Source organism: Pediococcus stilesii (assembly GCF_001437075.1).
GTDB lineage: Bacteria > Bacillota > Bacilli > Lactobacillales > Lactobacillaceae > Pediococcus > Pediococcus stilesii.
In genome coordinates, this window is the sequence record NZ_JQBX01000009.1 from 57,672 (window position 1) to 98,602 (window position 40,931).

The 40,931-nt window shown below is 37.9% G+C and carries 39 protein-coding genes and 1 pseudogene (1 of these 40 only partly in view); 11 read left to right on the top strand and 29 right to left on the bottom strand.

Translation table 11 applies throughout. The features are described from left to right. The 3 genes from IV81_RS05235 to IV81_RS05245 all read left to right on the top strand — a co-directional run. A protein-coding gene (locus IV81_RS05235) for an MFS transporter (RefSeq protein WP_057802799.1) crosses the window boundary here: on the top strand, window positions 1–414 show its 3' portion. It extends 1,020 nt beyond the left edge of the window; 414 of the gene's 1,434 nt are visible here — the last part of the coding sequence; its start codon lies beyond the left edge, outside the window; it ends in the stop codon at window positions 412–414. A 95-nt stretch (window positions 415–509) separates the two neighbouring features. Beyond that, window positions 510–917, top strand: coding sequence for an iron-sulfur cluster biosynthesis family protein (locus tag IV81_RS05240; RefSeq protein WP_057802800.1), 408 nt, complete (start codon window positions 510–512; stop codon window positions 915–917). A gap of 199 nt (window positions 918–1,116) precedes the next feature. Then, entirely contained in the window at window positions 1,117–2,382 is a 1,266-nt protein-coding gene (locus tag IV81_RS05245) for a hypothetical protein (RefSeq protein WP_057802801.1), read from the top strand. Window positions 2,383–2,451: 69 nt separating this feature from the next. On the opposite strand, the gene IV81_RS05250 is transcribed toward IV81_RS05245, so the two are convergent. The 16 genes from IV81_RS05250 to IV81_RS05320 form a co-directional block, all read right to left on the bottom strand. Continuing rightward, on the bottom strand, window positions 2,452–3,306 hold the full coding sequence (locus tag IV81_RS05250; RefSeq protein ID WP_057802802.1) for a nucleotidyl cyclase domain-containing protein: 855 nt from the start codon (window positions 3,304–3,306) through the stop codon (window positions 2,452–2,454). Next, a complete protein-coding gene (locus tag IV81_RS05255) occupies window positions 3,290–5,419 on the bottom strand; it encodes a cellulose biosynthesis cyclic di-GMP-binding regulatory protein BcsB (RefSeq protein WP_420848346.1) in 2,130 nt (709 codons plus the stop codon). Before IV81_RS05255 ends, IV81_RS05250 begins: the two co-directional genes overlap by 17 nt. After that, a complete protein-coding gene (locus IV81_RS05260; protein WP_420848345.1) occupies window positions 5,358–6,584 on the bottom strand; it encodes a glycosyltransferase family 2 protein in 1,227 nt (408 codons plus the stop codon). The genes IV81_RS05255 and IV81_RS05260 overlap by 62 nt, the downstream gene beginning before the upstream one ends. A gap of 39 nt (window positions 6,585–6,623) precedes the next feature. After that, on the bottom strand, window positions 6,624–8,183 hold the full coding sequence (locus tag IV81_RS05265) for a hypothetical protein (protein WP_057802804.1): 1,560 nt from the start codon (window positions 8,181–8,183) through the stop codon (window positions 6,624–6,626). Continuing rightward, a complete protein-coding gene (gene wsfD / locus IV81_RS05270; protein ID WP_476739300.1) occupies window positions 8,176–9,636 on the bottom strand; it encodes a glycan biosynthesis hexose transferase WsfD in 1,461 nt (486 codons plus the stop codon). Before wsfD ends, IV81_RS05265 begins: the two co-directional genes overlap by 8 nt. Before the next feature lie 35 nt (window positions 9,637–9,671). After that, window positions 9,672–10,340, bottom strand: coding sequence for a hypothetical protein (locus IV81_RS09510; RefSeq protein ID WP_236696831.1), 669 nt, complete (start codon window positions 10,338–10,340; stop codon window positions 9,672–9,674). Window positions 10,341–10,463: 123 nt separating this feature from the next. After that, entirely contained in the window at window positions 10,464–10,796 is a 333-nt protein-coding gene (locus tag IV81_RS09515) for a hypothetical protein (protein WP_236696832.1), read from the bottom strand. A gap of 206 nt (window positions 10,797–11,002) precedes the next feature. Then, complete coding sequence (locus IV81_RS05280) at window positions 11,003–11,914, bottom strand: dihydroorotate dehydrogenase (RefSeq protein ID WP_057802805.1); 912 nt, start codon at window positions 11,912–11,914, stop codon at window positions 11,003–11,005. 12 nt (window positions 11,915–11,926) lie between these two features. Next, window positions 11,927–15,100 (bottom strand): carbamoyl-phosphate synthase large subunit, encoded by a 3,174-nt coding sequence (carB, locus tag IV81_RS05285; RefSeq protein ID WP_057802806.1) that lies wholly within the window; start codon window positions 15,098–15,100, stop codon window positions 11,927–11,929. Between the two features lie 2 nt (window positions 15,101–15,102). After that, complete coding sequence (locus IV81_RS05290) at window positions 15,103–16,188, bottom strand: carbamoyl phosphate synthase small subunit (protein ID WP_057802807.1); 1,086 nt, start codon at window positions 16,186–16,188, stop codon at window positions 15,103–15,105. A gap of 1 nt (window position 16,189) precedes the next feature. Then, window positions 16,190–17,473 (bottom strand): dihydroorotase, encoded by a 1,284-nt coding sequence (locus IV81_RS05295; protein WP_057802808.1) that lies wholly within the window; start codon window positions 17,471–17,473, stop codon window positions 16,190–16,192. Then, a complete protein-coding gene (locus IV81_RS05300) occupies window positions 17,474–18,400 on the bottom strand; it encodes an aspartate carbamoyltransferase catalytic subunit (RefSeq protein WP_057802833.1) in 927 nt (308 codons plus the stop codon). Window positions 18,401–18,533: 133 nt separating this feature from the next. Further along, window positions 18,534–19,169 carry an orotate phosphoribosyltransferase gene (pyrE, locus tag IV81_RS05305; protein WP_057802809.1) on the bottom strand — a complete coding sequence of 212 codons (636 nt, stop codon included), beginning with the start codon at window positions 19,167–19,169 and terminating at the stop codon, window positions 18,534–18,536. Between the two features lie 217 nt (window positions 19,170–19,386). Beyond that, the gene (locus IV81_RS05310) at window positions 19,387–20,442 is read right to left on the bottom strand and encodes an FUSC family protein (RefSeq protein WP_057802810.1); all 1,056 of its coding nucleotides are present in this window, start codon (window positions 20,440–20,442) and stop codon (window positions 19,387–19,389) included. A gap of 105 nt (window positions 20,443–20,547) precedes the next feature. Continuing rightward, window positions 20,548–21,369 (bottom strand): Cof-type HAD-IIB family hydrolase, encoded by an 822-nt coding sequence (locus IV81_RS05315; protein WP_057802811.1) that lies wholly within the window; start codon window positions 21,367–21,369, stop codon window positions 20,548–20,550. A gap of 33 nt (window positions 21,370–21,402) precedes the next feature. Beyond that, window positions 21,403–21,732, bottom strand: coding sequence for a hypothetical protein (locus IV81_RS05320; RefSeq protein WP_057802812.1), 330 nt, complete (start codon window positions 21,730–21,732; stop codon window positions 21,403–21,405). A gap of 87 nt (window positions 21,733–21,819) precedes the next feature. Between IV81_RS05320 and IV81_RS05325 the strand changes: the two genes are divergently transcribed. Then, on the top strand, window positions 21,820–22,761 hold the full coding sequence (locus IV81_RS05325) for an AEC family transporter (RefSeq protein WP_083484688.1): 942 nt from the start codon (window positions 21,820–21,822) through the stop codon (window positions 22,759–22,761). A 121-nt stretch (window positions 22,762–22,882) separates the two neighbouring features. On the opposite strand, the gene IV81_RS05330 is transcribed toward IV81_RS05325, so the two are convergent. Beyond that, the gene (locus tag IV81_RS05330; RefSeq protein ID WP_057802813.1) at window positions 22,883–23,236 is read right to left on the bottom strand and encodes an arsenate reductase family protein; all 354 of its coding nucleotides are present in this window, start codon (window positions 23,234–23,236) and stop codon (window positions 22,883–22,885) included. Between the two features lie 261 nt (window positions 23,237–23,497). Between IV81_RS05330 and gdhA the strand changes: the two genes are divergently transcribed. After that, on the top strand, window positions 23,498–24,844 hold the full coding sequence (gene gdhA, locus IV81_RS05335; protein ID WP_057802814.1) for an NADP-specific glutamate dehydrogenase: 1,347 nt from the start codon (window positions 23,498–23,500) through the stop codon (window positions 24,842–24,844). Between the two features lie 170 nt (window positions 24,845–25,014). Here gdhA and IV81_RS05340 read toward each other — a convergent pair whose 3' ends face one another. Beyond that, window positions 25,015–26,046 (bottom strand): YeiH family protein, encoded by a 1,032-nt coding sequence (locus IV81_RS05340; protein WP_057802815.1) that lies wholly within the window; start codon window positions 26,044–26,046, stop codon window positions 25,015–25,017. A gap of 111 nt (window positions 26,047–26,157) precedes the next feature. On the opposite strand from IV81_RS05340, the gene IV81_RS05345 reads away from it, so the two are divergent. Beyond that, entirely contained in the window at window positions 26,158–27,015 is an 858-nt protein-coding gene (locus tag IV81_RS05345) for a LysR family transcriptional regulator (RefSeq protein ID WP_057802816.1), read from the top strand. Here the strand turns inward: IV81_RS05345 and IV81_RS05350 are convergent. Further along, window positions 27,008–27,619 (bottom strand): uracil-DNA glycosylase, encoded by a 612-nt coding sequence (locus IV81_RS05350; protein WP_057802817.1) that lies wholly within the window; start codon window positions 27,617–27,619, stop codon window positions 27,008–27,010. The two genes, IV81_RS05345 and IV81_RS05350, sit on opposite strands and share 8 nt — an antisense overlap. 1 nt (window position 27,620) lies before the next feature. Continuing rightward, window positions 27,621–28,280: a histidine phosphatase family protein gene (locus IV81_RS05355; RefSeq protein ID WP_057802818.1), complete on the bottom strand. Its 660-nt coding sequence runs from the start codon at window positions 28,278–28,280 to the stop codon at window positions 27,621–27,623. Window positions 28,281–28,658: 378 nt separating this feature from the next. Between IV81_RS05355 and IV81_RS05360 the strand changes: the two genes are divergently transcribed. Continuing rightward, on the top strand, window positions 28,659–28,844 hold the full coding sequence (locus tag IV81_RS05360; protein ID WP_057802819.1) for an LBP_cg2779 family protein: 186 nt from the start codon (window positions 28,659–28,661) through the stop codon (window positions 28,842–28,844). 66 nt (window positions 28,845–28,910) lie between these two features. Here IV81_RS05360 and IV81_RS05365 read toward each other — a convergent pair whose 3' ends face one another. From IV81_RS05365 to IV81_RS05380, 4 genes and pseudogenes are all read right to left on the bottom strand, one after another. Beyond that, window positions 28,911–29,132: a hypothetical protein gene (locus IV81_RS05365; protein WP_157059755.1), complete on the bottom strand. Its 222-nt coding sequence runs from the start codon at window positions 29,130–29,132 to the stop codon at window positions 28,911–28,913. 134 nt (window positions 29,133–29,266) lie between these two features. Next, window positions 29,267–30,411 (bottom strand): annotated as a pseudogene (locus IV81_RS05370) (RNA-guided endonuclease TnpB family protein). 119 nt (window positions 30,412–30,530) lie between these two features. Beyond that, window positions 30,531–31,049, bottom strand: coding sequence for an MFS transporter (locus tag IV81_RS05375; RefSeq protein WP_057802821.1), 519 nt, complete (start codon window positions 31,047–31,049; stop codon window positions 30,531–30,533). Between the two features lie 71 nt (window positions 31,050–31,120). Then, the gene (locus IV81_RS05380) at window positions 31,121–31,501 is read right to left on the bottom strand and encodes an iron-sulfur cluster biosynthesis family protein (protein WP_057802822.1); all 381 of its coding nucleotides are present in this window, start codon (window positions 31,499–31,501) and stop codon (window positions 31,121–31,123) included. A gap of 127 nt (window positions 31,502–31,628) precedes the next feature. On the opposite strand from IV81_RS05380, the gene IV81_RS05385 reads away from it, so the two are divergent. Further along, window positions 31,629–32,147: a GNAT family N-acetyltransferase gene (locus IV81_RS05385; RefSeq protein WP_057802823.1), complete on the top strand. Its 519-nt coding sequence runs from the start codon at window positions 31,629–31,631 to the stop codon at window positions 32,145–32,147. Here the strand turns inward: IV81_RS05385 and IV81_RS05390 are convergent. The 4 genes from IV81_RS05390 to IV81_RS05405 all read right to left on the bottom strand — a co-directional run bounded on the left by IV81_RS05390 (window position 32,144) and on the right by IV81_RS05405 (window position 37,565). Then, complete coding sequence (locus IV81_RS05390; protein ID WP_057802824.1) at window positions 32,144–32,977, bottom strand: ribonuclease H family protein; 834 nt, start codon at window positions 32,975–32,977, stop codon at window positions 32,144–32,146. The two genes, IV81_RS05385 and IV81_RS05390, sit on opposite strands and share 4 nt — an antisense overlap. Window positions 32,978–33,114: 137 nt before the next feature. Then, window positions 33,115–34,428 (bottom strand): NCS2 family permease, encoded by a 1,314-nt coding sequence (locus tag IV81_RS05395; protein ID WP_057802825.1) that lies wholly within the window; start codon window positions 34,426–34,428, stop codon window positions 33,115–33,117. Window positions 34,429–34,626: 198 nt separating this feature from the next. Continuing rightward, the gene (locus tag IV81_RS05400) at window positions 34,627–36,540 is read right to left on the bottom strand and encodes a M13 family metallopeptidase (protein WP_057802826.1); all 1,914 of its coding nucleotides are present in this window, start codon (window positions 36,538–36,540) and stop codon (window positions 34,627–34,629) included. Between the two features lie 53 nt (window positions 36,541–36,593). Then, window positions 36,594–37,565 (bottom strand): asparaginase, encoded by a 972-nt coding sequence (locus IV81_RS05405; RefSeq protein ID WP_057802827.1) that lies wholly within the window; start codon window positions 37,563–37,565, stop codon window positions 36,594–36,596. A gap of 104 nt (window positions 37,566–37,669) precedes the next feature. Between IV81_RS05405 and IV81_RS05410 the strand changes: the two genes are divergently transcribed. Continuing rightward, window positions 37,670–38,425 carry a potassium channel family protein gene (locus IV81_RS05410; protein WP_057802828.1) on the top strand — a complete coding sequence of 252 codons (756 nt, stop codon included), beginning with the start codon at window positions 37,670–37,672 and terminating at the stop codon, window positions 38,423–38,425. Window positions 38,426–38,514: 89 nt separating this feature from the next. Here IV81_RS05410 and IV81_RS05415 read toward each other — a convergent pair whose 3' ends face one another. Further along, window positions 38,515–39,168 carry an MIP/aquaporin family protein gene (locus IV81_RS05415; protein ID WP_057802829.1) on the bottom strand — a complete coding sequence of 218 codons (654 nt, stop codon included), beginning with the start codon at window positions 39,166–39,168 and terminating at the stop codon, window positions 38,515–38,517. 168 nt (window positions 39,169–39,336) lie between these two features. Here IV81_RS05415 and IV81_RS05420 point away from each other — a divergent pair, with 168 nt between their 5' ends. Together IV81_RS05420 and IV81_RS05425 are read left to right on the top strand one after the other, a co-directional pair. Beyond that, a complete protein-coding gene (locus tag IV81_RS05420; protein ID WP_057802830.1) occupies window positions 39,337–39,759 on the top strand; it encodes a hypothetical protein in 423 nt (140 codons plus the stop codon). 74 nt (window positions 39,760–39,833) lie between these two features. After that, the gene (locus IV81_RS05425; protein WP_057802831.1) at window positions 39,834–40,172 is read left to right on the top strand and encodes a hypothetical protein; all 339 of its coding nucleotides are present in this window, start codon (window positions 39,834–39,836) and stop codon (window positions 40,170–40,172) included. The last annotated feature ends 759 nt before the right edge of the window (window positions 40,173–40,931 follow it).

Genomic DNA, 40,931 nt, shown 5'->3' on the forward strand with positions numbered 1-40,931 from the left:
TCTCTGCTACTTGCCGCACAATTTTTAATCATGGGATTTGGTCTATCAACGCCATATTGGTTCTTTACGATGGCATCGATCTTGACGGGAATTGGAATTGGGATGTTTCAATCTCCAAATAATGCGTCCGTAATGTCGGCTGTTCCAAGTAATCGGCTCGGGATTGCCGGAAGCGTCAATGCTCTTGCACGAAATCTTGGAATGATTCTGGGTGTAAGTATCTCAACTTCATCTTTATTCTTGGTAATGAGTGCAAAATCAGGACAAACAATTACAACCTACCCTTTGCATAACGATCAACTATTTATTTTTGGAATGCGCTTTGCATTTCTGATTTCAGCAGTATTATTAGCAATCGCTGATTTTATCGCTATTCGTCGGTGGATCGTTTCAATTAAAAGAAATAAAAATTAATCTTTTTTGAGCAAAATATTTAACTTGTATTCCTAATTGTTATACTATCGAATAGTAAGGTAAAGTAGTTTTGTTAGCATAGGAGGAGAAATATTATGAAAATCAATATTACGGAGAATGCGCAACAGTATCTTTCAGGAAAAGGTGTCGATAACAAGCACGTCTTTCTAGCTTTAGATGATGGTTCTAGTAAATTTTCAAAATTAGGTGGCTCTTGTGCGATTGGAAATAAATTTCAACTTGTAGTATCACCGGCTGCTGATACAGACTACACTGATTCAATTGAAAACAACGCCGATCTTGAACTGACAAGTAGTAAAGAGGAAGAAACATATCTAGGTAGCGGTTTATCCCTTGATTACAAAATGGGTCTGCTGAAATTAAGTGACAACAGCGGGGTTCTTGATGGCGCAGTTTCAGTTCAACAGTATGAACCTAAGGACGTTCAAGATAAGGCATCCATGAAAAAAGATATGCAAGAACTTGGTAACAAAATCTGCTAAACATTGGAACGACTAATATTTTTAGAGATCGGACAAAAAATTTGTCTGGTCTCTTTTTCATTGCAATTATTAGTGCCTAACCCTGTTAGTTTCATAATTTCAGCGTTTTTCCCAATTATGGGACCTAATTTGAATGACTGTACCCCTTAGGCTTGATAAACTGGTAAATGGACAAGTAACTTATGGGGAGATATTTTTAATGAAAAAATTGTATTTAGGTCTTATTAGTGTTCTAGTTTTAATTTTTGGGGCGTTTATGTTTATTCGTCAAATTCAGGTTAAAAAAACGGCACCGGCTAAACCATCGGCAAATAGTATAAAATTAGTTGCTGCTAAAAAAGCGGCGGATCAGTATGATTATGAACGAGCCTTAACTTTATTGAAGGGACAGAGTTCAAAATCGGCAACTACTTTACGGAACTCAATCAATTCCACTAAAAAAGAATTGGTCACCTGGAACAAACCCGATCAATTTCGGCATCTTTTCTTCCATAGCCTGATCGTTGATCCACAGAAAGCTTTCAAATCAAAGTCGGCGCGGGGCTATGCCGACTATATGGTCACCATTCCAGAATTTAATAAAATCATTGATCAAGTTTACAAAAATAATTATGTGCTCGTTGGTCTACAAGATATTATTCAAACCGATAAAGATGGAAAAAAATCGACCGTTTCAATTAATAACATCAAGCTTCCAAAAGGAAAAAAACCATTAATTCTTTCTCAGGACGATGTGAGCTACTACAAATATATGAAGGGTGACGGCTTTGCCAAAGATCTTTTCATTGATAAGAACGGCGAAATTAAAAATCACTATGTTGATGGTGGAAAATCACAGGTTGGAAACTACGATCTAATTCCAATTATCGATCAATTTGTGAAAAAGCATCCGGACTTTTCGTATCATGGTAGTAAAGGAACCATCGCACTAACCGGATATAACGGCGTTTTAGGTTATCGTTCATCCATTTCACAATCTTCTAAAAAAGATTTACCTGCAACTAAAACGGCCATCAAAAAAGCTACTACCGTTGCAAACGCCATTAAAAAAGATGGCTGGACTTTTGCATCACATTCGTGGGGACACATTAATATGAAGGAGTCACCCCTATCAGATATTCAAAAAGATAATACACTTTGGATGAAAGAAGTCGCACCAATCGTTGGAAAAACCAATATTTTTATTGATCCATTCGGCGCCGACGTTGGTGGCAGTGAACCCTATTCAGAAAGTAATGCTAAATATAAATATCTAAGTCAACAAGGTTTTAATATTTTTTGCAACGTGGATGCCTCTAAACCTTCATGGGGTCAGTTAGGTGATAAATTCTATCGCAACGCACGTATCAACGTTGATGGGATCCGATTCCAATCCGATCTAGACGGCTCCGACACCGTCCTCAGACAATTCTTCAATACTAAACAAGTTATCGATCAAAAAGACCGTAAATTGGTTCATAAATAAAAATAAGGAAGGTACGACAGCATAATTTGTCGTACCTTCCTTATTTTTATTATTCTTTACTGAAAATGCTTAAACGTCATATTGCGTTTCATCGATTCCCCTGTTCATCAGATCGTAAGGATTATTCATCGTTTCCGGATCCCATGAAGCAATACCAACGACCATTGATATTGCAAGTGACATTAATTCAGGATTTTTCTTAATATTTAACTCAAAAGCATCCTTAACACGGTTGGCAGCGATTGTGGCCCCTTCCGCATCTGAGTAAAGTAAAATTGCCCACGTTGGATCTTCATTTTGAATGATATATGTTATATCATTTCCTCGAGTTGAATCTTTAATGGTTTCTGAAGTTAATTTCAATAATGACTGTAATTGACGATCGCTCATCATTCTTCGTAAGTCATTAAAATAACGAATTTTTATAATCAACGTTGTGACCGGTATTTGAAACCGCCGATTTGTTTCAATGAATACCCCTGCATCTTCTACATAAGCAACCATTGTCCGTAAATTAGTTTGCGCATCAAAAGCTCCCCGCTCTACTAATGCAGCTCTTAGTTCGCTGTTTGACTTTTGTAATGAAACCTGACTTTTCGTCATAAAATATAAAGTGAAGGATAAAATTATAGGAAGAACTAACCAGAAAACTAGTTCCCATCGCACGGTTTGATTTTTTCCGACATATTGGTACAACATCACAACTACTTGTAAAGCAATAAATCCCATATTAATTACGATACTGGATAGAATCCCCATAAAATACGTGGTAATTAAAATTGCAATCGTAATAAACAAATAAATGATGTTAATGACAACTGCTTCTGAAATAATTAGCATTACCGCCAATGCGCTAATCATTAGCATGAACATGAGTAATCCAATGTCTTCATACAAAGATTCACGTTTATCTTTGTTTTGCATTTTCATTTCCCCCATTTAATTTTGCTTGTTTTTTTAAAATCAAGTACAGTCCTAGTCCCATTACCGCAAATATTAAAACGGCAATGCCAACGTAAAGGATAATTTGACTGTTTTTACTGAGCATCCGCTTGTGTTCCAGTCCCGCATCAATGTATTTATTCTTCTTAAAACGATAACTGTAGTGTGTATTATCTTCATCTACAACAATTGCATCACCGGAATATTGGTCAATGTTCTTTTTAAAATTAAGTTGTGTCGTTGCTAAATAACTCGCTTTGGAACTTGGGCCGGTAACCACTAACATACCAGCCTTATCGTTGTATGGCGAGCGGATTAGCTGTGCGGTTCCAATTGACTTACCATAATCTTTTTCAATGCTCAGCTTTTCATTTGATACAAATCGACTTAAACTCGAATTATATTTAAAGTACAGATCCTTATTCAAGGTTCGGATCATTGCATTATTATCCGGCGTTCCAAGCACGATCACATTTTTGTTACTTAAAGTCTGATCGCTAGGTTTTTTATTATAAAATTGAATTGTTCCAGTATTACTTTTAGCATATGCACCAATCAAATTAAAAATATTGGTTAAACTTCTAAAATCATCAGCATTCAACTTTTTAGGGACAACGACTGCTAGGTTGTTATAGGTTTCATTTTTAATAAAGATTGTTGGATAATTTGCAAATAATAATTCATTACTACGTTGTGACTTAACATTCATCACTGAATCGGTGTCAACTTCGGCCCACGGTGTCCGTTCGTTATCAGATGTACTTTGATCTTTCATTTCTAAGTCAAAAGCCACCCGAACTTCAAAGCTATTTCCAAGTGAGGTCCCTTTGGGTACATCCAGGGTCAACGTATCACCATCAGCCTTAGCCGCAGTTAGTTTTTTACTACCTAGCGCAATTTTATTAATATAAACCGTAACTAACGAACGGTTGAAGTTTAAGTTTTTGCTGTACCTGAACTTTAATTTCACCTTAGAACCATCCGCGTTGTTTCGATCATTTGGTAGGGTCACAAAGTAGCTAGTTTCTTGATGACCTGCGCCCTTGACGGTATCAATTGCATTAGTCAACTGATATCGTCCCTCGTCTTGGATTACCGAAGTAAATGTATCAGTTGTATCATCCACGTCTTCAACAGCTTTGTTAGTTTCTTTCATTAATTCAGCATTTGCAACGAATTTAGCTGCTTTCTTTAGTAATGCGCCCGTTTTAGCCGTCACAATCATATAGTAACGATCATCGGTATAATAAGTTTTAATCACCGCATGTTTATCTACATCACTAGCGCTTACTTCTTTTTTCAGCTTGTCTGGTAAATGATCATATTTTGCCACATACATAATATAATCACCCTTTTGAGCGTCTAAATCATCATCTTTAACAACGTTAATTTGATCATTATCAGTAGTTATAACTCGTGATCCACCGGTTAAAGCTGTCATGCTTGCCGTCAATTCATCTTGATCCGCACTATTAGAGGTAACGATTTTTGAACGTTGATTTGCGATTGTATCCTCACCTAAAAAATGATCATTAAAAGAATGTAACGTGTTTTCTGCCTCATTTAGCTCATATTCAAAGTTAACGTTTGAACCCGACTTAATCGTTATCCAATTTGCTGGGGTTTGAGCTAAATTATAGTTTTCAGCATTCTTTTTATTCAAAATTTGTCCACTAATCTCTATTTTATTATTGCCTTGAATTAATTCTAACGGTATTTCAATTGTTTTGTTTTGAAAACCGCTCCGATGCTCTGGCCGAAATGAATAGAACTTTACTCCATTAACCGACACCGTAACATCCGAAATAGTATCATTGGCTAATTGGGATATTTGGTAGTCAAAATTAAAAGTGGCTTTTTTAATATCCCAATAGTCCATTTTATTAAAATACATGCTCGTTTTTACCGATCTACCTGACAGAGTCGTCGTATCATTTTGAAAATTCTGCGTATACGTCTGTTTATCAGCATGAATCGTACCACCAGTTATTACAAAAAAGATGCTGATAGCAATTACTATTAGCCCAATTCTTCTACTTATATCGTTTAGTTTTATACCATTTTGCTTGTTTATGAAAAATCTGTTCACGAATATACCCCACCATTCCATATGCTGCGACTGCTAACCACATCTGACTATACACTATATACATAAAAATTATTAATAATAGATTACTAAAGCGGATTTCACCACGCTCCGTTGTAATTGTGACAAAGGTGCTGATTACGAACATTAAAATTCCAAATAACCAAAGCCAATTGCTAAATCCTTGGAGATCCGAATGCGCCACTCCGGCAACGGATAACACAAACACAACATCGGATAAAATTAACGCCGTCATTAACAAAAAGTAGGTTGATAGGAAGTAAAGCAAGTCAAAACGAATTGGCCGCCCTTCCCGCTTAAATAGGAGTTTAGCATTTTTGACAACTACGTAGATGTTTCCCTTAACCCATCGTGTTCGTTGGTGAAACCAAACATCAAGTGTCTGCGGTTCCTGTTCCCAGGTCACCGCCTTTGGTTGGAATTTAATTCGATACCCCATTCTGTAAACTCTAAAACTAATTTCTGTATCTTCTGCTAACGCTTTAACATCCCATCCACCAATTTTCTCAAGAATGTTTCGTCTAATAACATAGTTAGTACCAGGAATTGTGCAGAGTTTAAACAGCCTTTGTCGTCCAGCCTGCGCCATCCACTGAAATGAAAGATTTTCGATATTAATAAATCGTGTTAGAATCGTTGCCTCTTTATTTCGAGTTCTAAATTTTCCAATTACGGCTGCGAGTCGATCATTTTCCAACAGTTCGGCAACCAGAATCCTTAATGCTCCCTTTTCTGGAGTGTTATCAGCATCGTAAACTGAAATGATACTTCCCTTAGCGTGCTTAAGTCCGATGTTTAAAGCATTAGATTTTCCCTTTCCACCGGTTACCGCATCCGTATTAATCACCTTTAAGCGATCTTCACCAAATTCTTTTTGAACATTTCGCAACAATTCAGCGGAATTATCGCTAGAATTATCATTAATTACGATCAATTCGTATCGATCCTGTGGATAATCGAAACTTAATAGTGACAAACCAGTTTTAATAATAACGATTCCTTCGTTATGCGCTGGAACCATAACAGATACAAATGGCGGATCCTCCGGTAATTTAGGTTCGGCCTTTGCCGATTCTCTTAAATATTCCAAAAAGCCCGCGACGGTTAAAATTAGATTTACAATTAAAGTCGCCCAAATTGCAATAATGGCCACTACAAGAAAATAATCTAAAACTGTGATAACATTTTCCTCCTATCTCTTGAACTTATTTCGATATATTTTTCTACCAATAAAGATAAAAACAATTAAAACAATAAAAATCACAACAAAAATGACAGTAATGATCCGTCCTTGAACGTGGAAAAAATCTTTTAATAGAACTTTGTTTTTTGTGCTAGTAGTATTGTTGATGGTGTTCTTATCTTTGGAATTAACATTAATTTCAACGGGACTCTCATTAACAAAGTATTGGCCTAATTTATAGGATAATTTTGAACTGGCGAAGTTAATTCTCGATTCAAATTCAATTTGACTTGGATTTTCCCAGTTAAGATCTAGTTTTCTGATCTGCTCTTTAACATTTCGCAGCTTGACTGAGCTATTAGGCATTGCAATTGTCACCGCCGTTGGAATATTAAACCTTAATTCAGCCCGATTTTTGATTGTGTCAATCGAGGACGCATTGACCGCATAATAACTTTTTTTAGCTACCGAACTATTGTTATCAACATTCAAATTCACCATTTTAGCGGTTGAGTTAGGAAGTAACATCCAAGTATTAGCTTTCTTCAAAGCATTCTGTCTTAAAATTTGATCCTGATTCCAAAAACCGGGGGTGCTTATTCCAACGGGATAAACGCCTTGTCTGGCCAAATTAAGCAAATACCCATCAAACAATCCACTTAGTTCGGTTCCAGTATCCTTTGTTGCACCGCCAATCACTGGCGCATTTAAAAAGATTAGTCCATTTCGATCTTCAATCCGGCGCAAGGAAATTGCAAAACGATTAAAGGCTTGCATTTCGGTATTCTTAGCAACAGATACCGTACTAATGGCAAATGGTATGTCCATTTTTTCGCAATATGCACTTAGTTCATCCAGTATTTCCATATCCGTGTACGGACTTACTCCCGTGAAAGTCAACAGTGGTTTAAACGTCTGATTATTTTTAAATAACTGTGTAATTAATTTTGTAGCACTCAAAAGGCTTAAACTTTTTGCTTCAAAAAAGGGTAAATAACCATTTTTCCCGTTAATTACACCATAATTATATTCATCCTGATTTTTTTCTTGAGTAACCAATTTACCAATAACTTGGGCGTTCTTAGGTATATCCACAAGTGGTTCCATTGTCTGTGAAAATGGTAATTGTTGACTATTTTCATCAACCGTTAACGTCAATTGCTTCTGATAAATCTTATCAACCTTAGCATCCAATTGTTGAAGCTCCTGCGGCGTAATTCCTTCACCAATGTGAAGCTTAATTCCGTCATACTCTTCACGATCTTTTTCAAAGCTTTGGTTCATCAAGCCCGCCTTATCCCAGTTAATTAACGTAATTACTCCTGCATACCCCTTTTGTAACTCACCTTTTTTATAATCACTCGCCTTTTCTGTCTTCACCTTCAAATTCATTCCCGTTAGGATGCGTTGCAGAGAGTCTATTCTCTGCTCACCTTGGTGAATGTGATCCTTAGAATCGTAAACTAGTAGCACTTTTTGACTGTTGTCATCTGCTTTAACTGCCGGTTCTGAAAGTATTCCAAAAGCCAAAAGGGCAATAAAACATAATACTACTCGAATTTTATTCATCGTCATCACCCCCATCATTAGCTGGTAACCATAATTGATGATTCAATATATCTGCGATAAGCATAATAAAAATTAGGTCTAGACAAACTGGAACCATAAATAAATGTTTTGCTAAATCCGCATCTCTATCTTCAATAATGGAAACAATTGGTACAAAGACACAAATTGTAATCAATCCTAAAACTAAGAAAAAGCGCATAATACCAAATGCTTGACCCTTCTTTAGGTCGATGTAGAAACTAACCCCGTAGACCATCACCAGAACTAATGATAGTAAGCACAAAAATGCATACTTCCCAGGGAAAAATGCACCGGCAAACGAACTAAATCCCGTAAAGAAGGTCAACTGTGCTCCGGCTTTTTTACCTGAATCTTTTGTGTAATTACCCACCGCCTTAATTTGTGTAATCATGATATCCTTCGTCGCTACGTCTAATAGGTTGATAAACTGTCGTGGATTTTTAGCGTAGTAAACTGCAATCCAGCCAAAATTATATTTTTTAATTAAATTATCTTTGACATATTTAGAGTTTGGATCGACCGTATCATATGTTTTGGCGTAATAATTTTGTTCCCGCATTAAGGCAAATTGTTGATTAATGCCCTCTGCTTCAATTTTTTTACTTGGATCACCAGTTTCCATCAAAGCTCCATGGGTGAATGATTGATACTGATTAACTTCATTAAACTCTTTATTAATTAATCCGTATGTCACAGCGCCAGAAGCGAGGACGGCCATAATGCCACCGACCAGTGCTACTTTTTCATATTTTTTTAAATTAGGTAAGAAAAATAACCCTATTGATGCGACCCCAAAGCTTAGTGCAAGCGGCGTATTTTGCTGTTTACTGGTAATTATTAAAATAACGCTGATAAAAAAAAGCGTTATCAACCGCCAACGCTTGCTATATCGCCCGCGTGCCAGTAAAATCACCGCCGAAAAAGCATACAACGTACAAATTAACATCCCTGGTTCAGCAAAAAAGGAATTAAAATACAATGTAAACGAGGCATCTGCAAACACAATTACGATAAGCAGCGCAATTACATAACTTCTAATTTTTCTCGCTGGTTCAACTAATGCCCGTGTTAAAAGATGAATTGCAGGTAGGAAAACCACGTAATAAACAATTCCTAGAAAACGAATATCAAAATATTTAGAGCTATAAAAAATTTTATTTAATATCAGTGCTACTTTAATAAAAATTGATTGTGAAGAAAAAACAGCAACGTTATTTTCATTAAAATACTGTAAAATTCCAAATTTTTTAACCACGTATCCTACATACTGACTACCATCAGATGGAAGTCGATAAATCCCGTTACTTAACCTCGCACGATAAAAATCACCATTATCTGCATACCCGCTGATTGGTGGTACAAATAGTATTAGTCCACAAATAATGGCGACTAGTGGCCATTGTCGCTGGGGATATGTATTTTTGAAACTGATTCCACATTTTTCTAATTACAACCAATTGTTAAACCTCAATATTCAGGTGCAATTAACGTCAACAAATTGTTAAACGAGTACGCATCATTTGTTTTTAAATCACCGATTGCACCATAAATTTTAGAATTTTTATCTTTTACTTGGCTCTTTAAAGCCAAATTAATCGCCTTTTTATAATAATCTTGATTATTTTGATTGGCGAAAATCATTGCCGCCAACGCATAGTTAGCAGCCGATTGGTTTCGATCCTGTACCACGCCCGAGATTGAATATCGATTATACAAGTGTTGGTCATCAATTTGCATCTTTAGCCAGTCTAAACTGGTTGACCTAATTTTATGAACCTCGCTCAAATGTAAAAGTGTCACCAACGCTTCGGATATATTTAAATCGCTGTTGCTATATTGCTTTGTCGACCAATTATAGCTTGAGTAGTACAGCGGAAAGATATCTCCTAAATAACCATTTTCGATCAGTTTAACCTGTTTTTGATAGTCCTTCTCACCCGCTTTAGAAGTTGATTCAAAATACCTCAAAGTTAATAAATCATAGTACGAAAGTGATCCCTCGTTACTCCGTTTCTTTGAACTAACATCATAAAAATTCAAAACACGATCTTTTTGAATACTCGTAGTTTGGAGTAAGGCAAATCGTTTAGCTGCTTCCCGACGATACTTCTTACTCCCTGTATTCTGCGCATACATTTGTAAGGCACGAATAATCCGCAGATCATCTAATGTCGCATTTACTTTAGATTTTTTATTGGTTGATGGATTAAGTCGATAACTAAACTGTGCTCCTAAATCAAAACTTTTTTTGGTTCTTTGTTAAAAGTCGACAAATTTACGATTCTGATGAGTCCGAGCAAGATGTTCAAGCCACAGTCCAGACGATTCTGATAGCATTTCATGACCAGTCGCAACTTCTTTTTGAGGAGGATAATTTCGGTAATTAGTATAAATCCCCTTTTTTTGAACCATTTTGGTTTCGATGAAATTTTGTAATCTTTTTTCATCGGGATTTTTGGTAACTTTCTTTTCTGTACTAAAAGAGGCGCTATCATTCTTAGGAATGCTAACCTTCAACTCTTTTCGGCATCCAACAAGGAGGAATACAGCACTCATGATAATTATTAGTTGTGTATAAAAATGCCTTGTCATGCTTTTTTTAATTCCCCTCTCATTCAATAAAAATCAACGGCACCGTTCGCGTCTATTATCCCTTAAAAATTGATATAAAAAAAGAGAGATTCCGTAGAATTCTCTTTTAATTATTATAATTTTTTAAATTAATGTTATTAATCATTAACCATATTGCTAAAGATCAAGATCAATTTCAGATCTGCAATCAATTCATACTAAATATGCTAATCCTCTGATTTAAATTCATCAATCCGGTCAAAGTGATATTTATCCATCGCTGGAATTAAATCTTCGATGATACTTTGACAAGCCTTTGGATTACCATAATTAGCGGAACCGACTTGGACTGCTCCTGCTCCGGCAACCATCAATTCGAGGGCATCTTTCGCAGAACCTACTCCACCAACCCCGATGATTGGCAATTTAGTCGCAGCTCGTACTTGATGAATCATTCGAACTGCGATTGGATGAATCGCAGAGCCTGAAAGGCCACCAGTACCGTTGGAAAGATGTGGCTTCCTAGTCTCTAAATCAATTTCCATTCCCATCAGGGTGTTGATCATTACCAACCCATCTGCTCCGCCTCGTTCGGCCGCAAGGGCAATCGGCACAATTTCCGTCACCCCGGGAGTTAATTTCATTAAAACAGGCTTTTTAGTAACGGCTTTAATTCGACGTGTTAGATCTTCCACCACTTCTGGATCCGTTCCAAAAGCTAGCCCACCTTTTTCAACGTTTGGACATGAAATGTTTACTTCAATCAATTTTACGTTTGGTGCTGTAGACATTTTTTTAGCTACTTCAACGTACTCATCTGTGGTTGAGCCCGCAATGCTACCAACAATCGGTAAATCTGGATAATTTTGTGCTAGCCATGGTAGCTCTTCTTTTAAAACGTGTTCAATGCCAGGATTCTTCAATCCAACAGCATTCAACCAACCACCAGTCGTTTCAGCCGTTGTCGGCCAAGGATGACCAGTGCGTGGCTCCATGGTTGTCGATTTAATTACGAAGGCCCCTAATCCATTTAAATCAATATTTTGCGCCATTTGTTGTCCATAAGCTGCCGTCCCGCTCGCATTCATTACAGGATTTTTAAGTTTTACTCCAGCAATGGTTGTCTCTAAACGCTCCATGTTCATTTCCTCCTAAAGGTGTAATGTTGAAAAGGCTTGTGATTCTAGTACTTGAAGAATTGCATCAACTGTATCTAATGCTGTGAATAGCGGCACTCCATACGTTAACGCGGTACTCCGAATTTTCACTCCGTCTGCCGCACTGGTTGTGCTATCCGAAATGGTATTAATCACCATCTGAATTTGATGGTTACGAATTTGATCAACAATGTTATTCTCTTCGCTCATTTTACCCACCGTTTGAACTTTAAGTCCTTGATTGGCAAGTGCTTGAGCCGTTCCCTTAGTAGCAACCAATTGGTAACCCAATTCTCTAAAGCGACGAGCAAATGACATTGCTTCATTTTTATCTTCGTCTTTAACCGTAATTAAAACTTTTCCATGATCTGGCATATGCATCTTGGCGCCTTCAAAGGCCTTATAGAGTGCTTTAGCCATGGTACGGTCGCTTCCCATCACTTCGCCGGTAGACTTCATTTCGGGTCCAAGCAAACTATCGACATTATCCAGTTTTGTAAATGAAAATACCGGAGCCTTGACGTGAATAATATCTCCTGCAGGATGCAAGCCGGGTTTTAATCCTTGTTCAATTAGATTTTCACCTAAAATGGCGCGCGTTGCAATTCGTGCCATTGGCAAGTCCGTTACCTTACTCATGATTGGAACTGTTCGACTCGCACGTGGATTAACCTCAATCACATACGCTTCATCATTATGAACCACGAATTGAATATTCATTAACCCGACGCATTCCAGTGCCCGTGCCAGTTTAATTGAAATTTCGACTATCTCATTTTGAACCTTATCTGATAAAGTTTGAGCGGGATATACCGCCATTGAATCTCCAGAATGCACCCCTGAACGTTCGATATGTTCCATAATTCCTGGAATTACCACATTTTGACCGTCACTGATCACATCGACTTCACATTCTTTACCCACAAGGTATTGATCAACCAATACCGGATGGTTATGCGAAACTTTAACAGCATTTTTCATGTAATTTTCTAGTTCTTCTTTGGCATGCACGATTTCCATTGCCCGTCCGCCTAATACATAACTTGGACGAACCAACACGGGATATCCAATTTTTTCAGCTGCTTCAATTGCCCCAGATGTTGTTGTTGCCGTTCGACCTTGAGGCTGACGAATACCATTTGCTTGAATTAATTTATTAAATTCATCTCGATCTTCAGCACGATTAACATTTTCAACCGTAGTTCCAAAGATGTTAATTCCACGATCTGCCAATGGTTCTGCTAAATTAATTGCCGTTTGACCACCAAATTGGACGATTACTCCAGCAGGTTGTTCCAAATCGATTACGTTCATTACATCTTCGACCGTCAATGGTTCAAAATATAGTTTATCGGACATTGAAAAATCAGTTGAAACTGTTTCAGGGTTATTGTTAATAACAATTGCTTCATAGCCCATTTGACGAATTGCCTGAATTGAATGAACCGTTGCGTAATCAAACTCAACTCCTTGCCCAATTCGAATTGGACCAGAGCCTAATACTAAAATTGATTTCTTATCAGATACAGTGCTTTCATTTTCAAACTCATATGTACTGTAATAGTACGGAGTTTGTGATTCAAATTCACCTGCACAAGTATCAATCATCTTATAAACTGCTTTAAGTCCAATTTCATCTCTAAAGTCGCGAACTTGATCTTCACTTGCGTTCCATAACTTGCTAATCGTTTCATCCGAAAATCCATTCTTTTTAGCAACCTTCAGAACGTCAGCGTTAAATGGTGTTCCAATAATTTCCTTCTCAACTTCATAAATATGAAGCAGCTTATCCAAGAAATAAACGTTAATTTTAGTTAAATCAGCTAACTTATCAATCGTATACTCGCGTTTAAGGGCCTCGTATAAGTAAAAAATTCTATCATCACGTGCGTGAATGATTCCATCAACTAAATCAGCCTCATTTAAATCAGCGAGATTATCATCACCAATGTAGTTAATATCAATATCTAGCGAACGAATTGCCTTTTGAGTTGCTTCTTCAACGTTTCGGCCAACCGCCATTACTTCACCAGTAGCCTTCATTTGTGTTCCTAAACGCCGGTCAGCACGAACAAACTTATCAAATGGCCAACGTGGAATCTTGCAGACAACATAATCCAAAGCTGGTTCAAATTCGGCCAGAGTTGTCCCGGTAACTGGATTTAGAATTTCGTCCAAAGTTAATCCAACGGCAATTTTAGCAGCGACCTTTGCAATTGGATATCCAGTTGCTTTGGAAGCGAGCGCGCTAGAACGGCTAACGCGAGGATTAACTTCAATTACATAATACTCATCTTTTGTAGGATCGAGGGCAAGTTGAACATTACATCCACCTTCAATTTTTAAGGCTCGAATTATGTTCAAAGACGCATCCCTTAGCATCTGAACTTCGCGGTCCGTTAACGTTTGGACTGGTGCATAAACGATTGAATCTCCCGTATGAATCCCAACCGGGTCAAAATTTTCCATGTTACATACTACAATCGCATTATCGTTATGATCACGCATCACTTCAAATTCAATTTCTTTCATTCCGGCGATACTTTGTTCAATTAAAACCTGTGTCATTGGTGAAAGTGTCAATCCGTTGGCTGCAATTTTTCGTAATTCAGCTTCATCATTGGCAATTCCACCACCGGTTCCACCCATCGTGAACGCCGGACGTACAATCACTGGATAACCAGTATTGTCAGCAAAATCAACCGCTTCTGCCACCGTTGTTGCAATTCCGGAGTCCGGAACTGGCTCATTTAAATCATTCATCAATGACCGGAAGCGTTCACGATCTTCCGCTTGATCAATAGCATCTAGTTTCGTTCCCAAAAGTTCAATTCCGAGCTCATCAAGAATTCCAGATTCAGATAGTTCCATTGCCATATTTAATCCCTGTTGCCCACCTAGTGTTGGTAAAATGGCATCTGGTAGCTCTTTACGCAAAATTTGTGAGACAAATTGAAGGGTAATTGGTTCGATATACACTTTATCCGCAATATCCGTATCCGTCATAATTGTTGCCGGATTCGAATTAATCAAGACGGTTTGATAACCCAATTCTTTTAGTGAAAGACAAGCTTGTGTACCCGAATAATCAAATTCAGCAGCTTGCCCAATGATAATTGGACCTGAACCGATTACTAGAATTTTATTAATATCCTCTCGCTTAGGCATAATTACTTGTCCTCCTTTTTATTTTTAAAATCATCAATCATTGTCATAAATTTATCAAAAAGATAGTCTGCATCATGCGGACCTGGTGCGGCATCTGGATGAAATTGAACTGAGAAAGCGGCATGATTTTTTAATCTTAAGCCTTCTACAGTTCCATCATTGATTTCTTCATGCGTAATTTCTAATTGCGTATTCGTAACTGATTCCCGTTCAACCGCGTATCCATGGTTTTGCGAGGTCATGTCAATTCGACCGGTTTCTAAATCACGAACCGGGTGATTAAAACCGCGATGACCAAATTTCATCTTTGTTGTCTTGGCTCCATTAGCTAAAGCGAAGAGTTGATGACCCATACAAATTCCGAATACCGGTACTTCCTCTTCAACTTCTCGAATCATTTGTAGAACACTTTCGTTCATTGACTCTGGATCTCCTGGTCCGTTGGTGAACATTACGCCATCTGGATTGCATGCCAAAACTTCTTCAGCCGTGGTGTCGAATGGCAAAACCATTACGTTGCAATCACGACGGGCAAATTCACGTAGAATTGAGTATTTTAGTCCAAAATCGACTACAACTACTTTGCGTCCGTTTGCAGGATTAGGGTAAGGACCGGGGGTAGAACTTTCTTCGATCTGATTCTTCTTCAAAGGCGTTTGACGCAACTTCTCAAATTCAACGTCTGAAGCCGTATTAACCAATGCCGCTTTCATTGCACCGTGTTCCCGGATTCTACGTGTAATTGCACGCGTATCAACCCCACTAATTCCAGGAATATCTTGATGAACTAAGAACTCTTCAAAAGTCATATTCATCTGCCAGTTACTTGCCCGGCGAGCCACTTCATGCACTACGACACCATAGCAAGTTGATTTTGCTGATTCCAAGTCATCGCGGTTAACACCGTAGTTTCCAATTAATGGATATGTAAACATTAAAATTTCGCCATTGTATGACTGATCAGTAATTGATTCTTGGTAACCAGACATACCGGTATTAAACACTAACTCACCGATGCTTTCACGTTCTGCTCCAATTGCAGTTCCTTCGTATGTTGTTCCATCCTCTAAAATTAAATAACGTTTCATTTTAGTTTTGCCCTTTCCGTTGAAAAACAATTTTTCCCGCAACCATTGTGAGTTCGGTTCGTCCGTAGACTTGCTGTCCAACAAATGGTGTATTTACTCCCTTTGATGCAAAATCTTTCTTCTCGATTTTATATTGGGTATCGACATTCATTACCGTTAAGTCAGCTATCTCGCCCGATTTTAATTCTCCAGCATGTTGGATGTTGAAAATTTGGGCTGGTTGACTACTCATCCATTGCACTAACTGTTCAATGGTACAAATTCCTGACTTAACTAATTTGGTATAAAGCAAGGAGAAGGCCGTTTCTAGTCCGGTAATGCCGAACGCGGCCGTTTTCATTGATCCCGTCTTATCCTCAACCGTATGTGGAGCATGGTCCGTTGCAATCATTCCAATTGTGCCATCTAGGAGTCCGCTTAATAGTGCTTGACGATCTTTCAGCGTCCTCAGTGGTGGATTCATTTTCATCATGGGGTTATCCATCGTAATCATTGTTTCGTCTAAGAATAAATGATGCGGTGCTACTTCGGCCGTGACATTAACTCCATCCCGTTGAGCTCTGCGGATTAATTCGACACTGCGAGCCTTTGAAACATGGCATACATGGTAATGAACACCGGTATTACGTGCTATTTCTAAATCACGCGCTAGTTGGGCCGTCTCTGTCAGTTCTGAAATTCCTGGAAGACCCAGTTGCTTAGCAGTATCTCCTTCATTCATCACACCATGCTGCATTAATGATTCGTCTTCAACATGTGCTGCGAGTGGAAGATCCAAAGCTTTGATTTGTTTCATTGCTTCATACATTACTTCGGCAGTCTGTATCCCATTTCCATCATTACTAAAAGCGATAGCTCCTGCATCCTTCAAAGCTTTAAAATCAACCAATTCTTCACTTGTTCTTTTTTTAGTGATTGAGCCATATTGTTCAATATGTACAATACTCTTTGACCGATTATGCTCAACCATTTTTTTCATTTTTTCAGCCGTGTCTGGAACCGGATCGACGTTAGGCATTGTCCAGACCGTCGTATATCCACCACGAGCTGCGGCATGACTGCCAGTTACAACATCTTCTTTTTGAGTTTGACCGGGATCTCTGAAATGAACATGCACATCAATCAATCCTGGTAACACAAGTTGTCCTTCGATATCAATAACCCGTTCGGCGTTTGTTTCAATGTTAGTATCAATTTTTACGATCTTAGTATTTTCAATTAGGATATCAACTAGCTGTGTCCCCTCTTTTAACACGGCGTTTGCATTCTTTAACAAAATACGCATTTAATTTAGTCCTCCGCGGATTAATCCTTTTGACTCCAAAACGTCCGTCAAAATTGCCATTCGCATGTACATTCCATTCGTCATTTGTTTAAAAATTCTCGAACGTTTTCCATCTACTAAGCTGCTTTCAATCTCAATTCCGCGATTAACTGGTGCGGGGTGCATGATGATTGCCTCCGGTTTCATTCGTTCAGCTCGCGCAAAATTCAAACCATATTTTTGCAAATATTCATGAGGTTGAAATTGAATTACCGCATTTTCATCGATGCGTTCTCTTTGAATTCTTAGCAACATCATTACATCAACTTGGTCAACAAGTTCATCAATTGGTAAAAATGTCCCATATTCTTCAAGATCTTCGGCCATCCATTCTTCAGGTCCCGCAAAATAAACTTTTGCGCCAAGTTTATTAAGCAACATTGCATTGGAACGGGCAACTCTTGAATGCGATATATCACCAGCAATAGCAATCTTCAATCCATCGAAGCGCTGAAATTCTTCATAAATTGTCATCATATCCAGTAGGGATTGCGAGGGATGCTGACCACTTCCATCACCCGCGTTAATAACACTAATTTCTAGGTTGGCATCCAAAAGTTGTTTATAGTAGTCGTTTTGAGGATGACGGATAACAGCGATATCAGCTTGAATTGCATCGATTGTTTTAACGGTGTCTAATAAACTTTCGCCCTTTGTAACTGAACTAGTTTGAGCTTCGAATTCAAGTAATTTCATCCCTAATCGATTTTCGGCCATTTCAAAACTAGTATGTGTCCGCGTGCTATTTTCGAAAAATAAATTCATTGCATAAACTGGCCGAACAAGTTCAACGGATTTTCCATTTTTAAACTCCTCAGCCAAATGAATTTTATGTAAAACATCTTCTTCATTAAAATCTTCTACCGTTGTTAAATCGTGCATATTCATCAAAGTATCCAAAATTTCATCCTCCTATAAAAAAAGCTACTCTCCAACTGAATCGCTCCGTTGGGAGTAGCATAAAAAGCCGATTCAATTGGTTCCTCTCGGGAAACCGATTTAATTGAAATTAATTTATTATTTATTTTTTCCAGTTCCAAGGATCTTGATGCCATTCTTTGGCTGACTGAACCTCATCTTCAGATAAAGCTTGACTTGATTGTAAGTAATCTACCATTTGATTATAGTTCAACAAACTAAGCAACTTTGTCTTCTGATCAGCAAAATTTTTCGTTGCATCTGGCAAACCGTAACTAAAAATCGAAGCAACTCCGATAACATCAACATTTTCTTTTCTAACAGCTTCGACCGCTTTTAACACGCTCCCACCAGTTGAAATTAAGTCGTCAATTAATACTACTTGATCATCGTCTTTTAACTGACCTTCAATCTGTTTACCTGCTCCGTGATCCTTAGGTTTTGACCGTACATAGATAAGTGGCAAATCAAGCGCATCAGCGACCCATGCAGCATGTGGAATTCCAGCAGTTGCCACTCCGCCAATCACCGTTGCATTTGGATAAGCTTTTTTAATTTCAGCACTCAATCCTTTTACAATGTCCGAGCGAAGCATTGGACTGCTAATTGTCATTCTTAAATCCGTGTAGATTGGTGACTTCATTCCACTGGCGTATGTGAATGGCGCATTGGGTGAAATTGAAACTGCCTTTAAATCAAGTAATTGTTTGATGATTTTACTACGAAGCTCATCGTTCATTATTAGTCGACCCCTTTTTTGAATTTTCGATATCGCTATTTGGGTACAAAAAAACCATCAACGTGTTGAAATGGCCGGTGCTAACCGCGTCCACTCCACCTGTTGATGGCGACTCTGCTAGCTTGCTAACCTCTCTGGATTAACTTAAAGCGACTCGATTTAATTTACTAAATCATACTGACAATTCGATTGAAAGTCAAGGTATAATCTTAATTTTTTATTGTTCTGCGCATTTGGAACACCGATGATGATTCCATAAAAAGCGCCCCAGTCCGGCTACCAGTAATGCAGCCGCAATTCCAATTCCATTATTAAAAATTCGCAAAAAAACTGCAGGTATTAGACCAAAAAGCGTGTATGCCATTGATAGTGCACCAAAACAATTAAATATACTTGCCATAAAATAGTTTGGCGTTAGCCCCAAACCTAATCCGGCAATTGGTGCCACTAAAAAAAACCACTTAATCGGCGTAACCGATAAAATTAATGCGAACATTATTGAGCCAATAATGACTCCGCCTAGTCTTAAGGACGCTCGTTCTCGTAGCTGATTGTTTTGTGGTAAAAGAATCGACATTGCCGCAAAACCTAGCCACATGGTTCGATTAACGTTCAATAACTGACCAATTAAAATTGCCGTTGAAACTCCAACTACTAGCCGAATTTGCCAGCGTAATATTGGATCATGCATTGATTTAATTTTTACCACTTCACTAATCTTAACGTCCCGATTTTTTTGCCGTTGATTATGCCAAAAAACCAATCCGCAAAGTATCATCGCCAATCCGATTGCTGCCATTCGGTGTCCAATTTCGGTTCCCGTAACTGGAATTCCAGTTATCAAGACGTAACTAAACGTATAAACCCCACCATTTCCATACAATGGTTTGGCTGTCGTTAAGCGAATAATCAAGAACAAGCTAACAAGGTTCAGTACGAACACCTCAAAAACGGACAACACAGGGACTAATACGCTATTAATCCCCATTAAACTTAACGAGACGATGAGCGCCAGCAATTCCGCCTTGATATCGTATTCATAACTGACCGCCCGCGAACTCAATAGGATGCAAAAACTACCGACGCCAACGTAACTACTTGCCGGTCCAAATAAAATTGAAAAACACGCAATATACACGATTGCAAACGCCAATAAGGCACCATCTCGAATAATTAGTGCCCAAATTAACCGTTTTCGATCCTGACCGTCTGCGTGACTAATCTTTTCTCGTAATAATCCTGGGCTTAACTGCATTAAGCCATAAAGTCCCATTAAATTTCCTCCTTCACCAAAATCGTGTTGAGGAGTATATCAAAATTAAAATGGACGTGTCAATACGGATTTACATTGAAAAATAGTTTAATCTATTGATAATTTTTATTGAATTTCGCCATTTAATACGCGATCAATCACGTCCATCACGCCGCTGTCATTATTATCTAATGGCGTAATTAAATTGGCTGCATCAAGGGCTTCTTGCTCAGCATTCTTCATTGCATAACCTAAACGAGCATGTTTTAGCATCGCCTCATCATTTTGAGTGTCACCAAATGCCATTGTCTCGTCCATTGAAACTTTCCAAATACTTTGCAACTGTTGAAGTCCATACGACTTTGTAACATGTGGCATGGTAATGTCAATTCCACTAAATCCACTCATTACGCTTCCCAGCACGTCCCCCAGGTCTCGTTTCAACATTCCCGCCTGCATTCTAACATCTCTTAATTCAGACCAATGCGTATCAATTTTATAGATTGGATCGCTAATGCCAGTAAAATGATCAACAGCAGTTAAATTGCTGTAAAAATAAGCACTATCAGCCCATCCCGGATTTTCGGGACGCATGCTAGTAAACGCACGGTGTTGACTTGATAAAATTAATTCAGCGCCACTAAATTCTGGCGTGGTCATTAAGTAATCGATTGCGTCCTTAAGTAACGCCGGTTTAATTGGATTTTCATCTAAAATTTTTCCTTGTTCGATTGTTAATGCGCCATCTTCTGCCACAAATGTCATATCGCCCTCAATTCCAGCAAATACTTCTTGACAGTGTGCCATTTGATTTCCACTAGCAACCACAAACTTAATATGGCGCCGATTTAGTTCATCCAACTGTTTTTGAAATCGTTCATGATCAAAATCATGTTGATCATTTAAAAATGTTCCATCAATGTCACTCGCAATTAATTGAATACTCATAATGGTCCTCCTTAAGATTATCGCGCTTATTTTTTACCTTCCACCCGCGATTCGGTTTAATTCACTAGAAAGATGGTGCCAGAGCCCTTCTGCGTCCGTAATAAAATCTTCTTTGAAACTATTACCTAATGGCTTAACAGTTCCAGCTGGTAGATTAATCACATCATAAACGATTAAATCACCATCCACTAGTTTGCAAGAAAAGTAGTGTCCTTCTAACGCTTCATCCAACAGTTGTTGCGCATTATCTACAACCGCTTGATCAATCAGCTTTTCTTCATTAACTTCCTTGCCCATCGTCTTAAGTTGTTCCATCATTACTCGTAATTCAGTCATATCATGTGGAATTTGAATCAATGCCATTTTAATATCCTCCATTTCTTAACTAATAGTAATTTTATCATTTTAATGGGTTATTATAGAAGGTAAACTATTAGTGGAGGGATTTTTATCTTATTACAAAGCATTCAAGGCGTTTTGGTCATTATCGTGATGGTTGCTGTCGGGTACTACGTTGCATCACTACATTGGTTCACCGAAAGTTCAAAAAAATTAATTGCCAAATTAGTGACTCAAGTTGCTTTACCACCCTATATGATTGTCTCAATTACGAAAGATTTTACTAAAGATGAACTAGCTCGACTACTTCCAAATCTCTGGTATCCCGTACTTTCAATGCTCATTCTTATGGGAATCTCTTGGTTAGTTGCCCACTTTATTAAAGTTGATCAAAGCCGTCGCGGATTGTTCATGTCGATGTTTTTTAATTCCAACACCGTTTTTGTTGGATTACCAATTAATCTTGCAATCTTTGGAGAGAAAAGCCTTCCTTACGTACTAGTCTATTATATGGCTAATACCACTATTTTTTGGACATTGGGTGTTTATTACATTCAGCGTGATAGTTCAAATAATATTAAAATGAGTATTACAGATGCAATCAAAAAAATCTTTTCAGCACCATTACTTGGTTTTATGCTTGGAATCGTTCTAATCGTCTTAGATATTAAACTTCCAGCATTTCTAATGTCGAGCTTTAGCTACCTTGGTGGACTAACAATTCCGCTTTCCATGCTTTTTATTGGCGTTTCAGTTTATGATGCCGGTTTAAAAAACATGCGTTTCCAAAAAGACAATTTGGGCGTTCTGTCTGGTAGATTTATTTTTGCTCCGATCCTAATGGCGCTACTCGTTCTCCCAAGTTCAATGCCAACCATCATGAAAGAAGTCTTTATCCTTCAATCATGTATGCCGGTAATGACAAACGCACCGGTTGTTGCTAAGTTGTATGACGCCGACGCTGACTTCGCTTCCATTATGGTTACTGAAACTACATTACTATCACTCGTTATGGTGCCAATAATGATGATGGTTCTAACAAAGTTATTTTAGGAAAAAATAATAAAAAAATTAAGAGTTATCATCCTTAAAGCGAACTCCCGACGTTGGAATTAATCCAATATCGGGAGTTTTTTAGTACTTTTATATAAAAAACAAAAATTACAATACCAGCCTAAAGCCAATTTTCTTCGTATACTTTAGTATTAAATCCGCAAGTAGCCTTTACGGCATCAACCATTAGTGGTCTTTTTATTAATTTACCATTCTTCGACATCAATTCTGCTGCTTGCTCTTTTGACATCGTGTCCACGCGGTCTTTAAGATTCATTTTTCGATAATCCATTCCGCTAGTATTAAAAAAGTAACGCAAATTTTTATCGTTTTTTGTAAAAATTGTTAACATTTGCTCTTTAGTTGGTGGTTGTTCAACTAAATCTATTTTCTGATATGAAACATCGTGTTCTTTCAGCCACTTTTCGGCCTTTTTACACGTACTACACTTAGAATAACAGTAAAAAATTGTCATATAATCTTCTCCTAGAATAAACAAATCTGAAAACAAACTCAGAATACTATAATTTTTTTAACTAGTAAAACGTGCGTCCTCGATCTAATCAAAACAAAGTGATGTTTTACCAATAAATCGGGTCGTCCACCCCATCTCCACTACCATATACAATTAGAATTATTATAATACTTACCAAAAATATTTTTTGAATTAATCTAATTATTGAATCATCGCTGTGGTATAGTTTTACTTAATTCAAACTAGAAAGGACGCTATTTTATGTCAGAGGTAACTACATATTTACAAAAAGTTCGTGCGGCAATTGCGGAGCGTGATCCAAATCAGAAAGAATTTCTTGAAGCAATCGATAATTTTTTTGCAACTTTGGAACCAGTTTTGAAACAACATCCTGAATACATTAAGGCCAACATTATTGGACGTTTAGTTGAACCTGAAAGAGCTTTTCAGTTTCGTGTTTCATGGACTGACGATGAGGGTAACGTTCAAGTTAATCGTGGATTTAGAGTTCAATTCAATGGCGCCATTGGACCATATAAGGGCGGTCTACGTTTCCATCCTAGCGTTAACCTTTCCATTGTTAAATTCTTAGGATTCGAACAAATTTTAAAAAATAGTTTAACCGGCCTTCCCATCGGTGGTGGTAAAGGTGGTAGTGATTTTGATCCCAAAGGAAAATCGGATGGGGAAATTATGCGCTTTTGTCAAAGCTTCATGACTGAACTTCAGCGTCATATTGGTCCTGATTTAGATGTCCCTGCCGGCGATATCGGCGTTGGCGCCCGTGAAATTGGCTATCTTTACGGACAATACCGTCGCTTACGTGGTTATCAAGCTGGGGTGTTGACTGGCAAAGGATTAGACTTTGGAGGTAGCTTAGTTCGTCCAGAAGCAACCGGATTTGGGTTGCTATACTACACACAGGCTCAATTAGAGTCTCACGGTACTAATTTAATTGGTAAAAAAATTAAAATTTCTGGCGCAGGTAATGTCGCCACTTATGCCGTCAAAAAAGCTAGCGAATTAGGGGCCGTGGCAATAACCGTTTCTGATTCAAATGGCTTTATTTACGATCCTAATGGTATCGACTATCGCCTTGTTAAACAAATTAAAGAAATTGAACGTGGCCGAATAAAGGAATATGCAGAACGGGTTACCGGGGCTCAATATTATGAAGGATCAGTTTGGGATTTTGACATCGATTATGATATTGCACTACCTTGTGCAACTCAAAATGAAATCAATGCGGAACAAGCACAACGCCTGTCTGACAATGGTGCCATTGCCGTAAACTGTGGATCCAACATGTCCTGTACTCCAGAAGCAGTTCAGGTACTGCATAAAAACCAGGTTCTCCTAGGACCATCAAAAGCTGCTAATGCTGGCGGTGTCGTGGTCTCAGCGCTGGAAATGAGTCAAAATAGTGCCAGATTATCGTGGACGTTTGATGAGGTTGATCAGCGTCTTCAGGTTATTATGAAAGACATTTTTAATCAGTCCGCCGATGCTGCGGAAGCATACGGTTTTAAAAATGATTATCTTGTTGGCGCTAACATCGCTGGATTTAAGAAAATTGCTAATGCTATGTTAGCTCAAGGCGTAATTTAACATACTAACTTATGTATTAAATGATCGTGAAAGTCGGCCTAAGAATAAATATGCTCTGGGCAATCTTATTGACTAATTATTTAACCCAATCTGTAAAACTTAAATCAAAAAGTACCAACTACAAAATCCTAAAATTTTTATAGTTGGTACTTTTTTAGTTTGTAAAAAAATTAAAAGAACATCTTAGCTGCACCAATCGTAAAGGCCAGTAATACAACTGAGCCGATAATTGCAGCTGAGAACGGAGCCCCACCACGTTTTAAAATCACTTTAAAGTTAACCGACATCCCTAAAGCGGCCATCGCCATCCCAAGGAAAATGTAAGCTAGTTTAACTAGTAGATCTAAGACATTGGCGCCAAGTGGTAAAAATGTTCCAATAACACTGGCTAACACAAATCCAGCCATGAACCATGGAATTGGGAGTTTACCCTTTACACCGTGGTCTTCATCCCCCGCTTTATTCATTCGATGGCGATGCCAAAATCCGATAATTAGCGCTGCCGGAGCTAATAATAGCACCCTCGAAAGTTTGGTAATAATCGCTGTGTCTAAACTAACTGGGCCACCAGAACCACCCGTTGCTACGGCATGCGCAATTTCATGCAAGGAACCTCCCGCCATTACTCCAAACTGGGTTGGTGTTAGATGTAAAAGTGGTTTTAATCCGATCTCGATGAAAGTGAATACCGTACCGAGAATCGCCACGACAGCAATCGCCATTACTTCATCCTCGCGCTTTTGCTCTTGTCGATCTTCCGGCACCTGAATTTGAGGAGAAATTCCCATTACGGCCGCTGCACCACAAATTCCAGTTCCACTAGCTACCAGAATTGCTAAGTCTGAATCCACGCCAAACTTTCGCGCCAAACTATAAACTCCCCAAATCGTTAAGGTCACAATTATAATTGCTAATAAAATCGTTTTAACTCCGGCGTTTGCTAAAGCAATTAAATTTAATTTAAACCCTAAAAGAATAATTCCTAAACGTAGAAATTTATTCGAAATGAATCCTGTTCCTTTTTTGGAACTTTCGACTACTTTAGGACTAACTTGCACCAACATTCCCAAAACTAGCGCAATCACCAACGCACCAATAATACTAAAATAAGGCAAATTGGCCAAAAGTGTTCCAGCCATTGCACAAATAAACGTTACTAGAATCGCAATCCAAAAACTGGATTCTTTAATAAGTTTAACCATCTTCTATTCTCCAATCTCTCTTTTCAATAAAATAATCGTATCAAAATTTATCAATAAAATATAATTATGATTTATAATTAACATATAAATTTTGCTTATAAGGAGTTAAAAATGTTAGATAATCGTTATGATACCTTTGTTCTATTAACTAAAAATAAATCATATACTAAAACTGCCCAGCAACTTTTCATCACTCAACCCGCTGTGTCTCAGCAAATTAAGAGCCTCGAACATGAACTTCAGCTTAAATTGGTTGAATATCATCACCCTCGACTGCACATTACATCTGCCGGACAGCAGTTAGCCCATTTTATCGAAACTATTCAACATCAAGAAAAAAAGTTAATCAATAATCTTAGGCATCCCGAAGTTTCTTCCAATCTCAAATTTGGAGTCACTCATTCTGTTAGTATTTTCATGGCCCCACGGTTTATTCAGCGCTGGCAGAAAAAATATAATCAGGTTCAATGCGTCGTATCAAATACTCGTGAAATTTTGTCAAAAATTGACGATGGGGAATTAGATTTTGCTATTTTGGAAGGAAATTTCGATAAAGATCGTTATGGTAGTCAAGTTATTTCGTTGGAGGCTTTTGTCGCCGTCACCCGTACCGACTCCAAACTTGCCAATCAAAATAATTTAAAGCTAGAAGACCTTCTTACCGAACCACTAATTTTACGCGAATCCGGTTCAGGGACACGTTCAATTTTCACTAACTGGGCAAAATCTTTTAACATTCATAAAGAAGACTTCTGCCAAGTTATTGAGTTAGGTAGTTCAGCCGGTATTATCAACCTTCTTCAAAATATCGGTGTTAGCTTTATGTACCAATCGTTAATTGAAGATAAAATAAAAACGGGTGCCTTATCCATCCTAAATGTAAAAGGATTAGATATCACCCGTCCAATTTCGGTTGTTTATGCTAAAAATAGCTTCTTTGAAAATGAATATCATGAATTATTTAAATAAACTTTTTCAACTCAATTAAATCGTTTAATACTTCATCTCGCTTGGAATTGAAGCGTCGAATATATGCGGGATGATATAGCGGAAAAATATCGTATTTAACTTTAGAAAGTTTAAATTGACTATTTTGCTCATCCCATATTTGAATTGGCTGATGAAGCATTTTACCATGCATTTTGGTTATTTTTACCGGCCCGCCAATTAAGCGTTCCAGGCCAGTATTGCCTAAAGTAACTAGTATGTGACCCTTTAATTTCGCCATTTCATAATCGAACAATGGTGCTGAAGTTTGAATCTCTAAGGGGGTCGGCTTCCGATCGCTTTTTCTGCCATTTTTTAATTTAAACGGTCGTGAGCGAACTGGCCCGGTGATATAAATTTGATCCCTTGTCACTCCCAATTCATCCAGCCAAACGTTTAACTCTTTACCAGAAGGTCCCACAAATGGGTGACCTTGTTCAGCTTCTTTAGCACCCGGAGCTTCTCCGATCATCACAAATTTAGGATCCAACGCTCCTTCACCTGGGACAAACCCTTCTAAAAACGGGTTAGAATCACTAATCTGGATTGCCTTTTCGATCATTTCATTTGTAAATAAAGTTGCCATTTTAACCTCTCTTATTAACACTAACTATCTTAAATTGGCCATTTTTAAAATCAACCTGACTAACGCTCGCATTTTTTAACAATAAACGTGGTACCTTTTTAGGATTAATGCCATATAAAAAAGCGCTAAGAATTAATCCATGTGATACGATTAAAACGTTAAAATCACGTTGCGGATTTCCTAATTCCTTATCGATTATTTCGCGAACGGTGTTAAGTACTCGGTTACTAACTTCCGGCATGGTTTCGGCAGAATTAGTTTTATCCAACATGTTAAACATTCTAACCACGTTTCGAACTCGATGTTTCCCGAAGAAAAGACGAAAAATCCCCAAGGGTCCAATTTTATGAATTACGGCCCACCAAAACGAAAATACCGATCGATTTTCAAGTCCACCGAAATCGTACTCAGCCAGTCCATCTACCGCTTCAACTTCACGCAATTCGGGATGAGTTTCGACAATAATCCGAGCCGTTTCACTCGCTCGACCAGAAAAACTTGAAAAGGCTCGATCGAACTTTATGTTATTTAACCGATCTGCGAGTTTTCGGACGTCTCTAATCCCCTTCAGGGTTAACGCCGAATTAGTCCGTCCCTGCAGCTTAAAAGACCGATTCAGTTCTGTCTGACCGTGCCTTACCAAATATAAATGAACTGTCATACTCATCCCTCCTCCTAGTTAGAATCGATAATTATCTTCAAACCTTTATCCTGCTTCGCACGCCATTGCGTCAGACTAGGCTACTCTACGAACTCAGCCCATCTTTTTCAACATCCTATCTTAGTTGAGTTTCCAAAGATTGAGTTCTATGATTAGCTACGTCTCACACAACGTCCTGCTTCGCACGCCATTGTGCCAGACTAGGCTACTCTACGAACTCAGCCCATCTTTTTCAACATCCTATCATTAGTATACCAAACGGTTACTGTAATTAAGTTGATAAACACCCCGATAATTTTACAAGATATAATTTCTAGGTTTTATTTAAAATTTGTGGTACGATTTTACCATAGATGGAAGCTTATGGAGGGACTCATTATGAATGACGTAACAGAATTTGCAGAAGAAATCATCAATTTTCAAAAAAAGAACGACCTTACCGATGCCGATGTTGCATTCGGTACTCATCTATCAGTGGAAAAGATTCATCGTATCAAAGAAAACTCGTACAAACCAACCGATGATGATTTGAAACGGATTCGCGACTTCATGAAGACAAAATAGTTTACTAGCGTATGTTAGAAAAAATAAATAGGAGATTATGCACGAATTTTTATCCGTCATAATCTCCTATTTTTTATCGCGCTCTTTTAGTCCTAAGAGCCATACCACGGTTAAACCCGCTGCAATTAGTGCACTTAATATTAAAAACGTTAAATGATTCAAGCTATCCGCGACGAACCCAAAAACGAACGAGCTCAACGGTGATAGGCTATCAAATACTAAAAACCAAATTGAAAATACCCTTCCCAAGAACTCAACCGCCACTATCTGTTGAACAATGGTCATCATTCGAATCCCGTGAACTACTCGTCAATGAATTAACGAGCTTCTGGGAACACTGCTGACTTACAAAATAGTGTCTAGCACTACGTGCAGAGGTTACAGCTATTTACCACGGTTCGTTCCGAACCTAATTAGTCTTTTTAAGCACTTAAGACATTTTTAGCGGCGTTAACGTCTCGATCATGATTAATACCGCATTTGGGACACATCCAGTAACGAACTTCCAAATTATGTTTCCCATCATCATAACCGCAATTACTACAGATTTGGCTAGTCTTATGCGGATTAACAATGACTAATTGTTTCCCATACCAAGCACACTTATATTCTAGCTGTGAACGTAGTTTACGCCATGATTGATTAGCAATTGCACGAGCAAGCTTATGGTTTTTAAGAAGATTTTTGGTTTTCAAATCTTCAATCTTAATCACGTCATACTGCTTTACTAAAGTTTTGGTTAGAACGTGAAGGTAGTTGTTACGCTGATTAGTTATTTTCTCGCTGTACTTGGCAACCATCATTTTAGCTTTTTGATAGTTTTTAAAGTTAGAAAGGTCTCTTGGTCTACCACTTGATTGTGTTTATCCCAAGCAATTTCTTTTTCAGCCTGTAATCTTCGTCTAACCAACCGTTTTTCCCAATAATGTTTCTTTCTAGCCAGAATTTTATCAAATCTGATTGTGGGATACTTCGCCTCATCGCTGGTAATCATCAAGTCAGCAACACCCATATCAATTCCGACGGAATTGTTAGTTTTGGGTAACTCACTGATTTCAGCATCTACTAATAGAATTGCGTAGAACTTATTAGTTGAAGACAGTCTGATAGTAACGTTTTTGATTTTCCCAGTAATTTTTTTACCACTTTTAAAGCGAAGAACTCCTAACTTCGGTAGTTTAAGGTGCCTATTATCAATTACAAAAATATTATGGTTAACCGCTTTAGATTGATAGCTTTGTTTAGGGCATTTACTTGACTTAAATTTGGGAAACCCTTGATGTTCTTTAAAAAATTTCTTGTAAGCTTCAATAAGATCATGATTAACAACTTGTAAGCTAGTACTTTCAGCATCTTTTAACCACGGATATTCTAATTTCAAGGCGGGTAAAAGATTATTTAAAGTAAATACACTTAAAAATTTGGCCTCTGGATTATTTTCATAGCGAGTTATCATCATATTTAACATTTGGTTCCAGACAAATCGGGTGTAACCAAAATTAGCCCTAATTTTATTTTGTTGATTTTGATTGGGGTAGATTCTAACTTTAATTCCTTTTAATATCATTTTGGTCCGCCTCCTTGTAAGAATTATATCATTAACGAATTATTGAAATATGCACTACGTGCAAAAAAAAATAGGCGATTCATCACGTCCTTAAAAGAATGTGTTTTCTCGCCCAAACTTTATAAAAAAGTTCTAAAATCAATCCATCGAAGCGTTAACAGAAATCCACCCAGCAATGGCGCTAAAACCTGCGCCATCATGGTACCTGAATTTGCCATTGAATTAAACTTAGCTAGTGCGCTGGGAACAATAATCTCCGGTACAACCGCCTTTGCGGGTGGAAAATTAAATGCCAATCCAATGTCCATAATGACCGTTAACAAAACCAACTGGTAAAATACCGGTTCCTTTACGTCAAAAGTTGCTGCCGCAAACATACACGCGATGAAACTTACTAAATCAGAGACTAACATAACGTTCTTTCGATTATACCGATCTACAATCGGTCCTGCCAATAAATCTCCTAAAACTAAAATAGCCCCACCAATTCCTTGAACAATTCCAAGTAGTGAGGCATGTCCCGTTGCTTTCACGATGAACCAATTCATTCCAAAAATGAATAGCTCATCCCCCAATCTGGAAACAAAGGGACTTAAAAACAACGGCCAACTAAACTTCTTTTTACTAATCCCGTCCATGCCTCGTCCTCCCCAAAATATAATTAATGCTTATCTTACAGGAAAATTCAGCCAGTGAATCAAATAATTACCTAGCGGGCAGGATTTTTTTTAACACCATTAGGATCTGTAAAATCGATTAACCCCATATTGTCATCAATTGGGCCACCATCACCATGGAGTTGTAGTGTATTCATATTCTTATTGAATGAAATAACCATATTGTTATCCAAATCTTCTTTAGAATATCCCTTAATTAAAAGGTCACCTAGATTTGAAGGAATGACATCGTCATACTCATCAGTTGGGGCATCTTTAGCTACGATATTAATCGAAAATTGCACTTGCATGTGAATCATTGCGTGTTGTGAATACTGACCTACACCATCCTCAAACGTTAACAATAACTTCTTGTCATCACCTAACATTGGTTGAATCTTCTGAATTGCGTCTTCATCAAATTTAATGTTCATCACTAAATCCCTCCTTATTTCGTGTACATCATAAACCTTTTGGAACTAAAAACCAAACAATATCATTTCAGATTTGATAAAATCTAGTGTAGAGTTAAGGTAAATAATATAAATGAGGGTCTTATCTATGAATAAATTTGAATTATACCATCCTATCTTCACCGATCATTTTCTTTTAGATTGGTTAACTATGTCGAAAGTCAAAGATGTTTTTGAATTGCGTAACGATGCAGTCATTGCCGAACAAAGTGGTCGTCAAATTGATCAATCGATTGAAGAAACTACTAAATACGTTAACAACATGATGCGACTCGTAATGAACAACGAAGCTTTAATCTGGGGAATCTCGACGAAGGAAAATCGTGACTTCTTAGGCATTTTTTGTATTTGGAATTTTGATCGCGATGAAAAGTCCGTTTCTATTCGTTTCGAAATTCTACGAGATCAGCAGCGAAAAGGCGTAATGCAAGAAGTATTAACGCGCATGACCATTTTCTGTTTTGAAGAACTTGGCTTACGCAAAATAAAAGCAACGTTGCTAAAAGACAACGTTGCTACTAGCAGTTTACTCGACCGCGCTGGTTTTAGTGTGGATTCTGCAAGAACAACTGACGAAACCATCACCTATGAATTAACCCAAAACTAATCATTAGGATCTTTAAACAGTCCTAATTGTTTGAAGCTTGTCATCAAATCCTGAACCGATTTTTCCGTCTCTGGATTTGATGCAGCTTCTTTATTTTGCACTATTTTTTTCTGCACATTAGTCGTTGTTTTGGATTTTGGCACTTGTTTTGTGGATGTCATTTGATCCATAGTTTGATTTAAAAGTTCATCAACAAAAACATTTCCGGTATTGTCAGCGTGTCCCTTGGTCCATTTGAACTCAACATGTTTAATTCGTCCCAAAAGTAGGGCCACTTCTTGCCAAAGTTCTTTGTTGGCTACAATTTCGCCATTCGCCTTTTTCCAATTGCGGCGTTTCCATCCCCAAATCCAATTTTGATTAATTGCATCTAAAACATACTTAGAATCGGATACTACCAGAATTGGTTCCTGATCACCAAAGCGCTGAATCACCATTTTTAATCCGTTAATTAAGGCCATAATCTCCATTCGATTATTTGTTGCTCCAAATTCTCCTCCAGAATCGGATAACTGCAAGGAACCTTTTTTGATCATGAAAGCCCAAGCAGCTAAGTCTTCTTTTCGAACATGACCACCGGCCACGTTGCCAGTGTTTCGTGAACCGCCATCTGTGTACAAAACAAGCCCATCTGCTTTTCCGTCACTTTGTGGTACTGCCTTGCTAATTGAATCGCGACCATCTTGCCATTGTTCAGCTTCACTCTCAGTTGAAAAGCTTTTGTAGATTGCACCTGGAAAACCATCTACCTGTTGTTTAGCTTCATCCCAGGTTCGATAAATTCCAGGTTTTCGTCCTTTTTTGATCGCATAGAATTTCTTTTTGGCCATTAATTCGTCCCCTTACGTTAAAAGCTAAAGTACAAAAACATTTTATTCATTAAAAATCCTACAATTTCAAAGAGGCTCCGGTAAAACAGTCTTCTGTTTTACCACAGCCTCATTTTTTCTTATAATTTAAATTAACACTAAGCGTTTAAAATCGCAATAAACCCGATGAAAACAAAGAATAATCCGTACATCAAAGGATGAACTTCCTTGCCACGTTTTGCAGCAATCATTGCAATTGGATACGTAATAAATCCTAATGCAATTCCGTCCGAAATGCTGTAAGTTAATGGCATCCCAATCATAATTAAGAACGCTGGAATTGCAATTTCAAGTTTATCCCAAGAAATTTCACGAGTTTGTTGAGCCATCAGAACTCCCACGATCACAAGTGCTGGAGCAGTCACCTGAGAAGTAACTACCGCTAACAATGGTGAAAAGAACATTCCTAGAACAAACATGATTCCCGTCGTAATTACGGTAAAGCCTGATCGGCCCCCGACCGCAATTCCGGCTGAAGATTCAACAAACGCTCCCACTGGTGATGTTCCAAGTAGTGAACCTGTTAGCATTGCCGTTGAATCTGACATTAAGGCTTTCCCAACGCGGGGCATTTTATTGTCTTTCATAAAACCGGCTTGTGTTGCTAAACCAACTAAAGTTCCTGCCGTATCGAAGAATGTGACAAGCAGAAAAGTTAAAACAACCACCCAAAGTTGAAGCGTGTTGATATCACCAACATGTGATATCGCCGTTAAGAACGTTGGTTTTAAACTTGGGGCAGCTGAAACAATACTCGATGGGGCATGAATTACCCCTGTAAACAGACCAAACAGCGTTGTAAGAACCATCCCAACAAAAATTGCTCCAGGAACCTTTCGAATCATTAGGAAAATCGTAATAATCAAGCCAAAAACTGTAAGCCAAGTTGACGGAACTGAAAAAGATCCCAATGCAACCATCGTATCTTTATTTGAAACGATGATTCCTCCCTGACTCAATCCCAAAAAGGCAACAAAGAGGCCAATTCCGGCCGAAATCGCATGTTTTAAGTCTGCAGGAATCGCATTAATGATTAATTCACGAAGTTTAAAAATTGTGATTAACAGAAAAATTAACGAAGCGACGAACACCCCTGCTAGAGCTGTCTGCCACGGAATATGCATACCAATAACTACTGAATATGCAAAAAAGGCATTAATCCCAAGCGCAGGTGCTGACGCAATCGGATAATTGGCAAGAATCCCCATCAAAAAACAACCGATGGCACTGGCTAACGCTGTCGCAGTAAAAACAGCTCCCTTATCCATTCCGGACGCCCCAAGGACGTTGGGATTAACAAACATAATGTAAACCATTGAAATATAAGTAGTAATACCAGCAATAATTTCAGTTTTAAAATTGGTTTTCAATTTATCAAATTGAAAATAGTTAGCAATTTGTTTCAATTTCATTTCTCCCTTTTTTAGTTCGAATTTATAAAAAAAACAGCACTGATATAGTCTACACTACTTAAAAATATAAGTAAAGAACGTATCTAAACATCTTGATTCGTTTTATAGTTCGTGTTTTAAAAAATCCCCTACCGCAATTGCTGAAATAAGAATCATTTCGTTAATTGTGATAAGAGATTTTTTTAGTTTATAAAGTGACTACCAGATTTGTACTCGATCCTGTGGTTCCATCCACATTCCATCACCTTTTTGAACGTTAAAGGTATCATAAAATTCTTGGAAATTTTTAACTTGGATGTTAGCCCGTAATTTAGCCGGCGCATGAACATCGATCGACAGCAATAATTCTTCACGTTGCTTTGTAGCTTTCGTCCGCCAAATTGTCGCCCAGTTAGTAAAGAATTCTTCTAGGTTAGCATCGCTAGTTGCTTTCGTTGCTTCAAGCGCCGCACTTAATCCACCATCATCCGCAACGTTTTCCGTTACAACTAGTTTGCCATTCACTTTGCCACCCGCAAATGGAAGACCATCGAACTCTTTAACCATTGCCTCAGATAGTTGATGGAAATGATCTAAATCTTCCTTTGTCCACCAGTTATCCATATTTCCAAATTCATCAAATAGAGCCCCATTTGGATCAAAAGCATGTGAAATTTCATGTGCCATAACCGCACCAATTCCGCCGTAATTTTGGCTAGCCGTTTGTTTCAAACTATAAAACGGTGCTTGTAAGATGGCCGCTGGGAAACAAATTAAATTTCCTTCGGGAGAATAGTACGCGTTAACTGTATCCGCGCTCATATGCCATTCGCTACGGTCAACTTCTTCGCCAAATTTAGATAATTGATCTTCTAAGAAAATTCTCGAAAACTCTTGAACGTTGCCAACTAAGCTCCCACCTTCATCAGCCGTTTTCGTTTTCAGTTTTTTATAAACTGCTTTAAGTTGATCTGGATATCCAACTAAAATTTTTAACGACCGTAATTTCGTGATTGCTTTTTGTTTTGTTGCATCGCCTAGCCACGTATTTGCCGCTAAACGTTGTTCATAAACATTGATCATTGCAACCACCATATCATGAACATCTTGCTTAGCCGTTTCGCCAAAGTATTTATGTCCATAATATTCACCAACAACTTGACTAAATGTTCTCCGTGACAAGTAGAAGGCACTCTTTTCTTGAGGCATGGATTCTTTTTGACCGGATAACGCTCGACCAAAAACTCCTCCAATTTGACGAAATTCTTCGCTTAAATATCCAGATAGAGAACTGACCATATTGACATACATCCAGTTTTTAAAATCTTCAAATGTATCATCGTTAGCAATTTGATTCAAATTCTCATAGAACTTAGGTTCCGTTACAATAATTTGGTCTGGAGTTGTTCCAATCAATTCATTAACTAACTTTTTGACGTCAATACTGTGAATTGATTCAGCGAATTCGTCAAAGTTTGATGGGTTATATAATTTAGCAACATCACTTAATTCTTCAGAATTTTTTCGGTATGGTGCTAAACTTGCATCAAAACGTTTGGCTCCTTCAACAATCGCAGACGCTTCCGCCTTGGACTTACCAATCTTAACCAATAACTGATTCATCATATCGGTAAAAATCTGCATCAATTGTGGTCCAGCCGTATTGTCCTTATCATAGTAAGTTTTGTCCGGCAAAATAAGCCCGACTCCGCCAGCCCACAATACGTTGCGCTTGTCGGCCCCATTACCTTTAAGGTCTGGTTCGACTCCCAAATCAACTGGTAACTCCGCACCGTTGAAAACTAGTTCCTTAAGATTGGCGTTTACATCATCCCATCCTTGAAGGCTCTCGACCTTTTCCAAATATGGTAGTAATGGTTTTACGCCATCACGATCACGTTTCTCAAAATCAGCTGCAATTTCATAAAATTTAATAAATTCGGTTAGTTCGGGCGTATTCGGTTTGATGTTTCCAGAACGCATTTCAGCGAAGTCTTTCATTAAATGTTCATCTACACCATCGACCAAATCCATAAAACCACCTGTTGATGAATGATCGGCCGGAATTTCTGCTGATTCCAACCAACTACCATTAACGGCATCATAAAAATCATCTTTAACTGAACTTGTCATCGTAATTCCTCACTTTCAAATCTGTTAATCAAACATTATACACCGTTATTAGTTTATGAGACGGCATCCCGCATATACTTTTCAAGATTTTGGGGATCCATTCCCCCACTAATAGCAACTTGTAATTTTAGACGTGCCTTTTGTCCGTTCAATCCTTGACAAAAAATTACTCCCATCCGCTCCAGGTCAATTCCGCCCCCTGGGTAATCGTAAATCGGTTCAGCCAAACCATTGTAACAACGGGAAACCATTATCACCGGAATTCCTTGATCAATAAGCGCTTGGATCGGTTCTACCACTTCCACCGGTAAATTTCCGGCTCCCAGCCCTTCAATTACCAATCCCTTCGTTTCCGGACGGTTCATTGCTTCAAAAATTTCTTTTGGTATCCCGGCGTAAGCCTTAATTAAGTAGACACCCTTTTCTAAATGATCAATATCGCAAACTTGCTGTTGGATCAATTCTTGAAAAAACTTGATATCTCGCTTATATACAATTCCTAAGGGACCAAAGGTTGGTGTTCGGAATGTATTTACATTCGTTGTATGCGTCTTAGTGACGAATCGAGCGGTATGAATTTCGTCATTCATAACCACCAAAACGCCCTTACTACTTGCTTCATCTGAAGCAGCGGTTAAAATTGCACTTTGGAAATTATAAACGCCATCTGATCCAAGTTCGTTTGAAGAACGCATTGCTCCAGTTAAGACAACTGGAATTTCGTTTGGAATGGTTAAATCCAAAAAATAGGCCGTCTCTTCTAAGGTATCCGTTCCATGGGTGATGACAATTCCATCACATTCATGCGTTTCAATCGCTTTTTTGACCCGCTCTTTAATGATTAACATGTCATCTGGCGTGATATGTTCAGAGGGTTTATTTAAAATAACCTCGTTAATTAGATCAATATTTTCATTAATAAACTTACTATCTAAAAGTGGGTTTTCTTCATTGGTTTTGACTGTATCATTACTTGCAGACATTGATATTGTTCCGCCCGTATGTAAAGCTAAAATTCTTTTCATGATCAACTTCCTCCGTATTCAACTCATATCATATCATTTCAATCTATTTACAGCTTTAAAAAATGCGTTAAAATAATTCTATCAATCTCAAAGGATTTTAAAGTATGACTAAAAGAAAAATTAAGATTCAAATTCTATATGATCTAGTTATGGCCAGCATTGCAAGTTTGTCGTTTATAATTGTGATTGCTTCATTTTTTAGCAAAATGGTCAGTTTAACCAACCCCTTCACCGCCCATTTGCTAAATATGTTTCTCATTATCTACATAATTGACTTTTTCACACGAATGACTAAAAGTCAAAATATCCAACGTTTTTTATTTGATAATACTTTCGATTTACTTTCTTTAATACCTTTGCATCCGGCATTTGCCATTTTTCGAATTGGGCGTGTCTTTAAAATTATTCGCCAACATCATTTGCTATGGCATTTGGGCCTCGACGGAAAGTTTTCCAAGACCATCCATCGTTTCATCTATACTACTGGTTTTTTAAACCTCTTTACCGTTAGTATGTTTATTTTAGTATTGAGTTCATTACTTTATTCCATTGTTGAAAAGATTTCATACCCAGCGGCTCTTTGGTGGGCCATTACAACGGCCACGACGGTAGGCTATGGCGATATATCCCCCGCCACGAATGTTGGAAAATTTATCGCTGCATTCCTAATGATCGGCGGGGTTGGTTTTATTGGTTTGTTAACCAGTACAATCACCGGATTCTTTACGTCAGAAAGCACCGATGCTCAGGAAGATGACATGACAAAATTATTTAAAAAAATAGATCAATTAGATCGTAAAGTCGATCATTTACAACATGAGCTTAATCTACAACGGCGTAAAACCGGCCGTAAAAAATAAAAGCACCCCTGAAGATTAGATTTAAGTCTAACCCTCAGGGGTGTCCTATTTATTATAGCTTTTGAATATCTTTTTATAGCTTTTTAAAACTAGTTTTCTTCGCTACCCAAAAATTTAGCAACATAAGCTGCAATTGCGGCACCTAAAAGTGGAGCAACCACGTAAACCCAGTAATGTGCAAGTGCCGTTCCGCCAACTAAAATTGCTGGACCAAAGCTACGAGCAGGGTTCAATGAACCACCCGTTAGATTTAATGACGCAATAATCATGAAACCTAACGTTAAACCGATAATTAGCCCCGCAAAATTAGCATTTCCAAATTTCTTACTTGTAACTAATAGAATAACTAGCACAAACAAGAATGTGACTAGAGTTTCCGTTACAAGTGCCGGAACTGCTGAAATTTTAGCGAAATCAGTTTGTCCCAAATTACTTGTTGAAGCACCCATTGCACCTAATAGGTATTTAACAACTCCTGAAGCCAATACAGCACCAACAAACTGTGAAATAACATAGTAGATCGCATCAGTTCCACTAATTCGTTTGTTAATCCACATTCCAAATGTAACGGCAGGATTAAAATGTCCGCCTGAAATCGCACCAACGGAATAAGCCATAATTGTTACAGCTAGTCCAAAAGATAGGCCAATTCCCAACACCTTAGCTTGTCCAATTGTAACAGCAGCGGTACCAACAAAAACAAGAACAAAAGTACCAATAATTTCTGAAATATATTTTTTCATTACTTTCTCCTCTCTCTTTCTCGAAAAAAAATTAATTTCAATTGATTATTATATAACCATTTAACCAATTACTCAAACTTATTGAATACATTCGACAATAGTTTACTTATCACTGAATCACATATTTATGATAAAATAAAATTAACAAGGTAATCAGGAGGAGCTCTTATGGCAAAAATCGACGTGAAAATTATTGACCAACCCACTGCAAAGGCAATGCTGGTAGAATTCAAAAGCCAACGCCAAGACAACGTTCCCGTGTTAAAGCATCCAGGACATTATATTCTTCCTGATTACAAATTAACGCGGCAACGTAAGGCTTTTAAAATTCGCAAACATACTTATCTAACCAAAAAATTTCGTTCGTACGTTGCGCTTGACTCGGCTAACGGTCATACCCTTTGGATGCGAAACTTCGGTAGCTTGTCCGAAGCCGTATTTTGGCTTGAGACCGGAATGAAAATTGGTGATACCGATACGGACGCCCGTTTTTCTTTCAAAGATTGGCAACTAACCCATGTGGACGAAATCGAGGAATTAAAAGAAGAGCTTCGCCAGAAAAGTAAGGTAAAACAGGATTCAATTGAATAATTACAATCGCAAGAATGAAACGGTCTTTTAAAAGCCTCACATCTTACTTTTTTTGTAAGGAGGATTATTAATTCATGGATACTGAAAATAAATTTTTAAGTTCACTATCATATTTAAGCATCTTTTTTCTACCAATCATTTTTCCCGTGGTAGTCATTGCTCTAACTTCAAATATTAATCACCCAGCTGCTCATCGAAATGCAATTACTGCTTTTTGGTTACACCTAGTATCATTTCTTTTAGTACCACTTGCATTCGGAATTGGAGTCGGCGCCACCGTTCATGGTGTGACCGCCTCTAGCCTGCCCGTTGGTTCGATCATCGCCTTTGGATTCGTCGGTTTAATTGGAATTGCACTTTTAGCATTATTTATCTATAACATCTATCGCGGAGTTAAAATCTGGGTCGAATAATTCCCGCCATTATCGGCTTTTAAAATAAAATTCAAATTCCGAAGCAATTATGTTGCAACCGCTTACAATTGGTGATATTATAATAATTGAGGAAAGGGAAAAAGTTCCTTTTCAACAAAAACTTCTCAATTGCCTCGGTTCTTAGGCTGTCAGGATCTAGTGAAGGGGCAGAAATTTAAGACAGTTATTGAAAATCATTTCATCATGAGCGTACAGTGAAAAGTTTTGATGTTTAAAAGCACCGATGTTTTAAAGTGATTACGTGCGATGACTCTGATAATAACTGTGACAGTCAGCTTCTCTTGTGTATAAAGAGTAATGTTCGATAAAGTCATTTAAACATTGAATCAAGTAGGTGTTACCAATGACATGAGTAAATCGTCTGTTTGACAGACACGCTGTTCCAAATATCCAAACCCAATAGTTCGCATGGAGGTCAATCGTTTCGAAGAATATCTTAATGAAACTCCAAGACCGTCTATTTCACCGTTAGCCTGAAAAAAGTGTATACCTCGTCAAAACCTCGAGTTTGACTGAACGATACAACAGCAGACGTACTAAACAGAAGCTCAGGTAGGTTTGAAGCACGACGGCTGAACAATTGAATAAGTATTAAGTTGAAGGTGTAAAGATCGTAAAATTTTCCAATAAAGAGATCGTAGTTGAATTGGAACGCCTCTCCTCATAAGGGATTCTAGCTTGAGAAGTCTAGAATCCTATTTTTGTGTCTAAAATGGCTGTCCGTCAATTGGTGTGATG

Excerpts from the sequence above, each read along its gene's own strand:
- IV81_RS05240 (WP_057802800.1), top strand. The coding sequence starts at position 510 with ATGAAAATCAATATTACGGAGAATGCGCAACAGTATCTTTCAGGAAAA.
- IV81_RS05395 (WP_057802825.1), bottom strand. The coding sequence starts at position 34,428 with ATGAAATTGAAACAAATTGCTAACTATTTTCAATTTGATAAATTGAAA.
- IV81_RS05295 (WP_057802808.1), bottom strand. The coding sequence starts at position 17,473 with ATGCGTATTTTGTTAAAGAATGCAAACGCCGTGTTAAAAGAGGGGACA.
- IV81_RS05385 (WP_057802823.1), top strand. The coding sequence starts at position 31,629 with ATGAATAAATTTGAATTATACCATCCTATCTTCACCGATCATTTTCTT.
- IV81_RS05290 (WP_057802807.1), bottom strand. The coding sequence starts at position 16,188 with ATGAAACGTTATTTAATTTTAGAGGATGGAACAACATACGAAGGAACT.
- IV81_RS05340 (WP_057802815.1), bottom strand. The coding sequence starts at position 26,046 with ATGGTTAAACTTATTAAAGAATCCAGTTTTTGGATTGCGATTCTAGTA.
- IV81_RS05280 (WP_057802805.1), bottom strand. The coding sequence starts at position 11,914 with ATGGAGCGTTTAGAGACAACCATTGCTGGAGTAAAACTTAAAAATCCT.
- IV81_RS05245 (WP_057802801.1), top strand. The coding sequence starts at position 1,117 with ATGAAAAAATTGTATTTAGGTCTTATTAGTGTTCTAGTTTTAATTTTT.
- IV81_RS05400 (WP_057802826.1), bottom strand. The coding sequence starts at position 36,540 with ATGACAAGTTCAGTTAAAGATGATTTTTATGATGCCGTTAATGGTAGT.
- IV81_RS05300 (WP_057802833.1), bottom strand. The coding sequence starts at position 18,400 with ATGAATATGCACGATTTAACAACGGTAGAAGATTTTAATGAAGAAGAT.
- IV81_RS05415 (WP_057802829.1), bottom strand. The coding sequence starts at position 39,168 with ATGAAAAAATATATTTCAGAAATTATTGGTACTTTTGTTCTTGTTTTT.
- pyrE (WP_057802809.1), bottom strand. The coding sequence starts at position 19,169 with ATGAACGATGAGCTTCGTAGTAAAATCATCAAACAATTACTTGATTTA.
- IV81_RS05350 (WP_057802817.1), bottom strand. The coding sequence starts at position 27,619 with ATGGCAACTTTATTTACAAATGAAATGATCGAAAAGGCAATCCAGATT.
- IV81_RS05265 (WP_057802804.1), bottom strand. The coding sequence starts at position 8,183 with ATGAATAAAATTCGAGTAGTATTATGTTTTATTGCCCTTTTGGCTTTT.
- IV81_RS05355 (WP_057802818.1), bottom strand. The coding sequence starts at position 28,280 with ATGACAGTTCATTTATATTTGGTAAGGCACGGTCAGACAGAACTGAAT.
- IV81_RS05315 (WP_057802811.1), bottom strand. The coding sequence starts at position 21,369 with ATGAGTATTCAATTAATTGCGAGTGACATTGATGGAACATTTTTAAAT.
- IV81_RS05390 (WP_057802824.1), bottom strand. The coding sequence starts at position 32,977 with ATGGCCAAAAAGAAATTCTATGCGATCAAAAAAGGACGAAAACCTGGA.
- IV81_RS05425 (WP_057802831.1), top strand. The coding sequence starts at position 39,834 with ATGGATACTGAAAATAAATTTTTAAGTTCACTATCATATTTAAGCATC.
- IV81_RS05380 (WP_057802822.1), bottom strand. The coding sequence starts at position 31,501 with ATGAACATTAAATTTGATGAAGACGCAATTCAGAAGATTCAACCAATG.
- IV81_RS05250 (WP_057802802.1), bottom strand. The coding sequence starts at position 3,306 with ATGCAAAACAAAGATAAACGTGAATCTTTGTATGAAGACATTGGATTA.
- IV81_RS05360 (WP_057802819.1), top strand. The coding sequence starts at position 28,659 with ATGAATGACGTAACAGAATTTGCAGAAGAAATCATCAATTTTCAAAAA.
- carB (WP_057802806.1), bottom strand. The coding sequence starts at position 15,100 with ATGCCTAAGCGAGAGGATATTAATAAAATTCTAGTAATCGGTTCAGGT.
- IV81_RS05310 (WP_057802810.1), bottom strand. The coding sequence starts at position 20,442 with ATGGGACTTTATGGCTTAATGCAGTTAAGCCCAGGATTATTACGAGAA.
- IV81_RS05320 (WP_057802812.1), bottom strand. The coding sequence starts at position 21,732 with ATGGCATTGATTCAAATTCCACATGATATGACTGAATTACGAGTAATG.
- IV81_RS05375 (WP_057802821.1), bottom strand. The coding sequence starts at position 31,049 with ATGGACGGGATTAGTAAAAAGAAGTTTAGTTGGCCGTTGTTTTTAAGT.
- IV81_RS05410 (WP_057802828.1), top strand. The coding sequence starts at position 37,670 with ATGACTAAAAGAAAAATTAAGATTCAAATTCTATATGATCTAGTTATG.
- IV81_RS05330 (WP_057802813.1), bottom strand. The coding sequence starts at position 23,236 with ATGACAATTTTTTACTGTTATTCTAAGTGTAGTACGTGTAAAAAGGCC.
- IV81_RS09510 (WP_236696831.1), bottom strand. The coding sequence starts at position 10,340 with ATGTATGCGCAGAATACAGGGAGTAAGAAGTATCGTCGGGAAGCAGCT.
- IV81_RS05405 (WP_057802827.1), bottom strand. The coding sequence starts at position 37,565 with ATGAAAAGAATTTTAGCTTTACATACGGGCGGAACAATATCAATGTCT.
- IV81_RS09515 (WP_236696832.1), bottom strand. The coding sequence starts at position 10,796 with ATGACAAGGCATTTTTATACACAACTAATAATTATCATGAGTGCTGTA.
- IV81_RS05345 (WP_057802816.1), top strand. The coding sequence starts at position 26,158 with ATGTTAGATAATCGTTATGATACCTTTGTTCTATTAACTAAAAATAAA.
- gdhA (WP_057802814.1), top strand. The coding sequence starts at position 23,498 with ATGTCAGAGGTAACTACATATTTACAAAAAGTTCGTGCGGCAATTGCG.
- IV81_RS05365 (WP_157059755.1), bottom strand. The coding sequence starts at position 29,132 with ATGATGACCATTGTTCAACAGATAGTGGCGGTTGAGTTCTTGGGAAGG.
- IV81_RS05420 (WP_057802830.1), top strand. The coding sequence starts at position 39,337 with ATGGCAAAAATCGACGTGAAAATTATTGACCAACCCACTGCAAAGGCA.